This window comes from Paraburkholderia sp. EG287B (assembly GCF_040965595.1).
In the GTDB taxonomy this organism is placed as follows: Bacteria; Pseudomonadota; Gammaproteobacteria; order Burkholderiales; family Burkholderiaceae; genus Paraburkholderia.
Genome location: NZ_JBFRCG010000029.1, coordinates 1 through 55,707 on the forward strand (window position 1 = coordinate 1; position 55,707 = coordinate 55,707).

At 56.8% G+C, this 55,707-nt stretch carries 53 protein-coding genes and 14 pseudogenes (1 of these 67 only partly in view); 31 read left to right on the forward strand and 36 right to left on the reverse strand.

What is annotated here, in order from left to right; translation table 11 throughout:
- Nucleotides 1–502: 502 nt before the first annotated feature.
- Nucleotides 503–1,168 (forward strand): annotated as a pseudogene (locus AB4Y40_RS37380) (IS630 family transposase); the annotation flags it as partial.
- Nucleotides 1,169–1,173: 5 nt separating this feature from the next.
- On the opposite strand, the pseudogene AB4Y40_RS37385 reads toward AB4Y40_RS37380, so the two are convergent.
- The 3 genes and pseudogenes from AB4Y40_RS37385 to AB4Y40_RS37395 all read right to left on the reverse strand — a co-directional run.
- Nucleotides 1,174–1,326 (reverse strand): annotated as a pseudogene (locus tag AB4Y40_RS37385) (IS6 family transposase); the annotation flags it as partial.
- A gap of 231 nt (nt 1,327–1,557) precedes the next feature.
- Nucleotides 1,558–1,893, reverse strand: coding sequence for an H-NS family nucleoid-associated regulatory protein (locus AB4Y40_RS37390; RefSeq protein WP_368692137.1), 336 nt, complete (start codon nt 1,891–1,893; stop codon nt 1,558–1,560).
- A gap of 320 nt (nt 1,894–2,213) precedes the next feature.
- Nucleotides 2,214–2,565 (reverse strand): annotated as a pseudogene (locus AB4Y40_RS37395) (DDE-type integrase/transposase/recombinase); the annotation flags it as partial.
- A gap of 174 nt (nt 2,566–2,739) precedes the next feature.
- On the opposite strand from AB4Y40_RS37395, the gene AB4Y40_RS37400 reads away from it, so the two are divergent.
- Nucleotides 2,740–2,943 carry a cold-shock protein gene (locus AB4Y40_RS37400; RefSeq protein WP_368692138.1) on the forward strand — a complete coding sequence of 68 codons (204 nt, stop codon included), beginning with the start codon at nt 2,740–2,742 and terminating at the stop codon, nt 2,941–2,943.
- A 71-nt stretch (nt 2,944–3,014) separates the two neighbouring features.
- Nucleotides 3,015–3,251 (forward strand): hypothetical protein, encoded by a 237-nt coding sequence (locus tag AB4Y40_RS37405; RefSeq protein WP_368692206.1) that lies wholly within the window; start codon nt 3,015–3,017, stop codon nt 3,249–3,251.
- On the opposite strand, the gene AB4Y40_RS37410 is transcribed toward AB4Y40_RS37405, so the two are convergent.
- Nucleotides 3,206–3,469: a DDE-type integrase/transposase/recombinase gene (locus AB4Y40_RS37410; protein WP_368692139.1), complete on the reverse strand. Its 264-nt coding sequence runs from the start codon at nt 3,467–3,469 to the stop codon at nt 3,206–3,208. The genes AB4Y40_RS37405 and AB4Y40_RS37410 overlap by 46 nt on opposite strands.
- A gap of 348 nt (nt 3,470–3,817) precedes the next feature.
- A complete protein-coding gene (locus tag AB4Y40_RS37415; RefSeq protein ID WP_368692140.1) occupies nt 3,818–4,243 on the reverse strand; it encodes a hypothetical protein in 426 nt (141 codons plus the stop codon).
- Nucleotides 4,244–4,512: 269 nt separating this feature from the next.
- Here AB4Y40_RS37415 and AB4Y40_RS37420 point away from each other — a divergent pair.
- Nucleotides 4,513–5,187: pseudogene (locus AB4Y40_RS37420) on the forward strand (IS6 family transposase); the annotation flags it as partial.
- Between the two features lie 54 nt (nt 5,188–5,241).
- Here AB4Y40_RS37420 and AB4Y40_RS37425 read toward each other — a convergent pair.
- The 4 genes and pseudogenes from AB4Y40_RS37425 to dmpG form a co-directional block, all read right to left on the reverse strand.
- Nucleotides 5,242–5,693, reverse strand: a pseudogene (locus tag AB4Y40_RS37425) (IS5 family transposase); the annotation flags it as partial.
- 119 nt (nt 5,694–5,812) lie between these two features.
- Nucleotides 5,813–7,000: a pyridoxal phosphate-dependent aminotransferase gene (locus tag AB4Y40_RS37430; RefSeq protein WP_368692141.1), complete on the reverse strand. Its 1,188-nt coding sequence runs from the start codon at nt 6,998–7,000 to the stop codon at nt 5,813–5,815.
- Between the two features lie 20 nt (nt 7,001–7,020).
- The gene (locus AB4Y40_RS37435; protein WP_368692142.1) at nt 7,021–7,899 is read right to left on the reverse strand and encodes an acetaldehyde dehydrogenase (acetylating); all 879 of its coding nucleotides are present in this window, start codon (nt 7,897–7,899) and stop codon (nt 7,021–7,023) included.
- A 15-nt stretch (nt 7,900–7,914) separates the two neighbouring features.
- Nucleotides 7,915–8,925, reverse strand: coding sequence for a 4-hydroxy-2-oxovalerate aldolase (gene dmpG, locus AB4Y40_RS37440; protein WP_368692143.1), 1,011 nt, complete (start codon nt 8,923–8,925; stop codon nt 7,915–7,917).
- 693 nt (nt 8,926–9,618) lie between these two features.
- On the opposite strand from dmpG, the pseudogene AB4Y40_RS37445 reads away from it, so the two are divergent.
- Nucleotides 9,619–10,731 (forward strand): annotated as a pseudogene (locus AB4Y40_RS37445) (IS630 family transposase); the annotation flags it as partial.
- A gap of 389 nt (nt 10,732–11,120) precedes the next feature.
- On the opposite strand, the gene AB4Y40_RS37450 reads toward AB4Y40_RS37445, so the two are convergent.
- Nucleotides 11,121–11,297, reverse strand: coding sequence for a phage integrase family protein (locus AB4Y40_RS37450; RefSeq protein WP_368692144.1), 177 nt, complete (start codon nt 11,295–11,297; stop codon nt 11,121–11,123).
- A gap of 291 nt (nt 11,298–11,588) precedes the next feature.
- On the opposite strand from AB4Y40_RS37450, the gene AB4Y40_RS37455 reads away from it, so the two are divergent.
- Together AB4Y40_RS37455 and AB4Y40_RS37460 are read left to right on the forward strand one after the other, a co-directional pair.
- Nucleotides 11,589–12,095, forward strand: coding sequence for a hypothetical protein (locus AB4Y40_RS37455; RefSeq protein WP_368692145.1), 507 nt, complete (start codon nt 11,589–11,591; stop codon nt 12,093–12,095).
- 126 nt (nt 12,096–12,221) lie between these two features.
- Entirely contained in the window at nt 12,222–12,962 is a 741-nt protein-coding gene (locus AB4Y40_RS37460) for a sulfite exporter TauE/SafE family protein (RefSeq protein ID WP_368692146.1), read from the forward strand.
- A gap of 575 nt (nt 12,963–13,537) precedes the next feature.
- On the opposite strand, the gene AB4Y40_RS37465 is transcribed toward AB4Y40_RS37460, so the two are convergent.
- From AB4Y40_RS37465 to AB4Y40_RS37480, 4 genes are read right to left on the reverse strand one after another with little or no spacing between them, the layout of a single operon-like run.
- Complete coding sequence (locus AB4Y40_RS37465) at nt 13,538–13,807, reverse strand: hypothetical protein (protein ID WP_368692147.1); 270 nt, start codon at nt 13,805–13,807, stop codon at nt 13,538–13,540.
- Complete coding sequence (locus AB4Y40_RS37470; RefSeq protein ID WP_368692199.1) at nt 13,756–14,106, reverse strand: transposase; 351 nt, start codon at nt 14,104–14,106, stop codon at nt 13,756–13,758. The genes AB4Y40_RS37465 and AB4Y40_RS37470 overlap by 52 nt, the downstream gene beginning before the upstream one ends.
- A complete protein-coding gene (locus tag AB4Y40_RS37475; RefSeq protein ID WP_368692148.1) occupies nt 14,034–14,309 on the reverse strand; it encodes a transposase in 276 nt (91 codons plus the stop codon). Before AB4Y40_RS37475 ends, AB4Y40_RS37470 begins: the two co-directional genes overlap by 73 nt.
- A 3-nt stretch (nt 14,310–14,312) precedes the next feature.
- Nucleotides 14,313–14,474 (reverse strand): hypothetical protein, encoded by a 162-nt coding sequence (locus AB4Y40_RS37480; protein ID WP_368692149.1) that lies wholly within the window; start codon nt 14,472–14,474, stop codon nt 14,313–14,315.
- On the opposite strand from AB4Y40_RS37480, the gene AB4Y40_RS37485 reads away from it, so the two are divergent.
- Both AB4Y40_RS37485 and AB4Y40_RS37490 read left to right on the forward strand, forming a co-directional pair.
- Nucleotides 14,473–14,616, forward strand: coding sequence for a hypothetical protein (locus AB4Y40_RS37485; protein WP_368692150.1), 144 nt, complete (start codon nt 14,473–14,475; stop codon nt 14,614–14,616). The two genes, AB4Y40_RS37480 and AB4Y40_RS37485, sit on opposite strands and share 2 nt — an antisense overlap.
- Before the next feature lie 900 nt (nt 14,617–15,516).
- Nucleotides 15,517–16,546: pseudogene (locus AB4Y40_RS37490) on the forward strand (IS630 family transposase).
- Here AB4Y40_RS37490 and AB4Y40_RS37495 read toward each other — a convergent pair.
- Nucleotides 16,454–16,780, reverse strand: a complete 327-nt coding sequence (locus tag AB4Y40_RS37495; protein ID WP_368692207.1) for a hypothetical protein — start codon at nt 16,778–16,780, stop codon at nt 16,454–16,456. The pseudogene AB4Y40_RS37490 and the gene AB4Y40_RS37495 sit on opposite strands and share 93 nt — an antisense overlap.
- On the opposite strand from AB4Y40_RS37495, the gene AB4Y40_RS37500 reads away from it, so the two are divergent.
- Together AB4Y40_RS37500 and AB4Y40_RS37505 are read left to right on the forward strand one after the other, a co-directional pair.
- The gene (locus tag AB4Y40_RS37500) at nt 16,732–17,979 is read left to right on the forward strand and encodes an STM4012 family radical SAM protein (protein WP_368692200.1); all 1,248 of its coding nucleotides are present in this window, start codon (nt 16,732–16,734) and stop codon (nt 17,977–17,979) included. The two genes, AB4Y40_RS37495 and AB4Y40_RS37500, sit on opposite strands and share 49 nt — an antisense overlap.
- Nucleotides 17,976–18,905: a class I SAM-dependent methyltransferase gene (locus AB4Y40_RS37505; RefSeq protein ID WP_368692151.1), complete on the forward strand. Its 930-nt coding sequence runs from the start codon at nt 17,976–17,978 to the stop codon at nt 18,903–18,905. The genes AB4Y40_RS37500 and AB4Y40_RS37505 overlap by 4 nt, the downstream gene beginning before the upstream one ends.
- Nucleotides 18,906–19,345: 440 nt before the next feature.
- Here AB4Y40_RS37505 and AB4Y40_RS37510 read toward each other — a convergent pair.
- The 5 genes and pseudogenes from AB4Y40_RS37510 to AB4Y40_RS37530 all read right to left on the reverse strand — a co-directional run.
- Nucleotides 19,346–20,342 (reverse strand): annotated as a pseudogene (locus AB4Y40_RS37510) (IS110 family transposase); the annotation flags it as partial.
- Nucleotides 20,290–20,829: a hypothetical protein gene (locus tag AB4Y40_RS37515; protein ID WP_368692201.1), complete on the reverse strand. Its 540-nt coding sequence runs from the start codon at nt 20,827–20,829 to the stop codon at nt 20,290–20,292. The gene AB4Y40_RS37515 and the pseudogene AB4Y40_RS37510, both read right to left, overlap by 53 nt.
- The gene (locus AB4Y40_RS37520; RefSeq protein WP_368692208.1) at nt 20,823–21,149 is read right to left on the reverse strand and encodes a hypothetical protein; all 327 of its coding nucleotides are present in this window, start codon (nt 21,147–21,149) and stop codon (nt 20,823–20,825) included. The genes AB4Y40_RS37515 and AB4Y40_RS37520 overlap by 7 nt, the downstream gene beginning before the upstream one ends.
- A gap of 75 nt (nt 21,150–21,224) precedes the next feature.
- Nucleotides 21,225–22,040 carry a class I SAM-dependent methyltransferase gene (locus AB4Y40_RS37525; protein WP_368692152.1) on the reverse strand — a complete coding sequence of 272 codons (816 nt, stop codon included), beginning with the start codon at nt 22,038–22,040 and terminating at the stop codon, nt 21,225–21,227.
- A gap of 14 nt (nt 22,041–22,054) precedes the next feature.
- Nucleotides 22,055–22,315 (reverse strand): annotated as a pseudogene (locus AB4Y40_RS37530) (integrase); the annotation flags it as partial.
- Between the two features lie 469 nt (nt 22,316–22,784).
- Between AB4Y40_RS37530 and AB4Y40_RS37535 the strand changes: the two are divergent.
- A pseudogene (locus AB4Y40_RS37535) lies at nt 22,785–22,856 on the forward strand (IS6 family transposase); the annotation flags it as partial.
- A 492-nt stretch (nt 22,857–23,348) separates the two neighbouring features.
- On the opposite strand, the gene AB4Y40_RS37540 reads toward AB4Y40_RS37535, so the two are convergent.
- Complete coding sequence (locus tag AB4Y40_RS37540) at nt 23,349–23,876, reverse strand: hypothetical protein (protein WP_368692153.1); 528 nt, start codon at nt 23,874–23,876, stop codon at nt 23,349–23,351.
- A 662-nt stretch (nt 23,877–24,538) separates the two neighbouring features.
- Here AB4Y40_RS37540 and AB4Y40_RS37545 point away from each other — a divergent pair.
- Together AB4Y40_RS37545 and AB4Y40_RS37550 are read left to right on the forward strand one after the other, a co-directional pair.
- Nucleotides 24,539–25,177, forward strand: coding sequence for a hypothetical protein (locus tag AB4Y40_RS37545; protein ID WP_368692154.1), 639 nt, complete (start codon nt 24,539–24,541; stop codon nt 25,175–25,177).
- On the forward strand, nt 25,177–25,815 hold the full coding sequence (locus tag AB4Y40_RS37550) for an RES family NAD+ phosphorylase (RefSeq protein WP_368692155.1): 639 nt from the start codon (nt 25,177–25,179) through the stop codon (nt 25,813–25,815). The genes AB4Y40_RS37545 and AB4Y40_RS37550 overlap by 1 nt, the downstream gene beginning before the upstream one ends.
- Before the next feature lie 336 nt (nt 25,816–26,151).
- On the opposite strand, the gene AB4Y40_RS37555 is transcribed toward AB4Y40_RS37550, so the two are convergent.
- The 5 genes and pseudogenes from AB4Y40_RS37555 to AB4Y40_RS37575 form a co-directional block, all read right to left on the reverse strand.
- Nucleotides 26,152–27,225: an amidohydrolase gene (locus tag AB4Y40_RS37555; protein ID WP_368692156.1), complete on the reverse strand. Its 1,074-nt coding sequence runs from the start codon at nt 27,223–27,225 to the stop codon at nt 26,152–26,154.
- Between the two features lie 58 nt (nt 27,226–27,283).
- Nucleotides 27,284–28,591, reverse strand: coding sequence for an MFS transporter (locus tag AB4Y40_RS37560; protein ID WP_368692157.1), 1,308 nt, complete (start codon nt 28,589–28,591; stop codon nt 27,284–27,286).
- A gap of 83 nt (nt 28,592–28,674) precedes the next feature.
- Nucleotides 28,675–29,276 (reverse strand): annotated as a pseudogene (locus AB4Y40_RS37565) (CoA transferase); the annotation flags it as partial.
- A 474-nt stretch (nt 29,277–29,750) separates the two neighbouring features.
- Nucleotides 29,751–30,089 carry a nitrogenase stabilizing/protective protein NifW gene (gene nifW / locus AB4Y40_RS37570; RefSeq protein ID WP_368692158.1) on the reverse strand — a complete coding sequence of 113 codons (339 nt, stop codon included), beginning with the start codon at nt 30,087–30,089 and terminating at the stop codon, nt 29,751–29,753.
- Between the two features lie 516 nt (nt 30,090–30,605).
- Nucleotides 30,606–31,106 (reverse strand): Lrp/AsnC family transcriptional regulator, encoded by a 501-nt coding sequence (locus tag AB4Y40_RS37575; protein WP_368692159.1) that lies wholly within the window; start codon nt 31,104–31,106, stop codon nt 30,606–30,608.
- A gap of 572 nt (nt 31,107–31,678) precedes the next feature.
- Between AB4Y40_RS37575 and AB4Y40_RS37580 the strand changes: the two genes are divergently transcribed.
- The 4 genes and pseudogenes from AB4Y40_RS37580 (at nt 31,679) to AB4Y40_RS37595 (ending at nt 35,220) form a co-directional block, all read left to right on the forward strand.
- A complete protein-coding gene (locus AB4Y40_RS37580; protein ID WP_368692160.1) occupies nt 31,679–32,056 on the forward strand; it encodes a HesB/IscA family protein in 378 nt (125 codons plus the stop codon).
- A 184-nt stretch (nt 32,057–32,240) separates the two neighbouring features.
- On the forward strand, nt 32,241–32,555 hold the full coding sequence (locus tag AB4Y40_RS37585) for an ATP-binding protein (protein WP_368692161.1): 315 nt from the start codon (nt 32,241–32,243) through the stop codon (nt 32,553–32,555).
- A 448-nt stretch (nt 32,556–33,003) separates the two neighbouring features.
- Nucleotides 33,004–34,131, forward strand: a pseudogene (locus tag AB4Y40_RS37590) (IS630 family transposase).
- A gap of 30 nt (nt 34,132–34,161) precedes the next feature.
- On the forward strand, nt 34,162–35,220 hold the full coding sequence (locus AB4Y40_RS37595; protein WP_368692162.1) for an IS630 family transposase: 1,059 nt from the start codon (nt 34,162–34,164) through the stop codon (nt 35,218–35,220).
- Nucleotides 35,221–35,481: 261 nt separating this feature from the next.
- On the opposite strand, the gene nifK is transcribed toward AB4Y40_RS37595, so the two are convergent.
- The 3 genes from nifK to nifH all read right to left on the reverse strand — a co-directional run bounded on the left by nifK (nt 35,482) and on the right by nifH (nt 39,537).
- Nucleotides 35,482–37,041, reverse strand: a complete 1,560-nt coding sequence (gene nifK, locus AB4Y40_RS37600; protein WP_368692163.1) for a nitrogenase molybdenum-iron protein subunit beta — start codon at nt 37,039–37,041, stop codon at nt 35,482–35,484.
- A gap of 71 nt (nt 37,042–37,112) precedes the next feature.
- The gene (gene nifD / locus AB4Y40_RS37605) at nt 37,113–38,576 is read right to left on the reverse strand and encodes a nitrogenase molybdenum-iron protein alpha chain (protein ID WP_368692164.1); all 1,464 of its coding nucleotides are present in this window, start codon (nt 38,574–38,576) and stop codon (nt 37,113–37,115) included.
- 79 nt (nt 38,577–38,655) lie between these two features.
- The gene (gene nifH / locus AB4Y40_RS37610; RefSeq protein WP_368692165.1) at nt 38,656–39,537 is read right to left on the reverse strand and encodes a nitrogenase iron protein; all 882 of its coding nucleotides are present in this window, start codon (nt 39,535–39,537) and stop codon (nt 38,656–38,658) included.
- 445 nt (nt 39,538–39,982) lie between these two features.
- Here nifH and AB4Y40_RS37615 point away from each other — a divergent pair, with 445 nt between their 5' ends.
- The 4 genes from AB4Y40_RS37615 (at nt 39,983) to AB4Y40_RS37630 (ending at nt 43,108) form a co-directional block, all read left to right on the forward strand.
- Nucleotides 39,983–40,591, forward strand: coding sequence for a hypothetical protein (locus tag AB4Y40_RS37615; RefSeq protein WP_368692166.1), 609 nt, complete (start codon nt 39,983–39,985; stop codon nt 40,589–40,591).
- An 89-nt stretch (nt 40,592–40,680) separates the two neighbouring features.
- Complete coding sequence (locus tag AB4Y40_RS37620) at nt 40,681–41,262, forward strand: ankyrin repeat domain-containing protein (protein ID WP_368692167.1); 582 nt, start codon at nt 40,681–40,683, stop codon at nt 41,260–41,262.
- A gap of 12 nt (nt 41,263–41,274) precedes the next feature.
- On the forward strand, nt 41,275–41,517 hold the full coding sequence (locus tag AB4Y40_RS37625; RefSeq protein WP_368692168.1) for a zinc ribbon domain-containing protein: 243 nt from the start codon (nt 41,275–41,277) through the stop codon (nt 41,515–41,517).
- A gap of 226 nt (nt 41,518–41,743) precedes the next feature.
- Nucleotides 41,744–43,108: a neprosin family prolyl endopeptidase gene (locus AB4Y40_RS37630; RefSeq protein WP_368692169.1), complete on the forward strand. Its 1,365-nt coding sequence runs from the start codon at nt 41,744–41,746 to the stop codon at nt 43,106–43,108.
- 523 nt (nt 43,109–43,631) lie between these two features.
- Here AB4Y40_RS37630 and AB4Y40_RS37635 read toward each other — a convergent pair.
- The 7 genes and pseudogenes from AB4Y40_RS37635 to nifB form a co-directional block, all read right to left on the reverse strand.
- A pseudogene (locus AB4Y40_RS37635) lies at nt 43,632–44,207 on the reverse strand (transposase).
- Nucleotides 44,208–44,564: 357 nt separating this feature from the next.
- Nucleotides 44,565–44,831, reverse strand: a complete 267-nt coding sequence (locus AB4Y40_RS37640; protein WP_368692170.1) for a hypothetical protein — start codon at nt 44,829–44,831, stop codon at nt 44,565–44,567.
- Between the two features lie 13 nt (nt 44,832–44,844).
- On the reverse strand, nt 44,845–45,063 hold the full coding sequence (gene nifT, locus AB4Y40_RS37645; protein ID WP_368692171.1) for a putative nitrogen fixation protein NifT: 219 nt from the start codon (nt 45,061–45,063) through the stop codon (nt 44,845–44,847).
- Between the two features lie 116 nt (nt 45,064–45,179).
- Nucleotides 45,180–45,644, reverse strand: coding sequence for a nitrogen fixation protein NifZ (locus tag AB4Y40_RS37650; protein WP_368692172.1), 465 nt, complete (start codon nt 45,642–45,644; stop codon nt 45,180–45,182).
- Nucleotides 45,641–46,051, reverse strand: coding sequence for a HesB/IscA family protein (locus tag AB4Y40_RS37655; protein ID WP_368692173.1), 411 nt, complete (start codon nt 46,049–46,051; stop codon nt 45,641–45,643). Before AB4Y40_RS37655 ends, AB4Y40_RS37650 begins: the two co-directional genes overlap by 4 nt.
- A 65-nt stretch (nt 46,052–46,116) precedes the next feature.
- Nucleotides 46,117–46,311, reverse strand: a complete 195-nt coding sequence (locus tag AB4Y40_RS37660; RefSeq protein WP_368692174.1) for a 4Fe-4S binding protein — start codon at nt 46,309–46,311, stop codon at nt 46,117–46,119.
- A 67-nt stretch (nt 46,312–46,378) separates the two neighbouring features.
- Nucleotides 46,379–47,980 carry a nitrogenase cofactor biosynthesis protein NifB gene (gene nifB, locus AB4Y40_RS37665; protein ID WP_368692175.1) on the reverse strand — a complete coding sequence of 534 codons (1,602 nt, stop codon included), beginning with the start codon at nt 47,978–47,980 and terminating at the stop codon, nt 46,379–46,381.
- A gap of 408 nt (nt 47,981–48,388) precedes the next feature.
- Here nifB and nifV point away from each other — a divergent pair, with 408 nt between their 5' ends.
- The 9 genes and pseudogenes from nifV to AB4Y40_RS37710 form a co-directional block, all read left to right on the forward strand.
- Nucleotides 48,389–49,525: a homocitrate synthase gene (gene nifV, locus AB4Y40_RS37670; protein ID WP_368692176.1), complete on the forward strand. Its 1,137-nt coding sequence runs from the start codon at nt 48,389–48,391 to the stop codon at nt 49,523–49,525.
- A gap of 151 nt (nt 49,526–49,676) precedes the next feature.
- Nucleotides 49,677–49,851: pseudogene (locus tag AB4Y40_RS37675) on the forward strand (nitrogenase-stabilizing/protective protein NifW).
- Nucleotides 49,852–49,906: 55 nt separating this feature from the next.
- A complete protein-coding gene (locus tag AB4Y40_RS37680) occupies nt 49,907–50,758 on the forward strand; it encodes a nitrogen fixation protein FixA (RefSeq protein ID WP_368692177.1) in 852 nt (283 codons plus the stop codon).
- On the forward strand, nt 50,755–51,867 hold the full coding sequence (locus AB4Y40_RS37685; protein WP_368692178.1) for an electron transfer flavoprotein subunit alpha/FixB family protein: 1,113 nt from the start codon (nt 50,755–50,757) through the stop codon (nt 51,865–51,867). The genes AB4Y40_RS37680 and AB4Y40_RS37685 overlap by 4 nt, the downstream gene beginning before the upstream one ends.
- Before the next feature lie 11 nt (nt 51,868–51,878).
- On the forward strand, nt 51,879–53,192 hold the full coding sequence (locus tag AB4Y40_RS37690) for an FAD-dependent monooxygenase (protein ID WP_368692179.1): 1,314 nt from the start codon (nt 51,879–51,881) through the stop codon (nt 53,190–53,192).
- Complete coding sequence (locus AB4Y40_RS37695; RefSeq protein ID WP_368692180.1) at nt 53,189–53,488, forward strand: ferredoxin family protein; 300 nt, start codon at nt 53,189–53,191, stop codon at nt 53,486–53,488. Before AB4Y40_RS37690 ends, AB4Y40_RS37695 begins: the two co-directional genes overlap by 4 nt.
- Nucleotides 53,489–53,561: 73 nt before the next feature.
- The gene (locus AB4Y40_RS37700) at nt 53,562–54,047 is read left to right on the forward strand and encodes a hypothetical protein (protein WP_368692181.1); all 486 of its coding nucleotides are present in this window, start codon (nt 53,562–53,564) and stop codon (nt 54,045–54,047) included.
- 36 nt (nt 54,048–54,083) lie between these two features.
- Nucleotides 54,084–54,323 carry a tyrosine-type recombinase/integrase gene (locus tag AB4Y40_RS37705; RefSeq protein WP_368692182.1) on the forward strand — a complete coding sequence of 80 codons (240 nt, stop codon included), beginning with the start codon at nt 54,084–54,086 and terminating at the stop codon, nt 54,321–54,323.
- A 482-nt stretch (nt 54,324–54,805) separates the two neighbouring features.
- Nucleotides 54,806–55,707, forward strand: partial view of an AAA family ATPase gene (locus AB4Y40_RS37710; protein WP_368692183.1) — the start only. Its footprint extends 4,543 nt past the window's final position; the window shows 902 of its 5,445 coding nt (coding positions 1–902); it begins with the start codon at nt 54,806–54,808; its stop codon lies off the right edge, out of view.

The window sequence follows — 55,707 nt, forward strand, 5'->3', positions numbered from 1 at the left end:
GTCGACGACTACGACGCGTTGCTTCCCTGGAAAATGCCGGCCGACCTCCGCTGACCCGCATCACTACCACACCTCACGCGCTCCGCCACCTTACTCTGAGGGGCGTCGTTCGTGGATCGCATACGTTTCAGCTAAGCAGGGTAGCAAAACCTGAGAGAGGAGTATTTATCTCTTGATCCACGCCTTTCAATGGATGACACTTTTTATGACGCAACGGTGTCAGAGTTATTGCGGTCTACGTCAGCGGTTTAGTACATGAGGCACTCTCTTCCCTTCCTGATTACGTGGGGTGACATGATTGGGCGATCAGCGACCGTTCGAAGATTGCAGTTTGCAGTTCGCAAAGCGGACGTACTCGTCCCGACACCCGACATAGTTTCGTGACGCTACAGACTATTCAGGAAGCTCAGGAGCTCGCCGGTCGGCCAGTAGCGTCCTAGTTTGCAGCGTGGCGGAGATGCCTTCTGAAGGGCTTGCTACCTCATCGCAAGCATCGCTTCGAGATATTCGGCCACATCGTCTCGATACCCACATGGTGTCCAACGATCCCCACTTTGAGGCGAAGGCCGCCGATGTGATCGGGCTGTACCTCAATCCGCCGTTGCATGCGGTGGTGTTCTGCGTGGACGAGAAGACAGCCATCCAGGCGCTGGATCGCAAGGACCGGATGTTGCCGCTCTCGCCCGGGCGCGCCGAGAGCCATGGCTTCGAATACAAACGTAACGGCACGCTGAGCCTGTTCGCCGCATTGAATGTCGCCACCGGTGAAGTGCTGGGCAAAACCGCGCCACGCCATACCAGCGCCCAGTTTGTTGCGTTCCTTACCGAGGTGATGTCGGCACAGCCGCGCGGAAAAGAGATTCATGTAATTTGCGACAACGTGAGCAGCCACAAAACCGACGCCGTTCAAACATTTCTGGCTGACCATCCGAAGGTCTCGATACATTACACCCCCACGTATTCGTCATGGCTGAATCAGGTCGAGAACTGGTTTGCCCGGATCCAGCGCGACGTCATTGCGCGTGGCGTATTCACCAGCACCAAAGATCTCGACAAAAAGCTCATGCGTTACATCCGTCAATACAACAAACAGGCACTTCCATTGAAATGGAAGTACTCCGATCCATCGCGGCGAATCCGGTGCAATTCATCCGGTTCAATGGACTAGCAGCAGATCGTCCAGTACGTGACCACGACACCACGTTCGAGCAGCAACGCCTCGACGTCGCGCAGGCTCAGGCTGAACCGGAAATACCAGCGAACCGCGCAGTTGACTACGATGGCAGGGAAGCGATGACCATGATAAAGCGGTTTTGTCTTCTTCATTACGTCACTCTATCGCCACCATTTCACTAATCTGATAGAGCCCGGCGCAGCCCTTGATGGTCGTAGTTAGCTATCGTCGCATGACAGGACGGCAAATCAGGGGAAACGGCCACAGGCACAAACCGAAACCGAGATGAACCCCGCGCGGCGAGCGCCTACGTGCGGCCGCTCGGCCGCACCTGGCCAAAGACTCGGAACGAGGCTCGATGCGTAGCGCAGCCTTAGAGAGAGCTAACCAGCGCGAACGGCCCGCAGCGTGCCGGCTGGTGCATAGTTGTTCTCGATGAGGAACAGACTGCGATCCTTGCCAGAGATCCAGGCCGGTTCACGGCCCCGGCCGCTCCACTCAAGACCAGTGGCCGGGTCTCGGTACTTCGCGACAACCGGCTTCACGTGGTACGTGCCACGTCGATATCGCCGGAGCTCGTTCGAAGTAATATCCCACTCGGTCATCTTCTCACGAATCTCCCGCAAAACGTTCTGCCGTTCGTCCTGCCTCGCACTCTCGATGCGCCGGTTCAACTTTTGCAGCTCGGCGATGAGGTGCTTGTACGTATCGCCTTTCACCTAATTCTGTCCTCCGTGCTAGTTGATGCGATCAGTTCGAGCCGGCCGCATTCGGTGCAGTCGGCTTCCACGTCTGGAAAGCCTTGTCAGGCTTTGTCAAGTTAAGCGATGGAGTTTGCCAACCCCATTAAAGGAGACATCCTTTTCAGATAACCAGGTATTGGCAGTCCAGCGCGTTCAACGCCACGCTCCTGATTCCCTTACCACGTTGCGCATCTTGCTCGGACAATGGCTCTCTTCCTGTGCAATAGAGCGTGCGACGGTACTGTCAAGTTAGCGGGCGTGGATTACCTTTATCGAAGAACGCATAGTATCCTTACCGGGTTTGAACGCAGCACCTTCCGGAAGCAACGCTTTGCTGCGGCCTTATCGCGCCGCTTTTGCGCCAGCACGTCGAGTTCAGCGCCATGCTCGTCGACCGCTCGCGACAACAGATACCGCTCGCCGCGCAGCATCACGAACATCTCGTCCAGATGCGATGTGCTGCCCGGCTTGGGCCGCGCCGCTTTGGCGCGCTGGGCGAATCGAGTGCCAAAAGCTTCTCGCACCAGCAGCGGATCGTCTCGTACGTGACCACAACACGATGATCGAGCAGCAACTCCTCGACGCCGCGCAGCTGATGACGATAGCAGGAAAGTGATGACCATGATAAAGCGATTTTGTCTTCTTCATTACCTCATTCTACCGTCCCAATTCAATAAACTGAGAGCCTCATCAACCGCTGGCAGTACACCGTCGATGCATTAGCATGGGGAGTTTTGATAATGATCAATTCACAAATCGTCCTGCACTGTTAATCTTCCAACGAAGATACGTATTTCCGGACAATGGGATCGGGGAAGAAAGATGGCAACAGGTACAGTAAAGTGGTTTAACGAGTCAAAGGGCTTTGGGTTTATCACACCAGATGATGGAAGCACTGACGTGTTTGCGCACTTCTCTGAAATCCGTGTGGAGGGCTTCAAGACCTTGCGGGAGAACGTGCGAGTGAGATTCGACGTAAAAGATGGTCCTAAGGGCAAGCTTGCGACAAGCATCGAACTACTTTGACTGCTCTGGTGAAAATAGGCGGTCTGCACGAGATTTTTCTTTTATAGAAGATACCTCATCAAGCAGACACGATGGCCTCCCAGACTACGGGCGCGGTGGCATATATGATGTCCCAGCTCAATACCAGAGAGAGTGATCGTTGCGTTCCTGAAACGCTTGAAGCCGATCCGGGACTTGCCGTTGCAGTGGTTCTGCTCAATCAAATTATTGAGATATTTCGACGATCGGACCTTCGTGTCCTCAGACAGCAAGCCATCGGCCTTCATCTCGCGCACTGCACCGTAATGGTCTTCGGTGGCTGGCCCTGATGTCTGATTGCCTTCCTGAAAAAGGCTTTTACCGCCTTCACGTCGCGCTGGGCACTGAGCATGAAGTCCACCGTCTGGCCCACCCGATCCACCGCCCGATAAAGATAGACCCCCTTGCCGCACAGCTTGAGATACGTCTCGTCAAGACGCCAGGACTGGCCGATGGGCCTGCCAAAACGATTCCACCGTTTGACGAACTCCGGTGCAACGCACCGCACCCAGCGCAGGATCGTCGTGCGGGCCCAGCGACAGACCCCGTTCCGCCATCATTCGGCCAGATCGCGCAAACTAAGCTTGTAGCGCAGGTACCAGCAACTGATCACATCGCGGTCGAAGTGACGGCGTGCAAACAGTTCGTCCAAGCTCTTCAGCGTGCACATCACCAGCTCTCAATTCGCTCAGCCCGACACCTTAACCGATTCGGCGCGCTATTTGAACCGGAGCCTTGAATGTATTTGACCTCAACGGGACGGCTCATTCGTTCTTGCTCGGGCTGAGCGGGCAGTGGATTGGTTGCATGCCCCGGGGAAACTCGAAGAAGCCCCCCGGGGAACTCATCACCGCCACTACGTGCCTGCACTGCAGCAATAGGCGAGCAGAAAGGTAGGAGTCCCGGGCGTCTCTGCCACGATCGTGCGGATCTCCCTGTTGAGCTTAGCCATTGCAGCGGACACATAGTCGGGAGCCGGCAGCTTGTTCGTATTGAAGTCGTGGACTGCCACAACAATGGCCTTGTTGTCTGCCGTCACGGGGTGGGCGAGAGCCCGATCTTCTTCCACAAACCTTTGCTCGCGTGTCGCGACAGCACCGACTTGTCCCACGCAATAGCCGTGGGTGCCCGACATCACATGAATCGTATGGCCGTCGCCCTCTAGCCCTGCAGCGATCTTCTCAAGAGCCACTGCGACGTCCCTTACGCTACATTTCCCATGGAACCCCCAAATCTGCACAGTACCAAGGTTGTCGTCGGTAATTTTTTCGAGTTCTGCCATATCCGTTTCCGAAGGAATTATAGGAAGCGCGTCGTGATGCACGGCTAAGAAGCTGTCCAACCATCCTTGAGAAGAGTCCGCTTGGCTACCGCGCGCCGCAAGCGCGAGGTAGAAGTTTGCCGCGAGGACAGGGGAGAAACAAGACAATTAACATCAAGATAATTGATATGAAGTTCAGTCCGCGCGAACTGTGGCGCAGCAGTTATTTTCATGCGGGACAGTGCAAACATTTCCACTGGCCGCCCTTGACCTTGATGGGCTGGGGTTGCTGGTACCTGCGCTACAAGCTAGGATCTGGCCAAATGATGGCGGAACGCGGTCTGTCGCTGGCCCGCACGACGATCCTGCGCTGGGTGCGGCGCGTTGCACCGGAGTTCGTCAAACGGTGGAATCGTTTTGGCAGGCCCATCGGCCAGTCCTGGCGTCTTGACGAGACTTATCTCAAGCTGTGCGGCAAGGGGTCTATTCTTTATCGGGCGGTGGATCGGGTGGGCCAGACGGTGGACTTCATGCTCAGTGCCAAGCGCGACGTGAAGACGGTAAAAGCCTTTTTCAGGAAGGCAATCAGACATCGCGTTGTGGCTGGGACATGAATCGGTAGAAACAACGCAGATCGGCGCCAGCCGCCGGAGACCATCACGCTCGACGGCTATGCTGCCTCGCACCGCGTGGTGCGCGAAATGAAGACCGGTGGTCTGCTGCCTGAAGACACGAAGGTCCGGTCCTCAAAATATCTGAACAACGTGATCGAGCAAGACCATCGCCACATCAAGTCCAGAACGAACGTGATCCTTGGGTTCAAGCGATTCGGGAGCGCCGCGACCACGATTTCAGGAATCGAGTTGACGCATCGCATTCGCAAGGAGCAGCTCGATCTCGCGAAGCTCGGCCTCAAGGAGGCCGCTGCGCCAGCCGTATGGAATGCGGACCTGTTTGATCGGTAAGCTTTCCTACCTATATAGATTTTCTCGACCCGCTTACCTATTTGCACCAGAACCCCGGTTGGCGCCCGTGACTGTGATGGCCAGCGGAATGCCGCGCATCTACGACGATGTGCCGTTTCGAGCCGAGCTTGCCCCGGTCTGTCGGGTTGGGGTCGGTTTCCTGGCCCCCCGGGGGCTGGCAACACTGGCGGCATCAAGACTCGCCCGATCCCAATCAATCTGGTCGTGCTCACGCAACCGGCGAAGCATCGCCAGATGCAATTGCTCCCAAACACCTGCGGCCTGCCAGTCTCGTAGTCGTGGCCAGTACGTCATGCCGCTACCGAAACCCAGTTCCTTCGGCAGGTATTCCCCGGAATGCCAGTCTGCAGGACGTACAGGATGCCATTCAAGGCTGCTCGGTCATCTACCGTTCGGCGTCGGCCGCCTTTGGGCGATGGTGCGAACACTGGAATCAGTGGCTCCAATGCCGCCCATAACTCGTTACTGATTTTGCGTCTGGACATGCTGCCAGGATATGGCCTTCATGGCCTCATGTCCAGGTTGTGTTAGCCACACTCAGTCTGAAAATACGGTGTGCTCCCTACCGGTATGTGCGAATTGCCTCGCTCCACGACGACGTCAGTCATGAGATGGACGACAGAAATTCACGTAAGCGCAATGCACCGGACTGAACCTGCCCTGTGTCGCCAGAATAGGTCAGACGCACATGTCCGGGTGCCCCGAAAAAACTGCCGGGAATGAGAGCGACACCGTGGCTCTCCAGCAAGACGGAGCAGAACACTTCGTCGTCGGTGATTAATTTCCCTTGACTGCGCTTGCCTATGGTTTGGCTGATATCCAGAAACAGGTAGAAGGCGCCGGACGGTACGCTGTAGCTGATATGAGGGGCGGCTTCAAGGTGCGCAAGTAATAGCTGCCTGCGCGTGAACAGTCGATCCCTCACAGCGAAGGAAAAAGACTGATCGCCGCTGAATGCTGCGGCCGCGGCCGCTGCTGTAACGGACGGCAGGTTTGAAATGGAATTGGAGTTGAGCGTGGTGACCGCAGCAGCAATCCTTTCGTTGGCTGCCATCATGCCAACCCGCCATCCCGGCATTCCATAGAGCTTCGATGCGCTGTCAACCTTGATGATACGCTCCGCCAGATCTGGAGCGACAGAAAAAAGGTCGGGACAACGGTCCATCTCGAAGACGAAGCGCTGATAGACATCGTCTGAGATGATCCAGATATCCCGTTTGCGCATGACTTGCGCCAGCGATGTGAGTTCTTCGGTGGTATAGACTGCGCCAGTCGGGTTGCCCGGTGAATTCAGGATGACGGCACGGACCTCGTCGGTGAGTGCGCCTTCAAGAGCCTCGGGCGACATCTTGTAACCCGTTGCGGCGCAGCAAGGTATCCGGGTGACATCGGCACCGACAAGGGCCGCGATGTCGAAATACGTTGGCCAGCAAGGTGTTGGCACAACGACCTTGTCGCCCGGGCGGATGATTGCCCTCAGGGCGCTGAAGAGCAGGTGCTTCGCACCGAGACCTGCAACCAGATTGTTCGCCGAATAGCAGCTGATTCCTGATCGGCGCAGGTAACCCAGATAGGCGGTCAGAAGTGCCTCATCTCCTCGGCTGGACCCGTAAGCACCGTTATCTTCGCAAGCGGCAGTAACTGCGGCTTGCACGATATGGGGCGCGGGAAGAAATCCGGGGAGTCCGACACCGAGATCAATGACAGGGCCCTGAACTTTTCTGACGTTTTGAGCTACGCCGAGGATAGGGCAGAACCGGGCAAATTCGAGGTCAGGGGCAAGCGTAGGCATGGATATGTCTTCTCGCTGTTTCAGGCCACAAGTTCGGCCACGCAACTGCGCGCCCTGAGCGCCGCCATATACGTCGCGCTGGCCGTAATAATGTCGAGATTGCCTGCACTTGGATCGAGATAGTGACCTGCGCCTTCGACGCGAACCATCGTGAACAGACGGTTGCCGCTGTAGTGAAGACCGACGACCACCTCATAACCCGGCACGGCAGACTGCACCTGTCTGACGGCAAGGTCGACTTCGCGTTGTGTTGCCGCAAGATCGACTTCGTCAATCAGTGCCGATACCGCAGTCTGCATGTAGACGTTCGGCTTGGCAGGGTTGATGTTCAGGATTGCCTTGACGTCCTCGCACTGGGTGAATTGCTTTAACGCATTCTCGGTCGTCGTGATATAGTTGCTCAGATTGCGACGCGTTGCAGGACCCGCACTCTCAGCACTGATCGAAGATACGACCTCGATGTAGCGGACATCCGGGTTGGCACGAGCAATAGCCGCTGCGATCGGGATTGATGCCTGACCACCGCAGGTAATCATGTTGATATTGCTTGCGTCGACCAGCTCCATGCCATTGAGCGACGGAACACACAGCTCACCCATAGGCGTCGGGGTGAGGTTGATGATCGCCTTCCCTGCTTCGATCAGGCAGGGGGCGTGTCCTTCGTGCGCCGATGCTGAAGTGGCATCAAAAACGAGATCAAACTGATCGATGCACTCCATGAGCCCGTCGATGCCGCGGGGCGTCGTTTCAACGCCGCGCTCGCGTGCGAACGTCAGACCGGACGACTCCTTTGAGCGTCCGGCGAATATTGCACAATCGAGGCCTGGTTCTGCGAGAACCTTGCAGAGTATGTCGCAGCCGATATTGCCGCTGCCGATAATGGCGGTTTTCAGTCCCATCTTTGATCTCCAGGGTCAAACGGTGGCGTCGGATTGAGACAGGCGACTGGCGACCGAAATAATCAGATCCTCCTGGCCCGCCACTGCGTTGCAACGCGCGAGTTCTTCATAGATCTTTCGTGGTTCGACGCGGAATTCGGATGCAGCGCGTGTGACGTGTTTTTCGAATCCACCACAGACACCGTAAAGACCGCTGATCAGATTCGACGTTTTTACTATTGTTGGCGTCTTCACCGGTGCGATGTCCGAGAGGCTTTCGACCGCGCGGCACAACTCAAAAACGTTAACGCCGGTTTCGAACCTGTAGCGCTCCAGTACTGCGCACAGCACCTCCAGCTGGGTATTGCCGGCGCCGGCACCGAAGCCACGCATACATCCGTCGATGACGGTAGCGCCAGCTTTGGCGGCGGCCAGGGAATTGGCAATGGCCAGGCCGAGATTGTTGTGAGCGTGAAAACCTACGGGAATGCTAATCTCTTTGACCAGCAGGCTCAATTTCTCGTGGGTGCTGTCTGGATCGTAATTGCCTGCTGAATCCATCAGGACGATGGCATTTGCGCCATAGGCCTGCAGCTTCGAGGCTTCGATGAGCAACCTCTCAGCGCTTGCCATGTGAGTCATCATCAGGACGCCCTGCACAAATGCGTTCCTCGCTCTTGCATGTTCGATATAGCTTTCAGTCAGGCTGGCTTCGGTGCAATGCGCTGCGATACGGAGCACTTCAACCCCGATGCGCAGTGCCGTATCGATGTCGCTTAACCGGGAAAATCCGGGAATCATATGAATTCCGAGTTTCGAACGTGTCAGGTTTGCTCGAGCGGTTTCAAGCATTTCGGTATCCCGGTGTCGCGCGATACCAAGCTGAAGGGAAGACGCGCCTAGACCATTACCATGACCGACCTCAATAACGTCGATACCGCAGCCGTCAACTGCTCGGCAGTATCTGGAAATTTCCTCAAGGGACAATGAGTGGGAGACGGCGTGATTCCCGTCGCGCAGCGTGGGGTCGTAGATTGAAATGGTCATTTGTGTAGACACTCCCTGTACAGGATCGAAGGGTATTGATGGTCAGGTTCGCGCTTTTCCAGGAACAACCGTTTTGGCAGGAGAGAGCAGAAAAAGTCAGCTGTATCTTTGATATGTGCATTTGCTTTTTTTTTGAATTTTTTGGGAAGCGTATCGGTGCAACTTAGTCTTTACTGTGTGACGCCCGAGACGTCATACGGCGTGATCGCGAGATCGCTTCATATTTCCAGAGCACAGATCGTGCCGACTTAGATTAGTCGGCTCAAGGCTCAAGGAGCCATCAGGCAACGTGCGACGCTGTCAGGCGGATTGGTATCCGACGTAGGTTGTTGTGCGGACCGCCGACGTGCGACAGTCGTCGTTTCGTTTGTAAGCATTCGGTCAATACGTGACAATTGACATGGGCTGAGGGACCGTCTATTTGCACCAGAGCCCTTGTAAGAGATCGCGACGGAGAATGGCGTGATTCTGCGGCCGGCAGTGTACTTGACTAGACGTGCAAAAGTGGGCTTCTCACCATGCGCCCTGAACAATTCGTCTCGCGAGCGCGGCCGTCATGCGGCGAAGACTACCGGTGCTGCGGGTTGACATACCGAAGGCAGCGGGGTGGGGACGAGGTCGTTGTGTATTCGGTAGTGGTGCAATTTGGATGCGCTGGTCTGTTACGCTCGGGATTTTGACGAGCACGACAAGAGCCCGGCGATCCTGTGCTACCACGGGCACATCCTGATGGAGAATCGCTCGGGGCTGGTGGTCGGCGCCGTGGTCAGTCACGCAGATGGTTTCTGCCGAGCGGGCCAGTGCGTTGCAGTTGCTCGATTGCGTGCCAAGTGCTCACGCAAAGACAGTTGGCGCCGACAAGGCGTATGACACCCGCGACTTCGTGAATGATTGCCGCGCTCGCAAGGTGACACCGCATGTTGCGCGCAACGATGAACGTTGGGGCGGCAGCGCAATCGACGGCACGCGGGCTACCGGATCAGCCAGATCATCCGCAAGCGAATCGAGGAGCATTTCGGCTGGGGTAAAACAGTCGGTCGGATCCGGCAGACGGTCTATCGTGGCATTCGGCGCGTCGACCAGCACTTCAAGCTGACGATGGTTGCGAGCAATCTGACCCGCATGGCCCGAATGCCAGAGGACATTCGGCCACATCGTCTGGATACGCACATGGTGTCGAACGATCCTGACTTTGAGACCAAGGCCGCCGATGTGATCGGGCTGTACCTCAATCCGCCGTTGCACGCGGTGGTGTTCTGCGTGGACGAGAAGACGGCCATCCAGGCGCTCGATCGCAAGGACCGGATGTTGCCGCTCTCGCCCGGGCGCGCTGAGAGTCATGGCTTCGAATACAAACGCAATGGAACCCTGAGCCTGTTCGCCGCATTGAATGTCGCAACTGGCGAAGTGCTGGGCAAAACCGCGCCACGCCATACCAGCGCCCAGTTTGTCGCGTTCCTCACCGAGGTGGTATCGGCCCAGTCGCGCGGAAAGGAGATCCACGTGATCTGTGACAACGTGAGCAGCCACAAAACCGACGCCGTTCAAACATTTCTGGCTGACCATCCGAAAGTCTCGATACATTACACACCCACGTATTCGTCATGGCTGAATCAGGTCGAGAACTGGTTTGCCCGCATCCAGCGCGACGTCATTGCGCGTGGCGTATTCACCAGCACCAGGGATCTCGACAAAAAGCTCATGCGGTACATCCGTCAATACAACAAGCAAGCGCTCCCATTGAAATGGAAGTACTCCGATCCATCGCGGCGAATCCGGTGCAATTCATCCGGTTCAACGGACTAGCGCGTGGCCGGTGTCGGTCGGCGCAGGAAACTGCGGTACGCGATGGCGTCGTCTTTCGTCAGAGACGATAGTGCGCAACCTCGTTCGACGATTGCCCAGAGCATCAGTCGCTCGGCCTCCTTGAGGTAAGCACGATGAGCCCCTGAAGTCTCGTGCAGCGCGAGCCATGACCGCGCTGCCTCGTAGTCGTCGGTTGCTTTCAGCAAACAGGTCGCCTGGGGTGCCCGGAACTGTCCATGGGTGCCGTTCACCCGCTCAGGAACGCGCAGCGTTTCCCATGGTTCCAGCGGCGTCGGCCGTGGCGGGGCCCGGGCGTCGGCGCGCTCAACCAGCTCAGAGTGCGCGGTGAGGAACGCCTCGATGCGGCGCGTTCCGGCCGCACCAAGTCCCTAGACTGGTTCCCACCATCGGCGACGTTGCCGGGCTTGCACGATCAGGTCCGCAAGGGGGCACAATCTGTGCGCTTCGAGCGGCGAGACGCTGCGCGGCGTGAGCCAGTTGCTCACGGGGTCAGCCAGCGCTGGCCGCGGAAGCGGGGACCGTCGCAGTGTTTCAATGGCTCGCATGACGGATGAGCGATCGCCTCGCGTCGTCCCGTCGAGAAAGACTGCGGCAAGGTCGGGCGATTGCGCTCCAGTGCGTGCGCGCTCAGACGTCGGCGGATGCGTCGAAGCATGTTGCGTGCGGAGGTGTCCGTGACGTGTTCAGGAGCGAGATAGCGGGACACAGCTTCCCGCGCGCCGATGCCTGCGTACCAGCTGAGCACAGCAGCGAGCCTCGCATCACTGGGGAAGCGGACGGATGCTGCATCGGACGAGCGCGCTTGCATAGCGACACCTGATTCCAGGATCTTCGGCGTGAAAAGGAGCCAACCGTGTGTCAGTTTAGTGCGAGTGCGTCCAGGCGAACTGAAGATCCACTATCGTGACTTGCGGACGAGCCTCATCTCGTCTCTGCATGAATGGTTCGATGCCCAGTTGTCCGATCATCGTCACGATGCAAGGGCACGATCCCGGCATGAAGCATCATCATCCGATGAGCACCTCAACAGTGGAACAGGTCAACCGTCGCGGCAACTCATGCGCAGCCGCGCCCGCGATGAGTGTCTGATGCTACGTTCGCCTCGCGACCGCGTCCTGCATTGCCTGCGCCTCGAGCGCAACGACGAGGGTCGGTTCAAGCCGCCTGGCACACTCATGCAATGGGTGGCCACGCTCGGGATCGCGCATGCAACCCTGTATCGCCCTCTGGCGAACCTGGAGAGGGAAGGGCTGGTTGTGCGCGACGGAAATCAAATCGTGCTCGCGAAGATGCGACACAAAATGCCTGGCCTGCAAGCCGCCGGCAATGCTGTTGATGGGTGATCAACGATAGCCGATCCATGCTCGACAGCGGATTCAGTCCTGTTCGCAGGCTACCTGAGTTAACGCAAGTATTCAGCCAGCTTCGGATGCGATACTGTCACTTCAGGCTTCTGGTTGATATGCGCGATGATCGGTACACAAACACTGCTGACCTACGGCGCGTTTCTGGCCGTTGCGCTGCTTTACGCGAGCGCAGGTCAGGCTGGGGCTTCTGGATACATTGCCATAATGGCATTGTTGGGCTACGAGCCAGACATCATCAAGCCCACCGCGCTCGTCCTGAATATCCTCGTTTCCCTGGTCGCGAACTGGCGCTTCATTCGCGACAGGCATTTTAACTGGCAGCTGTTCTGGCCGTTTGCACTTCCGGCCATTCCCATGGCGCTATTGGGCGGCTATATAACGCTCCAGAAAACACGGTTTGAGTATCTGCTTGGCATCCTGTTGTTAATTGCCGGAACGTTATCGCTGACGCGAAAGCCATCAAATGATCACGCTGTGCGACCACCTCCCAGGCCGATCGCGCTGGTGTGCGGAGCGGTTATCGGGTTTGCCTCGGGGCTGACCGGGGTGGGCGGCGGCGTTCTGATGACACCACTTCTGTTGCTTTGTCGGTGGTGCTCCACGCGCACCGCAGCATCCGTTTCCGCGCTGTTCATCCTCTGCAATTCCATAGCGGCGCTGGCAGGTACCTGGAACGCCGCAGATCACCTTCCCAATGGGATCGGTCGGTTGGCGTTGGTGGTGATCGTGGGAGGCTGGTTTGGGGCACATCTGGGCAGCCGTTGGCTATCACCTCGCCAGATCCATTTTCTGCTGGGCATTGTGCTGATGGTTGCGAGCTTGAAGCTGCTCCTGCCCGTTTGAGTCACTGTAGTCCTAAAGGAACAGAGGCAGGAGGAGCGGCGTGCCAGTGATGCCATCTTTCCAGCGAGTCGCTGCACGTGGACTGCTGGCGCGGTTAGTGCTCGGGCCGTTAAATCTTGCCCGAACGGGAGCCGCTTGCGCCACCCTTCAAGGACTCGCAATCCTGCGTCGCCCGTCAACTAAATGACGGATACGGGCTCATCTCCAGATATCGGGCTCGTCGAAACTGTCTGACGTTGCCGTGGCCTTCTTTGACGACTCGGAAACTTTACGGGCTGCGAGCTCCAGCTTGGCGAGAATTTGCCAAAAGCCCCCAAAATCCGCTCATCGCTTTCTGATTGGCCGCCCTGCAGGCGGGCGATGCTGCTGCAGGTGCTGTACAGCATCCGGTCTGAACGTCAGCTGATGGAGCAAACACAATACATTAAGGCCGCACGAAGCAACCTTGACGCATAGGAATTTGGAAGTGCCGGAGCAGGGCGGACCGTCGCAGCATGTGCAGCCGGTCGTGCTGATGACGAAGTGGACGGCGCCGTCAATGCGTAACGATTATCACGAACAGGACACGCTTTCGCTCAAACATGCCATTTCCCCGGCCTCAGGACGGACTGCGCCCGCTGAGCGGTCAGGCAACAATTTTTGCGCGCGCCAGCGCCTCGTGGATGCGGGCGCAACTGCGCCAGCGACTTGCCCCGGGTGATGCCGATGTAGCGCAACGGGATCCCGCACAGCAGGCAGTTCAACGGATCCGCGCCGAATGCACGGCTCTGCAGATTGCGGTAGCGGTTCGTCTTCATCGGCTCCACGTCCTGGTCCAGCAACGCGTAGACCTTGGGCACAGCCATTGACCCCGCACACGATTCGCCACGAATCCGTAGAAGTTGATCAGCCAGAAGTGCTTCTCCGGGATGTGCTGCACGAACCGGTCGATGAACGTTTCCGTCTCGAACTGTGCGACCCGATGCCGTCCGTCCCGATGGTCCAGATAGTCGAACGCCACCGTCTTGACGTCGTAATGCTTCAGCCTCGACTGCGACGACGGCGGGCGTTTGATATACCGGCCAAGGTAGTTCACGTTGCGGATATGGCTGTCCGACGGTGGCGCAAAATGGACGATCCATGGCTTGCCGTAGTGACCATCCAGCCAGCGGCCTCCACGCCACTTTTGTCGGGTACTGCGTTTTCAGCTCCTGCGGCAGAATCAGCGCAGTCGTACGACTGCCGCAATAGATCGACGATTGCGTGGCGCCACATCGGCATGACCTGTGCCTTCACGAAATATATCGACTTCCACTGCTCGCCGTCGGGCGTTAAGCCCCCGCAGGTCACGCTCAGATGGACATGCACGTTTCATTGCAGGTTGCGCCCGAACGTGTGCAGCGCCGTCAAGATGCCCGGCAGGATGCCTTTGCGGGCCGCCGTTTTTTTGATGATGCCCGCAACCAGCCGGCTCGGCGCCTTCAGCAGCGGCTTCAAATGTTTTAGAAACGTGACCGTCACGATCTCGGGCATGGAGTTGACGCATCGCATTCGCAAAGCGCAACTCGATCTCGCGAACCTACACCTCAAAGATACCAATACACCCGCTATTTTGAAGGCAGTTCTTTCCGCTCAAGAGGAGGGCACGAACACGCTGCTTCTCGCTCGCTATTGAAATTTGCACCAGAGTTCAATGCAGCAAGTGATCGACGAACAGCAAATTGATATGGTGATGATGGGCCGCGGGAGTCGTGTCTCCCACATCAGAGCTTTTTGCACATTTTGTTTGATATAGAACCGTCGTATGTCTCGAACACGACCAAGGGGGACGGGGATTGCAAGAGCCGCTTCGACATAGATCTCCGCGCTTTCCACAGATTCATGCCCGAGCCATAACGCGATGACGGAGCGACGAACGCCTTGTTGCTGCACGCTAATCCCGGTACCTAACACCGTCCAAGCAGGGATGAAGCAATTTGTTGCGGGAGCGACAAAAATTGGCAGAATTATCTGGTTTGTCTGTTAGTACTATCGGTGGATGTCTTTAATGGCCGTTTTCTGGTCTCTATTGGCGTTGGCGTGTTGGCATGGATTTCGCATAATATCCGACGTAGATTCATAGATTGATCTTATCGGAGTAGCGTTATGCGTAAAGTTACGAAATCAATGCTCCTGGGCTTAACCGTCATCATGATGGTTTTGGCTCAGCCAATCTCGGCTGCTGAGCCTGTATGTGAGCCAAATGGGTGGCACGGTTGGTGCTGCCACGTGGAAGGGCAGCCTCCAGTCTGTTCCTAGCAGGCCGCTTACGCGGCTCCTGCCGCAATTTTTTAAATTGATGAGCAATTCCAACGCGACTTCAACGCATTTTTCAGCGGTTTGAGGCTGCGCATCGAATAAGTGGACGACGCTTCCATAACCGCTGGGCTCATGTTAGCAATTCGAGCGGATCTTGGCCAGCCCCTAATAGGTATACCTGCCCCGCCGGGCAAGGACACTCTCTTGCCATAAAAATCGTTTTAGTCACGTACTAAGTTTTCCAAAAGTATTGTCACCATGATGAGAAAACACGAGGATGAAATGCAAACGCACGTCGCGTGATCGAGTTTTCGGCCGCCCAACGTTGCAGGCGATGCGTCAGCAGGCCGTGAAGGCCATACGCGAAGGGCAAGATGTGGCAAGCGTTGCTGCGGCGGCCTATGGGGTGAACGAATGCAGCGTCTATCGCTGGCTGTCCGATTTCGTCAACGTTGGAAGAACGCCTTGCTGGCAAAGGCGATTCCGGGTCGGCCGCCCAAAGTCAGTCCCGAGGAAATGCGTTGGTTGGCCAAAGCCGTGCGGGACAATACGCCACTGCAATACAAGTTCGAGCTTGGGCTGTGGACGCTCCCACTGATTGCAGTGCTCATCGAACGCAAGTTTGGCAAGAAGCTGTCGGTCTCCGGCGTGAGCCGCATCATGAAGTTGCTGGGCTTCACGGCACAGAAGCTGTTGTACCAGGCGTGGCAGCAAAGGCGCCGCGCTCGTTCGCCAATGGGAGTTCGAGACTTACTCCGCCATCCAGGCCGCTTGATCGGCTGGAGCGACGATCTATTTTTCCGACGAGTCGAGTCTTCGCTCCGATTACCATACTGGCACGACATGGGTGCCACAGGGCCAAACGCCGGTGGTGGAAACCACGGGCAGTTGGTTTTCGTTGAACATGATTCCGGCGGTCAGTCCGCAAGGCGAGTTCCGATTCATGGTGCACGATGGCGCAGTCACTGCGGCAGTGTTTCGGGAGTTTCTTGGCAGCCAGATCATCGGCGCGGACAAACCCGTGTTTCTGGTGCTCGACGGCCATCCGGTGCACAGGGCAAGGTTGGCTCAGGATTTCGTAACGACCCAGAATAGGCGGCTCAAGCTTTTCTAGCTTCCGCCGTATTCGCCACATCTGAATCGCGATGAGCAGGTCTGGGCGCATGTAAAGCGCAGCGTCTCGAAATGACTGGCGCAAGAACAAGATGGAATGACTAGCGCTTGGCGCGTTGCGTCGCATCCAGAAACTGCCAGAACTGGTGAAATCCTTCTTTCGCCAGTCCGAGTGCCAATATGCCGCTATGTGACACGTATTTCGGAAAGCTTGGTAACTTCAACTTTCGCGTCACATCCATCCCTGAAAAATGCAGACGTGACTGGAGGAAGCATGCAACAAATTGCGGATTCAATTCGACATTCCATAAGTAAAAGTCACTTTGAGTCGTACGTATATAGTTATCCTTCGAAAAGATCGTATAAATATCTACATAATATCGACATTGCGAAAGTATGGTGCACAGGTGATCGCGGGCCAGTTTCAATATATATCCACATACCATTTTGCAAGTATAGGTGTACTTATTGTACGTTATTTCTAACGACTAATCATACAGGCGGCATAATACAAAGTTATGTCGATAAGTTATGTGATCAGATCAAATTTTATGCGAAGTACTGCGGAAGTAAGGCAGTGGTATCTGTGTATTTTGGTGGCGGAACCCCAACTATTTTAAACGAAAAACAATTCGGACAGATTTTCTCATCGGTTCAGCATGGATTCCCAAATATTGCGTCCTTCGCTGAGCTATGTGTCGAAGGTTCTCCCGACTCGATGTCCGAGGAACTTCTCGATTCCTTGAAAAGCCAAGGCGTGAACCGGATCAGTATGGGTATCCAAACTATGGATTCCGCTGAGCTGAAGGCTAGCGGTCGCCCATACCCGGTTTCGACAACAATCTCTGCGATAGAGAATATTCGAAAGCGTTTCGAAAATTTCAATCTGGATCTGATCTACGGCCTTTCAGGCCAGACCTACGAAAGCTGGGAAAATTCGCTCCGCCACATCGTTTCATCAGGTCCATTGACTATCTCACTGTATCCTGCAGTTAGCCGACCTCTCACTGCGATTCATAAGCAGCAGCGATTGCATCCAGAGCGGTACATCAACGACCGAAACAAGTATGCGATTTACGATAGAAATGTCGAGTTCATGCGAATGAATGGATACCGACAAGAGTCCTTCACTAGGTTCACCCGTCTGCCTGAGAATACCAGCGCGTACGCCCAAGAGACTTCCGACTTTCTCGGCGTTCCGATGATCGGAATTGGAGCAGGCGCAAGAAGCTACAACGGAAAATACCACTACAGTTTCGACTACGCGGTCAACCTCGAGGAGGTCGGAAAGGCCATTGAAGACTATTTGAACTTCGAAATCACCGAACATAGCATGGTGAGGTACGGAATTGTTCTTGATGCTCGCGAAGAGCGCCTGAGATATTTCATTCTCAGTCTTACATTGAACCAACTTTCTGGTACATTCTATTCATCACGGTTCGGCCGGAATCTGTATTCTGATTTTTCGGACGTGATTGACGCACTCGAGGCTGAGGGTTGCATCGAGCCACCGTCCAATGACAAGATTCGATTGACCACGAAGGGTTACAAATACAGTAATTTGGTCGCGCACCACCTTTTCTCGAACCGTGTGAAAACCTTGGAAGAAAGGTATGTTCCACGATGAGCAACAGTGAGCGGTTTTGGGAGAAAGGATATTCGGATGCGAAAGTGTGGACGATGGGCGGACCGAGCGTTGAGGTATTTGAAATTGAACAATTTCTACCACGAAAGTCGTCTGTTATAGACATCGGCTGTGGTGAAGGGAGAAATGCGCTCTTTCTCGCCCTCAGGGGACACAAGGTGACCGCCTTGGAACTTTCCTCGAGCGCCGTAAAGAAACTTCATTCGATTGCTGACCGATATTCGTTGAACATCGATGTGATTGAGGGTCGGATTGAGGATTTCGTTCCGAATGAAAATTATGATTTAGCCTTGGCGCACTCATCGTTGCATTTTGTAAAAAAAGCAGTGTGGATTCCCTTGCTTCGGAAGATGAGGCAACGGACAAATCCGGGTGGATTTCACAACTTCACATCGATTATTGGAATTCCTCGCTACCCAGTTCCGCACGAGTGCCGACATGCTAATTCGTTTGACCGAGGCGATCTCGACTCGCAATATGCGGACTGGCAGATTCTTCGTTCCGATTTCTACGCGAAGTGGGATTCACATCCGGGTATTCCGACGCATGTGCATGCCGTTGAGAAGTTTCTCTCGAGAAAAGCAAATTCGGTCGAGCGGTTCAGTTTGACGAAGGTCGATCTTTCGAACAGCGACAGCCTTCCTTTATTCTTGTTCGAACGTATACCCATTGGAGCCAACGCTACCTCAGTCAAGTCGATGGGTGTTCGTCCGAGACACGTCAATCGGATTGAAATGCCAGGGTGGAACATGACCTCTCCTACAGAGCTGACGGGCAACTATGTGGTTGAAGACTGGATTTTTGGGAGACACGGACTCCAATTCACACAGGGCATTTTGACGGGCAAATACGAGTATTTTACGTCACCATTTTCGTTGCGAAACTCTAGCAACTATCCTACGGAATAATCCAGCCATTCCTCCATTTTTTGACATTCCGTAAAACAAAGGATCTGCTAATTGTGCGCAAGCGGACGAGGCGAACCGATGAACATTGAACGCTGTTGCATAGTCGAATCCTCATACCGACCATCGCAGTTTTTATAACCGGTCTAGATACTGATATGACTTTCGCGGTCAAGTCCCCCAAGGTTTTTTTCTGAGCGCCGATCGCTTTTCGGTGAATCTGCTGAGGGCGGCGCAGCCTGTAACGTCGACGGTGGATCCGGCTGATATCCGTGGGTTGGTTACCACATTACAGGGTTCCGTCTTGTGAACCTGCCGCGCTCTATGGCCGAGAGTCTGGCCTGAAGGCCGTCTCGTAGTATCTTCGCAGATTGTTCACGGACCGTGCTGCGCCGTCCTCAGCAGACTGTTCCTCCTCCGTTGAATTTGCAATGGTGCCGTGATCAATGCGAGTGTGTTTGCTGCTCAATCGGATTTGAGGTCATTCGCGCGATATCCCACACGAATGCGGCCAGTTCCCGTGCGATTGCGATCACGGCGACGTTGGGATGCTTGCCACGGGCGACCAGCCTGCGATACCGCTTGCACAGTCGCAGCTGTGCATCCCACGCGCGATTGATGATAGCCTTGGGCAGTCCGTCATGGCGTTGCTGAATGGCGCGGCTGACCTTGGCGGGGTGACGGTACGACCAGGCCGCTTCAACCATCAGGTGACGCGCATGGCCGTTGCCGGCCTTTGTGATGCCACCCAGCCTGCGCCCCTGGCCCGAGGAATGTTCGGATGGCGTGAGACCAAGCCAGGCAGTCAACTGCCGCGGGTGATCGAAGCGTGACAGATCACCGAGCTCGGCAAGCAAGCCGATGGCGCTCGTGAACTGAATGCCGCGTAGCGACTGAAGCGTTTTAACCACTGGATAGAATCGCCATTGTGGTGCCATCTCGCGCAAAGCCGTCTCGAGTCGTTCGCACTGCGCCAGACGGTCTTCGATGGTCCTGCGATACTCCTCGAACGCAAGCTGCTGCCAGTGCGAATCGAACGAGTAGCCGCTGATCCAGCGCCGGTGTGCTGGCCCCCAGTTGGCGCGGCCGGATAGCGCACGTCATGGGCGAGCAGGAAGGCTTTGAGACGTTGCCTGGCCTGTTTCAGATCCTGTTTGGCGGCGCCCCAGGTGCGGACCAGATCACGAAACGCATCGTCCTCGACAGTGGGCACGTGCACGGGAGACAGATCTCCGGCGCGAAGCGCTCGTACCAGTTTCGCAGAATCGCGGCGGTCGGTCTTGACCCGCTCGCCGGGCTTGCGGGGAATCAGTGACGGCGCGCAGACCATGCAGGGGTAACCCTTCGCCGTCAACTGGCGATGAAGGCCATAGCCGCAGGGGCGGCTTCATAGACGAACACGACGTTTGACGCTTTTGACTGCATGCGCTTCCATACGCTTGATCCATATAGGTCTGGCCTTCCGTCCGGTTTGGTCAAGGTCGCTCAATCTGCGGATATGATGAACTTGAAACGGCCCATCCGTAGTCCCGCAGACCTCACATTCCTGTGCGAGCAGGCGTGACACAATTTCACTACGTAGCCCGTTGAAGACTTTCTTTGGGCGGTCGTCGAGTACTGCGTCTTTTCGCCATGGCAATGATATACCGCCAAACATGGCTACCAGTGGACTCTTTCCGTTACCGCGCTCTCTTGTGATCGTCGTCCAACGGGAGAAGAGTTCAGACGGCGTAACTCGTACTGTCCTAGCCCGTTGGCACCGCCCAAACGTACCGTGGCGGAGGATGTGCGGTTCCATCACTGGGGTCTGGGGTTCAGGCAATCCAGCTTTAACCATATTGCGCGGGTCTTGCATAACGACGGGTCTGGTACGTTCGCCCATCTCATGCTTTTCAACCATGCTCATATCCCTTAAGGTTTTCACCATCCGGTAAGATTGACGACCCAGAAGCAACTCTTCTCCTCCTGCCTGCGGCAGGAATTCGATTCGCCGCTTTCACGGCGCACAGTCACCCGCATCCGGCTGCCGTCGGCCGGCTCCACCGTAGCGAAGGCCCATGAGCGACATCCATCTACCCGGAAGTATTGTTCGGCTGCAGTCGAGGCGACGCCATCGTCCTTAACGCGACACAACCCGATTACCTTCCATTGCGAGTCACGGTCGCCTTGATGTTCCAGCACCATTCGCACAGCCCGCTCACGAACTTCCGGCGAGTACCGTGGGGCCTTCTTCTTGGTATTTTCCATAGCTCCATTTTCTCAAGAAGTGGCGCCTCCGGAAAACCCGGCGCGGTTCAGTGTGTGTCTGCCAATACGCAAAGGCTACTTTCGGATGCCGATAGCCACGAGGTACTCCCGCGGCATCGCAATCCCCAACTCGGACTGAAACCCTTCGTGATATGTTATGAAATCCTGCCTTAGGCGCTCACGGCTGTCCGGATCCAAGCTCGCGGCCAAGGTTTTAGTGGGGCCGTAGCTCTCCACGGACAACTCCCACACGGTAGACCCGTTCAGTTCGCGCAAGACGGTAGTGCCGCTCTCAAAGCGCAAGTCGAAGGCCGCTCCAAGCAGCTTCTTAACGTAATCTGTGTTCCCCCAGGCAAATGGCGACGTTGGTAGTGGCACGGGAGGTCGCGTCACATATGGCTGCATGATTTTGAACAACCCAGCGACCGTACCGTCGGAAGGCCAGGATGCAATTCCCAGCCTGCCCCCCGGTTTGCAGACCCGCGCCAACTCCGAGGCCGCTGCGTCCGGATCGCTGGCAAACATAACGCCGAATGTCGAAATGACGGCGTCGAAGCTTTGATCCTCGAATTGCAGCGCCTCCGCATCGCCCACTTGGAACTCGAAGGATAATTGCGCATCAGCCGCATACGCTTTGGCGGTCTCGATGAGATTTGCTGCCAAGTCAATTCCTATACCGCTTGCGCCACGGGCAGCGATGCGCCGTGCGGCCCACCCTGTACCCGTGGCCACGTCCAGAACGCGCTCGCCGGGCTGCGGAGCGACGCGAATAACGCAATGCTCAATCGCATCGGAGATTGATTGACTAACTCGTTCATATTGCCGCCCTGCACTTCCCCACGTGCCTGCGGCCTCGGCATTGTGGGGTTGGAGCATCGATGCATAATCCATCTCGTCCTCCTTGCGTCAACGGCGTCGCTGATCTGGGGTTGCGGCACCGGCAGCGCGGGCAACAGCTTGATTGCTCGTTCGACGGCGCTGGCGCGTGCTTGCCGCTCTTCTGGCGTGTGCTGAAACACCGCGGCGAGATCCGGCCTGTGACGGCTGTTGGCAAACAGCATGAGATCTCGCCGGATGTTCCCGAGCCTACCGCGCGCCGATTGTCCGGCAGCCTTGCGAGCCGCCAGATAGTGCTCAACAGGCGCGCGAGAGCTGAGTCCGGCGTACGCTATTAGCTTAAACCAACCAGCCTCCACGGTTCCCGGGGCACCTTCATTTTACGAGTCTGCATGATGGGTTCCTTGATCGTTGATCGGTAGCTTTTGAATCAATTACGGCCTCTGGAGAGATAAAATCCTGTCACCCCGATTTTCAGATGATTGAGTGAATTGCAATAGTCGACATTCAAAGAAAGATCACATCCATCCGGAGCCAGAACAGGCAAGATCATTTTGCCCGACTCGATAGGCACGGCACAAGATAGACACGCTTCAAACTTGTTGCCGGTTGATCAATCTCAAAGACTGCGTGATCCTACTTGCGCCAGCTGATCGCGAAATAGGGCGTTGTCACGTTGAGGTATTCACGACGCAAGAGGGCACAGGACGTACATTTTCTCAGGAATTGGACGGATCCAGGGTGAGCCCGGTGAAGGGCTCTGTCAGGTTGACGCAGTAGCGGGGGTAGAATGAAGCGATGAAGAAAAGAAAGTCGCTTTATCACGGTCACCGCTTCCCTGCCATCGTCATCAGCTGCGCGGTTCGCTGGTTGTTACGTCTCGCGGTATTCGGGGTTCGGTATCGCGAGATATTCGAGGCGAGACGACGCTGATTGTCGCGGGCCTGCCGCGCGTCAAACAAGATGAGAGCCCCGTCTCTCATCCAGATTGTCGCGCCACACGGGCCAGTCGAGTAGAAGTCCTTGCTAATTGAACGCGAGATGCAAGAAGACGATACGTGCGTGGCATCGCGCGTTTGACGCACGGCACAACGAACGCAGCCCCGGCTGTTAAGCTCGGGGCTGCTGTGTCGTCAGAAGGGATCGTCGATGCGATGAGAGGGAGGTGGTTCGCGTGGCGGTGCCGTCCACGGTTCGTTGCGACGGATCTGTTCGCCGTATGCCGCGCTGAACCACAGGAGCCAGTCGCCCAGCAGTCGCTGATCTGCGCGGCGGCTTCATCCGTCAGTTCGGGTAGTGCAGGCGGTCGGGACATGACCTTCGGCGCCGTGCGAGACGCCTTCGGGTGTTTGCGGCGCCTGCTCACCGGAACTCCTCGATAGCCTGTTGCAGCAGTTCGTCGGGCAGATGGTTCAGGCCGCGGGGCACGGCCAGTTGCATGGCGGTGCGCAGGATGCGCCCGGCCTGTCGCGGCAAACCGCGTGAGGCCTGCCGCAACAGTTCGAGCCCGGAGTCGGCCAGCAGCGTATGCGTGCAGCCGGCGCTCTTCAGGGCGTGCGCAATCAGTTGCGCGAAGCGCTCGCGCTCGATCACGGGCTTGAGTTGCACACGCGCCTGGATACGACCGTACAGGGCGGCATACGGCGCGCGCTCGAGCGTGGTGGCCAGGCACGGATGCGCGGCCAGCCATACTGTGAGCAGGTTGCGTGAATCGAACGCGAAGTTGAGGAACGACGGGAAGTCACGGAAGAACTCGATGGGCAGGTTCTGCGCCTCCGGGAATATATAGCTATGAAGAAAAATATTCCTTATCGCCGCCATGCAGCCCCGGCTGATCCGATCGAGAGCACGGCAGGCTGGATAAGCCCCTCCGGCCAGGTCTTCACGCAATACAGAAGGACCAGACAGCAACCACCTGATTTATTTGAAAATTAACGTAGGGCGGACCGGAAAGCCTTGTCAGGCCTAGAGCCCGCTAACCCGGTAAACGGCACGAAAAGCACGGGGACCCCTGTATCGGTTCTTCCTGCGATCGCGGGGGAGACTATGCCATCAGATTGCCGGGAGCTGGTCACCGCACGCTGACAGCTGTGAGTTCATATTGACGCGGGCGGAAGCCCGGAGACCCTGCCGCCATTGTGACACCTATTAGCCGGTAGCGACTCGCGCGCCGATGAACATGGCGGCGAGGTGGTCGCAGGCGCGGTGAAGAGTCGGACAGCCCCCGTGCGCCGGCGCAATCTGTACAGGCCGGGGGATGTCAAACTCAGCGTGGAAGCCGGCTTGCCCCGTCCTGGTGCTTCGAGCGGAGAGCTCCATCGCAGGGGGCCTTGGGGAACGCGCGGGCCTCGAGCAGGGCGGGGACGTCCCTGCAGCCTGTGGTGCTCGCCTGCGCCTCGATGCGACGGGACCGTATCAGGCGATGGATAATGGGGCCACATATCTCCCTGAAGAATCCTCCCCATTGCTCGGCGGCTCGCCACCTCCATAAATTGCGATTTTGCCGACATCATCTATAATGTTGGCAGATTCGCAAACTGTCGGAGGGAGTCATGATCCAGGTTCATGGTGAAGCAAACACGGATGTCGTGTTGAATTTGCCGCTCCCGCGGGGAACCGATCCGGCCGTCGCCTCTACCCTAAAAAAAGGCATGCAGGAGTTGCTGACCGTTCTTCTGGCCACGCCCCAGTGGGAGACACAGGTTTTCCTGCGCGCGGATGACCTTGCGCGTGCGATCACTGGCCTGGCTGCGCCGACGCCCGCGTTGATCGAGGAGCGTATCCGGCGCCAGAAGACCATGCGCGAGGTTTTTGCGCGAGGCGACTGGCTGACGGCGGAGGAAATCAACAGGCTCCAGGCGACGCCGCCCACCAACAAGGCTCAGCCTGCGAGCGACTGGAAGCGCCGGGGCCGGATCTTCAGCGTGGCATTCAACGGCAAGGAATACTATGCGGGCTACCAGTTCGATGCGATGTTCCAGCCGCTGCCCGTTATCAAGGACATCCTCGAGGCGCTGGGTCCGGTCGCAGACAGCTGGAAGATCGCGGCGTGGTTTCATTTCCCGAACGGATGGATCGCTGGCACTGGCGGCCATGAGGGCGAACCTGCATCCCCGCGGGATGCCCTTGACCGGCACGATGCGGTGGTCGACGCAGCGGCGCGCCACACCAGTCACGGGTACATCGCCTGATGGCTGGTCCGCACATGCCTGGCGGCGCGGAAGCCTTCACCGTCGTGTCCGTCACGTGGGAAGACGTGCCGGTCTGGTATCACGCGTACTGCACGCACCCGCATGCAACGACCGCGACGACCTTTGCGCAGGGCTGGGGCAATACCCGCTTTGCGCCGATTTCCTGTCCGGATGGATCGCCGGTCCACACGTACTATGCTGCGAGTTCATTCGCCTGCGTCGTCATGGAGTCGCTGTTCCATGACGTGCCGCTGAGTCCGCCGGGCGTCTTCGACCTCGACCGGCTGACGCACTTCCGGCTCGCAAGGCTGACCATTCCGGATCCAATTCAGTGCGTCAGCTTTCACACGCCGCACCTTCCTGCCCTGGACCTGACAAGGGCGGACCTGATAGACAGCCTGCCGGCCGTCTACGATTCGACGCGGAAGTGGTCCCAGGCAGCATACAACCAGTGCCCAGGCGCGCATGCCATCGCATACGGCTCCCGCAGGGATGATTCAGGCCGTTGCGTGATGCTTTTTGGCCAGCGGCTTCCGTCCTCACGCCTGACTGTTGTCAGCGACGAGTCGATGGCCGTCGAGCCGTTACGGACAAAGGTGCTGCAACTTGCGGACAGCCTGAATCTCAACGTCATCTGACCCGGCGCGAGCGTCTGGCGCCGGCGAACGCACGAACTTCGGGCGCGTGAAAATTCGATCCTCAAATTTTCATCGCCGTCCCGACCCCGGCACGAATCCGAACCTCTGCCGGCCGCATTGTGCTCTGGCATCATAAGGACTACATAATAAAATGCGATAAATTGCGTTATGTAAAATCAAATGACGAGCGTTCCACGCTCCGATGCTTCATTCGTCGGTCAACGGCTTGCGGCAAAAACACAGTGTCCCGCTGCTCGACGCCTTCAAGTCATGGCTCGACGAACTGGTGCCGCGTTCAATCCGTTCCACTACTAGCGCAGCGAGGCATCCGACGCGCTACGTAAGGCGGTAGACCTTGCTCACCGTTCCCCGGAACAGTGCTTCGCGCTCATCGGCACCAGCTTGCGCAGTAAATTTCTTGAAAGCGTTCCAACCGTTGCTGAATGGGTAGGATCCCTTATCGACAGGGAAATTGCTCTCGAACATGCAGCGCTCCGCACCGAACGCTTCGATACACGTATGCATCCATGGCTTCCACGCGTGCGCCAGCTCATCCGATGACGGCGGACGTTCGCCCTTTTCAAACGCGAAGCCATTCATACGCATGCCGAGGCCACCAAGCTTCACATAAACATTCGGCAACCCGGCGAGGATCCGCATCGAACGGGACCAGGCATCGAACACTTCCGCGCGCTGATTCGCATAGCTCGCGATGCGGACGACACCGCCGCAATGGTTGATGATGAAAGGCGTATCCGGAAAGGCCTTTGCCATGTCGAACAGCTCCGGCAATTGCGGAAAGAATAGCCATGCGTCGTACGCCAGGCCCAGCGGAGCCAGTTGTGCAACGCCCGCCCGATAGTCGGGGTCGAGCAGCAGCCCACGCGGCGGCGCCGACAAGGGATTGACGAGTGTCTGGTCCGCGTCCCATGTAACGAGATGTCGAATGCCACGGAACCGGCCATCGCCGGCGTGCAGTTCCGCTTCGAGAACGTCGCGCACCGACGCTCCCCGTCGAAGATCCGCGTAGCCGATCATCCCTTTCGCAACCTGCGGCTTGCCGCCTTGCAACGCGGCGGTGACGCCAGCCACGTATTCGATTTCACCGACCGGGCGCAACGACTCCGGACCAGAGGCGCGATACCGTGTCAGCGCCTGCATGAACACGGAGGCGGTGATGTTATGACCCATGCGCGCGTCCTCGAGGTACTCGTCCAGAAGGTAGGTCCAGCCCGGTCGTTCGTAAAAGTGATGATGCGCGTCGATGATCGGCATATCGGGCTCGATCGCCGCTTCGGCACCGGAGGCGAGCCAGTCGGCACGAACGGGCAGGTAGTTGTTGGTTGTACTCACGGAATGCGTTTTCTCTTTTGCAAATGCAAGACGCGCGCTGATAACGGGCAACAACATCGATGTTGCGAGAGTGCCGAGGACCTGACGGCGTCGGAACCAGGGAGTGGCTCCATTCTTAATCTCCGCGACCGAAGGCGTAGAGGGACAAGGTCAGCAAGGTCGTGATACCCAGCACGATCGAAAGACCCGTCATGCCGGCCGAAAACGTACCAAAACTGTCCTTGAGGTACCCCACGAGGTACGGTCCCGCAAAGCCCCCTAGCGCACCGATCGAGTTGATGAACGCCAACCCGCCGGCAGCGGCCTGTCCGGCAAGGAATCGCGCCGGGAGCGTATAGAAGATCGTCCGGCCTGCAATCGTCCCGATCAGCGCCAGCGTGATGCCGGTCATCGCCGGAACGATTTGATGGAAATACGTCGAGATTCCCAGCGCGATCGCGCCGGTAAAAAAACCTGCGGCGAGATTGCCGATCAGGCCGCCGCGACGATCGACTCGCTTTGCCCACCAGAGCAACGCGATGGTGGCGAAGAAGTACGGCACGGCCGACGTCCAGCCGGTCTGCGTCACGCTCATTCCATGACCTCTCAGCATCTGAGGCAGCCAGATGCCAATGCCGTAAGAGCTCATCGTGAAGCCGAAAGAAATCATTGCCAGAATGTAGGTGCGCACGTCCTTCAACGCCAGGACGAAATGTTTCTTTTTCTGACTCGACGTGCCTTCCCGATCGGTTACGCTTTGCAGCGCTTGCCGTTCGTCATGGGACAACCAGGTTGCATCGGCAGGCTTGTCCGCCAGCGTCTTGAGCACCAGAAAACCGAGCACGCACGCGGGCAATCCCTGAACGATGAACATCCACCGCCAGCCCGCCAGTCCCAAAACGCCGTCCATGTGGAGCAGCCACGCCGAGAGCGGCCCGCCCACAAGCGAGGACAGCGGCGTAGAGACGGTGAACCATGCGAGCACTCGCGTGCGATAGGTGGCCGGAAACCAGACCGCGAGGAAGAAAATCACGCCCGGAAAGAAGCCAGCCTCGCCGATACCCAGCAGCAGCCGGATCGCGTAAAAGCTCTTTGGGCCTACGGCCAGCGCTGTTGCCGCTGCGAAGAAACCCCACGTGATCATGATTCGTGCGAGCCAGCGCCGCGCGCCGAAGCGGTACAACGCCAGGCTGCTCGGAACCTCGAACAGGCAGTACCCGGCGAACATGATGCCCGCGCCCCAGCCGAACTGTGTGGCGGTCAAACCAAGATCGCGATTCATCGTCAACGCCGCGAAACCGACGCTCGTGCGATCCAGGTAGTTGAAGAAGTACGCAAGCGCGAGCAGCGGAATGAAACGCCACGCCGCCTTCCTGACCGCGGACTGCTCATGAGTGGACGCGAACGCGCTGCCCGTTGCGATGTTTGATGAGATGGATGTCATGTCGTGTCTCCGGCCGCGCTCGGAGGTCTCACCGGCTTCCGCGGCTCGATGATTCCATGTGTCTTTCGTGTTACGTGGCTGCATCAGGCGCTGGCGACTTCGTTCGCCGAAGGCTTCGACGCATCGCCAGGCTGCCTGTGTGCGCACTTGACGACACCGAGCTCGGTCAATTGCCTCACATCCTCCGGCGTGTATCCGAGACCCATCGGAAGCGCTCGCCGCCGACCGTCAAGGGCAGCAGCGCCGTCCTCGTCTCGATGGGCCGCCCTGCGCCGCTGGCATCGGGCGGCAAAGTCACCTCGGCGAGCCCGCCCGTCGCGAGCAGGTGCGGATAATCGGACAGATCCTGCGGCTTTGTGACCAGCGCATAAGGAAGCCCGCAGCGCTCGAAGATTGCGCTGATCTCGAGCGCGGTGCGATGATCGTATGGGCCAGGCAGAACCCCTTGTGCGACACATAGACGAGACGTGATTGAGCCTGCAAAGCGCAACATACCCGAGGCCTAGCTTGTCCATCGTTCCTCTCTTGAAGTTTTTGCTGAAGACGTCCGCCCCAGGCAAGCAGCTTGTGGACGATATGCACGCTACGCGTGGTCTTTCACATCGACCGCAATGCTTTTCTTGTTCCGGTTGAACGTGCCGAAGAAGCCCGCACCGGAGCCGCGCGAGGCACGTGTGCTGTCACCAATCCCTGGCCCCCCCGAAATCAATACTTCCTTAACCGGTCGGATAATCCCAGCCTAGGCCGACGCGGTATCCGTGACCCAGAGAGCCGTTGTTACTTTGACTACATCGTGAAACGCCAGCGGATTCGCGGCCGCAGTCTTATATATCGATGCGCCGAGGAAACCTTGGTTCATAGAAGCTACTATCGCCCTCTGTCGCCCACGGGACTCCTTCTTCCACCCCATCGTTCATAAGCTCCGCTATGAGTCGTGTAAAGCGCTGTTCCACCGACAGGAATGACATGCGGGGACGAAGACAGCCATGAAAGCATCGAAACCGTATCCTGTCCGCTCGTCAGCCAGACGTGGACTGCTGATGGACCACTCCCGACAGATTTTCATAAGGACAAGTCAACCGCACTTCACAACGTTCATCAAGCGAGGAGTCGTATCGTGACGACTCAGACAAGCACCAATATGGCTCGCTCACCAACTTCAATTGTTAGCCCGAGCCGGCAGGGATTCACGCAGGCGATCAAGAGAGATATGCCGCTCTCCGTCGGCTTCCTGAAGAACCCTGAACACCTTTTGCTCAGCGGGCGTGGAAATGACAAAGTCGTTATACGCTTTCAACAGGAGATTTCGATAAACCAAGAATAAGGTTGCGTCGTGATCCGCTGACAGGTCCTCCGCCTGTTTGATGTACTGGAAGAAACGCCTTAGTATATGTAATCGACTTACGTCCACCACCTTGTCGTCATATGAGATGGCGAAGAATCGGAAAAAGTCCTCAGCCGACGAAAGCCGGTGCAGTTTATCAACCAGTACCTTCATGTTGTTGCTCCGTATGACAAAGTTGGCCGCGAAGCCGTCCGTAGCGAGGCGGCGAGTTTTATGCCACCGTTAAGCGCTTTCACATTGACGAAAGGGCCTAACTTGTCTGTGCCTTCTGACTTAGTGGCCGACCGGCACGCAAGGACCATGCCTGCCCTACCTAAACCTGGAACGTGTTTCCCCGCATGTCCATCGCCATTCCCGATTACCGTAACAGGACGGGCGGTGTCACGTTGCCTCTGTCTGAATTGTCTGAATTGTGACAGCGCGGCGCGTTGCGCGAAGTACATCCAGTCGGCTCGGTTGCCGGCGAAACTTTACTGAACATGCGTTGGGACGTTGCTGGCCTGCTCGCGCTACTACGAACGGTCTTCATCGCCGGATAGGTCAATAGTTTATCCGTCACGAGTTTGGTCTTCGGAAGCCAGCGAGCGATTCGAAGCGTGTCGTTTGGTTACGACCAGAACCTGTCTGTTGATTGACACAGGTCAAGCCTACCTTTTCAAGCGTTTGCCGTTACAGCGGTATCGCCTGCGTCGATAAGACTTCCTTTAATACCTTGAAGCTACGCAGTTCCCGTACTCCCGGCAGGTGCAACAATTGTGCAGCATGCAACCGGTTGAAGCTTTCATTGCCGCGTGCTCGAACGAGCAAGACATAGTCAAACTTCCCGCTCACAGCGTGGCACGCAACGCAGCCCGACACCTTCTGCGCCGCTTTCTCGAATGCGGCAAACGCCTCGGGCGTCGAGCCGTCCAGCACGATCCCGATTACCGCGAACATGCCCACGCCGAGAGCCTTCGCGTCGAGCCGTGCGACGACTCTTCGTATTAGTCCCGTCTTCTTGAGCCGTTCCACGCGCCGCAGGCACGCAGGCGCACTGCGTTTCACTTTCGCTGCTAGGCTGACAATCGATAGCGACGCATCTTGCTGCAAGTGTCTGAGGATCGCGCGGTCTACGGAATCCAAGTCGGCTATGCCCTTCTGGGCGGCGACTGAATTCGTTATCAATTTCATTTGCACTCATCTCCCATCTGTTGAATTCGATGGCATCCGAAAAATGTATCGTTTTTCCATGCGTTATCCGTGAAACTCGTTTTCCCTGAGCGAGCGTCGCCTGCGCCAACCATTCTAATGCGCTAACTTCGCGCCGTTATTCCGCCTGCGTTTTCTGAGCGTGGAGATAGCTTCTCTGTGTATAGGACAAACTTAGTTTAACGTCGAATGTCGACGTCCAAGATAGCGAACTTCAACTGGTAAAATAGAACGTCTATTGACTCGCGATGAGTCGCAAGGCTCACGTCGGGGTTTTCGCTCACTTGTTTGCTATGGCGCAAGGAGATCTCCGCCGTGCCGTTCCGCGCATCGCTTCACTCTTGGTGACGACGTCTGGGGAGAGTTCAACGGCGTGAATAATTTGGCATGTCGCTACACAGCCTCCGGATGCACACTCGCCTCAGCAATCTAATTCCGTACCTGAGCAGTAGTATTTCGAGCGAGTGTTGTGGCGCATTACTTGCTTTCTTTCCTCGCGCAGAGTCACATTGTCAAGACGGATATAGTTCTCTATTAATCTTCCAGGAAAATCTATGATTTCCCAACGATCAAGCATATCGACAGAACCCGCGTGTGAATTTTTTACATTCACGGCCCGAGCAGCAAAAGAAGCGGCCGAGCTTGTCACGCAGAGCCACGAAGCGCCGCTTTATATTCGACTGCGTGCTGAATTTCATGCGGGAGGACAGCTAGAATATTTTATTGTCCTAGTTGACTCCGTAAGCGATTCCGACACGAAAGTGTTTACACAGGGCCTCACTGTGTTCGTGGACGAGACTAGCCTACGTTATTTTATCGGCACGCGGATCGACTATGAGGAAGATACCCCGCTTCCGCGCTTCGTGATTGAAAGTCCGAGCGCATCAACATCCTGCGGCCGCAGTGAATCATTTTCCTCATGTCCACGCTAACATCGTAGCATGCCGATATTTATACCGCTTGCACGTGGTCTCGATGCAGAACAAGATGGTGAATCGGCGACGCGCGGACCACCGAATGCAATGAGACTCGTGCAAGCCTCGGTTGGTTTGCGCGTTGGTATAAACAGCACCGGAATGAACGCACTTACGGGTTCATTCAGTCACCTAACACCCGTTGCCAGCCATATGTGAGTACCGCTGGGCGAGCAATCATGCTGGCATCAGCCTACGGAGCACGAGTCGCAACGGCGCTGGATCGACGCCATACCGTGGCGCGAACACGGGGTACCGGGTTCAATCTCGATGCGAGACGCTGCCGGCAAGAGCGGCGGACTCGACAAGGGTCTCGTCGCTCGCCAGCTTTGACTGGATCCGCAACGCAGAGAACCTGATCCTGACAGGGCCACTGGCACCGGGAAAGACTGCTCCAGCAGACTACACGGCCTTTCCGTGCTGTACGTGGGCTTCACCCGGCAATTTGAGGTATTGAAGCGACGATCACGCCCGCACGCTGTACTCGACCATTACCAACCAATTTCCCTCGAGCACTGGCGCGCCCGGCTCAAAACCCCCACGCTTGCCGATATGATACTGAACATCCATTTAGCTCACAAGCTTGCAGCGAAGAGGCGATTCGATGCGCAAGAAGGACGCGCCTGTTCCGATAGTGAACAGTCGCAGCAGAATTGAACTCTACGCCGCACGCCCCTAGCCTGTTCGACTCACCGAAACGGCCACTCAACTCGCCGGAAGTAGGCAACTGCACCTCAGTCCTGGACGACGGTTCGAAATCGCAACAAACTTCATGGCGATCAAATTGATCGGGATCGACGTGGCGAACGCGCGGACCTTCCAGTTCTTCTCACCCCACTCAATAGCCATGTCTAGGCGGCCACCTAGTCCAGTGAACCAATGAAATTGCACTGGTCTAATAATGCATGTGCAAAATGAATCTGAGTGAAACCGAGCGCGAAGAACTGATGTCGATTCAGCGCAGCCGCACAATGACCGTTGGCGAGGTGAGGCGTGCGCGGTTGATCCTGCTCGACGAAGGAGCCTCGCGGGCGGCGATCATGGCCGAATTGCGATGCGATTCGCGTTTCATCACAACGTGGCAATCGCGTTTCAGTGAGCGCCTTGCTGGCCTGTACGGCAGACATCCAGGCCGTGTGCCGCGATCTGACCTCGCGGGCCTTGAAGCGAGAGTGCTCGACTACGCGCTGCGACGCAAGCCGGCCGACGGCTCGACGCACTGGAGCAGCCGCAAACTGGCGGCACAGCTGGGCATGGCCTTCATGACCGTGCAACGTAACTGACGCAAGCACGACATTCGGCCACATCGTCTCGATACGCACATGGTGTCCAACGATCCTGACTTTGAGACCAAGGCCGCCGATGTGATCGGGCTGTACCTCAATCCGCCGTTGCATTCGGTGGTGTTCTGCGTGGACGAGAAGACAGCCATCCAGGCGCTGGATCGCAAGGACCGGATGTTGCCGCTCTCGCCCGGGCGTGCCGAGAGTCATGGCTTTGAATACAAACGCAACGGCACCCTGAGCCTGTTCGCGGCATTGAATGTCGCCACCGGCGAAGTGCTGGGCAAAACCGCGCCGCGCCATACCAGCGCCCAGTTTGTTGCGTTCCTCACCGAGGTAGTATCGGCGCAGCCACGCGGAAAGGAGATTCACGTGATATGTGACAACGTGAGCAGCCATAAAACCGACGCTGTTCAAATATTTCTGGCCGACCATCCGAAGGTCTCGATACATTACACGCCCACGTATTCGTCATGGCTGAATCAGGTCGAGAACTGGTTTGCCCGCATCCAGCGCGACGTCATTGCGCGTGGCGTATTCACCAGCACCAGGGATCTCGACAAAAAGCTCATGCGGTACATACGTCAATACGATAAGCAGGCACTCCCATTGAAATGGAAGTACTTCGATCCATCGCGGCGAATCCGGTGCAATTCATCTGGTTCAACGGACCTAGCGCCGTATTCGTCCACGGAGGGTTGTGTTAGACGCGTCCATTTGCGTGTTCCTCGGAGAAGACTAGTCCATTGAACCAATGAAATTGCACTGATCTAATAGTGCATGGGCAAAATGAATCTGAGTGAAACCGAGCGCGAAGAGCTGATGTCGATGCAGCGCAGCCGCACGATGGCTGTTGGCCAGGTGAGGCGTGCGCGGTTGATCTTGCTGCTCGACGAAGGGGCCTCGCGTGCGGAGATCATGGCCGAATTGCGCTGCGATTCGCGTTTCATCACAACGTGGCAAACGCGTTTCACCAGTGAGCGTTTGGCTGGCCTGTACGGCAGGCATCCAGGCCGCGCGCCGCGACCTGACCTGGCGGGCCTTGAAGCGAGAGTGCTCGACTACACGCTGCGACGCAAGCCGGCCGACGGTTCGACGCACTGGAGCAGCCGCAAACTGGCGGCACAGCTGGGTATGGCCTTCATGACGGTGCAACGTATCTGGCGCAAGCACGACATTCGGCCACATCGTCTCGATACCCATATGGTGTCCAACGATCCCGACTTTCAGGCCAAGGCCGCCGATGTGATCGGGCTGTATCTCAATCCGCCTTTGTATGCTGTGGTGTTCTGCGTGGACGAGAAGACGGCCATCCAGGCGCTGGATCGCAAGGACCGGATGTTGCCACTCTCGCCCGGGCGCGCCGAGAGTCATGGCTTCGAATACAAACGCAACGGAACCCTGAGCCTGTTCGCCGCATTGAATGTCGCCACTGGTGAGGTGCTGGGCAAAACTGCGCCACGCCATACCAGTGCTCAGTTCGTTGCGTTCCTCACCGAGGTGGTATCGGCCCAGCCGCGCGGAAAGGAGATTCACGTAATCTGCGATAACGTGAGCAGCCACAAAACCGACGCCGTTCAAACATTTCTGGCTGACCATCCGAGAGTCTCGATACATTACACGCCCACGTATTCGTCATGGCTGAATCAGGTGGAGAACTGGTTTGCCCGCATCCAGCGCGACGTCATTGCGCGTGGCGTATTCACCAGCACCAGGGATCTCGACAAAAAGCTCATGCGTTATATACGCCAGTACAACAAGCAGGCACTTCCATTGAAATGGAAGTACTCCGATCCATCCCGGCGAATCCGGTGCAATTCATCCGGTTCAACGGACTAGCGTGCGATTCCCGCTTTACACCAGCAGGACTTGCTTCCGCTGCCCTCTCTCATTGAATCAAGTTAATTCAGCGAGATTTGCAACTTCCAGCAAGCGCTTTTAGAGCAAGGTTGCGAATCGGACTACGGAGCGCGGCCATACCTGGGTGCTGTGGACGACTAGTCAAAAAGTCGTGCGGACCGCGCCCTGCTGAGCGGCCGCGCACGATCGCCCACGTCGAGGGGCTGGGCAAACCAAGCCTAGGAAACAACCATCCTGCCATCATCGAACAATGTCATAACTGTAATCAGTCTTCGCAATATCAATCGTACTAGCATCGAGCTTCTCGAAGAATTCGTCAAGTAGTGCCAATAGAACGCGCAATGCTCCCTCATACCCCCAAGTCGGAAAGCGGTGATAGTGATGCCGGTCAAAAATAGGAAACGCGAGTCGCACTAGCGGTGTCCCCGTATCACGCTCCAGGTACTTCCCGTGAGTGTTGCCGATCAGGAAATCGACTGGTTCGGTAAACAGCAGCGAGCGCAGATGCCAGAGATCGCGCTTCGGATAGGCGTTGCATCCGGCCCCGTATGGCGACGCGTCTAACAACGCCCTGACCTTCTCGGCCCAGCCGTCGTTACCGTTTGTCGACACAACATGCACCGGCTCTGCACCGCACTCGAGCAAGAATTGCGTGTAACCTAGCATCTGGTCAGGATCGCCGAAGAGCGCATAGCGTTTGCCATGGAGAATAGCCTGACTGTCCGCCATTGCATCAACGAGTTGCCCCCGCTCCCTCTCCAGTTCAGGTGGAATCGGTTGGCCCGTGACACGGGATATCTCCATGAGGAAATGGTCGGTGCCAGCAACGCCGACTGGGGAATTAAGCACAATTACCTCTTGGCCGTGTTCCACGATATACTTCGCCGTCTTTTCGCAGCAATACTCTTGGAAAATGAACGTTGCTTTCGCATTCAGAGCACGTTCAACTTCTTCCTTCGTTGTCCCACCCTCGTACATGCGGAATTCTCCATCCGTTGGCGTATTCCATGTATCGGAAGGATCGCAGATGATGTTGACCCTCACGCCGAACAGATCGAAGATACGACGAATCTCCTTGATGTTGCCCACCACGAAACCGTCAAAGCCACCGATAAAATTTACACTCTCGTCCTGCACACGCATGAGTGGTGTTGCGGTACCGGCCTTCCCGTCCCAGAAGTGTTTGAGAATGCCGAGTAGAGCATTGTCATAACCCGTCACGTGACTGCCGACAAACGCGGGCGTATGAGCGAACGGCACATCGTAGTCTTGCGGAACGCTCCCCTTCTGCTTACTGTTCTTGATGAATGCATCGAGGTCGTCACCGATGACTTCTGCCATGCAGGTCGTCGATACGGCGATCATCTCGGGCTTATAAAGGTTGTATGCATTCGCCAGACCGTCGATCATATTATTGAGGCCCCCGAAGACCGCCGCGTCTTCTGTCATCGACGAACTCACGCACGACGTCGGTTCCTTGAAGTGCCGAGAAAAGTGTGAGCGGTAATAGGCCACGCAGCCCTGAGAGCCGTGCACGAACGGCAGTGTTTTATGAAAGCCGTTTGCCACGAATACCGCCCCCAGAGGCTGGCAGGCCTTCGCGGGATTGATGGTTAGCGAGTCGCGCGCGAAGTTCTTCTGCTTGTAGTCTTCAGTCTTCGTCCATTCGGCAACCTCCCTCACTGCCTCATCAGGATGACCGAACTCAAAATCTTGCTTCTTGTTGCGCAAAAGCGCCTGATATTCCGGCTCGCGAAAGAGCAGTTCGTGATCGAGAATGTTGTCGCTTGATTGGGGCATGACTCGCTCCTGAATCGATTTCCTGAAGAGCCATCAGGCGACACAACCGTATCGCCAGCGGCCCGCCTAGCTCACACTGCCTTTTTCCACGGCGCCTTGGAAAGAGTCCAGACCGGACTAGAAATTGCAATGTCCATGTCGCGCGCAAAGATCGCGAATCCGTCGTAGCCGTGGTACGGGCCTGAATAATCCCAACTGTGCATCTGGCGGAACGGAACACCCATCTTCTGAAAGACGTATTTTTCCTTGATTCCTGAACCGACGAGGTCCGGCCGCATGCGTTCGACGAACCGCTCGAATTCGTAGCCGGTCACGTCGTCGTAAATTAGCGTGCCGTCGTGAACGTGATGCGTAGTGCGCTGATAGTCATCGTTGTGGGCAAACTCGTAGCCGGTTCCAACGACTTCCATGCCGAGGTCTTCGTACGCCCCGATGATATGACGCGGGCGAAGGCCGCCTACAAAAAGCATCACTTTCTTACCCTCGAGGCGTGGCTTATACCTCGCGATTACCGCATCCATCAGCGGGCGGTATTTGGCGATCACCTTCTCCGCATTGGTCTTAATTGTGTCGTCAAATCGGCTCGCGATCTCCCTCAGGCTCCTTTCAATCATTGTTGGACCGAAAAAGTTGTATTCCAGCCAAGGAATACCATACTTCTCTTCCATATGTCGGCTGATGTAATTCATTGACCGGTAGCAGTGGAGCAGGTTAAGCTTTGCGCGCGGCGTATGCTCCAGTTCAGCGAGCGTACCATCGCCCGACCACTGCGCAATAACGCGCAAACCCATCTCCTCAAGGAGAATGCGGCTTGACCATGCGTCGCCGCCGATATTGTAGTCACCGATGATCGCAACGTCGTACAGAGTTGATTTGAGCGCGGAATGTTTATTCGGGTCGGCACGGTCGAGCACGCAATCGCGAATCGCATCGTTCGCGAGATGATGCCCAAGCGACTGTGATACGCCGCGAAATCCCTCGCAGCGTACGGGTACGATTGTGTGCCCGCCGTACTGCGTGCTCTTCTTCTTCGAGACTGCCTCGATGTCATCGCCGATCAGACCGATCGGGCATTCCGTTTGAACTGATATGCCTCTGTTGAGCGGAAACAGCTCCTGAATCTCATCGACGATTTTGTCGAGTTTCTTGTCGCCACCGAACACGATGTCCTTCTCCTGAAAATCAGAAGTGAACTGCATCGTGACGAACGTATCGACTCCGGTTGTTCCGACATAATAATTGCGGCGCGAACCCCACGAATACTGGCCGCAGCCGACGGGTCCGTGACTGATGTGAATCATGTCCTTGATCGGTCCCCAGACGACGCCCTTCGAACCGGCATATGCGCAGCCGCGAATCGTCATAACACCAGGCAGCGACTTAATGTTGGACTTCACCCCACAGTCCGGCCTACCCTGCTCAAAAGTGCCTAAATGCTTGGCCCGCCGCTTTGCCATCTTTTCCGGGTAAGCTCGCAGCACTTCGTCAATGAGAGCCTTGTGAGCGGCCTTACGTTCTTCAACCGTTGCGGTCATTGCATATCCATAAATGGAGAAATGTGATCGGCGAAATCAGTTGCCGTACGCCGCACGGCAACCGTCATCCCTGCAGCCGTCAGACCGTCAGTTCAGCCGCTGTCTTGCCAACCTTCGACTCATCGACCTGCACCATAATTCCTTTTTCCATCAGGAGATCTTCGAGTTGGTCCATCGTGATCGGCGTTGGGATCACACCATTGCCAGCGTTGTTATGCACCTTCTCTGCAAGCGCGCGATACTCGGCGGCCTGTGCACTCTCTGGCGCGTACTCGATCACCGTCATACGGCGTAGTTCCGCATGCTGCACGATGTTGTCGCGCGGCACGAAGTGGATCAGACGTGTACCGAGCATCGCTGCGAGCGATTCCGCAAGCTCGAATTCCTTGTCTGTCTTGCGCTCATTGCAAATGAGGCCGCCCAAACGCACACCACCGCTGTTAGCATATTTGAGAATTCCTTTTGAGATATTGTTCGCAGCGTACATAGCCATCATCTCGCCTGACATCACAATATAAATCTCCTGTGCCTTGTTCTCTCGAATTGGCATTGCAAAGCCTCCGCACACCACGTCGCCCAGCACATCGTATGAGACGTAGTCCACTCCGTCGTAGGCACCGTTCTCCTCCAGGAAGTTGATCGATGTAATCACACCGCGACCCGCGCAACCGACACCCGGCTCAGGACCGCCCGACTCCACACAGCGTATGTCTTTGTAGCCAATCTTCATGACATCCTCGAGTTCGAGGTCCTCCACCGAGCCAGCTTCCGCCGCGAGGGAGAGAATTGTGTCCTGCGCCTTCGCGTGCAGTATCAGCCGTGTCGAGTCTGCCTTCGGATCGCAGCCGACAATGAGGATCCTTTGCCCGAGGTCGCTGAGCGCCGCGAGCGTGTTTTGCGACGTGGTCGATTTTCCAATCCCGCCCTTTCCGTAGAAAGCGATCTGCCGAAGTTGAACCATCGTGATACTCCATTGAGATAGAAGGATTAAACCAAGGTTGCCAATCAAGGCTGCAAAGCCGCGATCATGTCCTCAGCGTGCAGTGTCCATATGATCTTCTTCTGTGGAGTCACGCATCGGCCGGATGCTGTCCGCGCGAATCGCTATAGTGCAGTTTCTATGCCAAGGCTCCAGAATCGTCGAAGTGCCTTGCAAATCGCGCTTTGAGCAAGCATGCCGGCATGGCGCCTACCGACGTTCGCAGCGTCGGCTTCCTGACAAATCGTGCGTTGTTGTCGCAAACGAGATTTTCACCACCATTGTCGGCCCGCCTCGGTCAATGGCAGCGGGCCAGAAAGGGAGGGATTGGTGGTACGAAAGTTGCGAACGAAACGTCATACTTCTTGACCAATTGCGAACTGTCACTGCCATTTCACAAGTTATTCAAACTTAAGAGGAAAACCAAATGAACGATATGACTATCGACAAGGGCCTTGACCAGACCGTTTTCGCCCGCTTGCAGCGCGAGGGCCGTTTGCTCAATGCAGTGTTCAAGGGTCCCACCAGTACACCTCGTCGCATCGGTTTTCGCGGCGAACTTGCGCTGCGCTTCGGACCGCAACTCGCTGACGAAGCGCGCCCGCCTGAGCTGTCTTGCGAGCAGGTCATGGCAGTGGCCGACGTCGGCAACCCGCATCTCATATTTTTTGCGGGGTGGCTATTGAGCTTCGAAGATCTGAAAGACGTCGCCGAAGTGTTGGGAGACGCACTCTCGCCCAACGGAAAGTACTTTCTGTTCTGCGACAACATCGATCTTTCGAGTCGCTATCAGGCGCACTACCAGGGCGCAGTATTCTATGTCCTGCCTATCGTGGAATCGACGGTCTATAACGAAATACTTGAACTCCTGTATCTCGACAAGGCAGAGCTGAGGAAAAAGGACACCGCGGGAAAACTCGACGCGGTCGCCGATGCTGGGTCGAAGTTCGACTTGTGTTTCGATCCCATCAGTTACGCGCAGGGACTCGAACTGATGGGTCCAGTCCGTGATCCTAACGAAAACAGACCGGTCTAAGCTGCATTTCGCCGCGGTGCTTCTACATGAAGATGCCGCCATGCACACAAGTTACCAAAACGCTCACGTAATCTAACTGGAGAATTTCTATGGCCTTGCTAATCGATGCTGCCGCACGTCGAAAAGGGAACGGTCAAAGCCTCCCGCTCGCTGATGAGGGTCTGCAAGCTCGGCCACGTTCGTCAGTCGCTAGATGGCTGTCGGCACACGACTTTCCGGATGCCCATTCCTGCAGCGTTGACGGCATAACGCCGCTGATGCTCGCAGCGATGCATGGGGAAGACCGTATCGTCGCCGCGTTGCTCGACGAAGGGGCACCGGTCAGTGCGCTCGACGACAACGAAAACGATGCGCTATGGTACGCATGTCTATGCGGAACGCCCGGACCGATTCTACGGTTGGTCAGTGCCGGTCTTAATGTCGATCATGCCAATGCGCATGACGTCACATGCCTGATGCAGGCAGCCGCCAACGGCAGAGTCGACGTCATGTGGTTGCTAATATCCCTTGGTGCGAGTAACAGCTTGGTCGCGCCAGATGGGCGAACTGCTTTCGACATGGCCACGGATTTTGGACTACAGCTGCTGCTAACGGTAGACCGACTCAAAAACGCCATGCGCGAATCGTCGCGTTTCGCCGATGATGCTCCGTCGCACAACCTTGCCCATTGAGGAGAACTTCTCATGCCGCTTTACGACTACGTATGCCGCAACTGCAATTTTCGGTTCGAGACACTCGTACGCACCAATTCGTTGGCGTCCTGTCCGCGCTGTAGCAGTAATGCGATGGATAAGCAGGTCAGCGCACCGTCCGCCCCTCCACGCAACAAGGCACTCATTACGGCAGCACGCCGCCAGGCCGCTCGTGAAGGGCATTTGAGCAATTATTCCGCGGCTGAGCGCATGCAATTATTGCATCGACCTTGAAACGCCACAAGGAGCTGGCGCCTGTCATTCCATATCTGCCTTGCAAAAAAGTTAACTCCAAAATCATATGTCGCCGCAGTCTATTTACCTCATCGCACAAGAATTCTCCGTTGTAAATCCCGACAACGGGAAACAACTCGGTAGACTTGCAAACACAATTCGGTATGCCTCTTCTGTGTGTCTGATCTGGATATTAACATGGACAATGCCCGCATACTCGCAGAGCATGGATTCCCATATCGAATCATTTGACAGATTCATGGCTGACACGAGAGCGGCCGCCGCTCAGGATTTTATTGGTCGCTCTTGGCCCGAGTCTGGGGCGCATCTTGAGTCAGATCATCAACCTCCAATCTCGCGCAACTACAAAGTCAATGATCCGTCTGCTTTTGAAGGGATGCGCCAAGCGATTATTGAACGTTACAATGGAGTACACGTCTCAAGGAGTTTTTTTGCGAACGGCCAAACCTATGACTGCGTTCCGTTGATGGAGCAACCAGCTGTCCGGAGATATCAAATAAGGCAAATCGCAACACCTCCACAGTTAGCGTCAGCGACAAACCTCAACGGTGACTTATCCAGCCGATCGGTAGGGTCGTCTGAACAGTTGCAAAACGGTGTGAATACGCCAAGCTGTGGTACGGGCAGCGTCCCCTTGAATAGAGTCACATTGGAAGAGCTTAGTCGATTTACGACAGTAGATGCATATCACAGAAAGGCGCCTCCACCGATGACCAGGCTCCCGTCAAGCGGCGAATCAGCGAATGCACCCTTTTTCGCGAGTCAATTACTCTCCGCGGATCCCTATGCACACAAATATGCGACATTCGTGCAAAACGTCGAGAATCTCGGGGGCAACGTCACGTTCAATGTCTGGAATCCGAAAGTGGATGCTGCGGCGGGTCAGTATTTCAGTTTGTCCCAGATCTGGATTCTTGGTGGAGACAGAGCCGGCGGCGCAAACCCTCTTCAGTCAGAAGAGACTGGCTGGGTAGTCTCTCCTTCCATGTTTGCGGACAATCTGCCGCACTTCTTCATCTTCAGCACCGCCGATAACTACGTGAACACCGGATGCTGGAACAACAGCTGCGGGGATTTCGTGCAGGTTTCGGAGAAAGCGGTACTCGGGGGCGCGTTAGTTGACATCAGTTCTCCCGGCGGTCAACAGCACGAGTTCAGTGCCGGATATCATCGCGACGCACACGGGAACTGGTGGCTCCTTCGTAACGGAGTCGCGATTGGTTACTACCCCGCGGAGTTCTATCAAGGCGGACAGAACAGTCATAACGCGACGTCGATTGGGTTTGGTACAGAAACAACCGGGCTTACGTCTTGGCCAGGCGCCGGTAGTGGTAATTGGGACAGTCAACTATATGGCCACGCAGCTTATCAGCGCAACCTCTACTACTACGACCTCGCTGATACTGTTGCCTGGGACGATCCGCACTTGTTGGGACAATCGACTTGCTACCACGCGGCCGGGCCATTCAGCAACGGAGATGGCGGCAATATTCCGGCCGATAACTACAATCCAAGTTGGTGGACCCGATACATCTTCGTTGGTGGCCCAGGCGGAACACAGTGCAGATGAAGACGGCATAGAGCGCGTGATTCGTATTGTTCTATGATGCATAGCTCCGCCTAACATCCCGACTCCTCGCGCTTGCGCGGTTTCCACATGTTGCGTTTGGCAATTGGTTCATCGAGGCATCCTACGTGCGCGATGCCGAACGAGGCGGAGAGCTCACCCGGAGCCAGCCTTAAACGGCACACGAGAAGAGAACCGCGCGACACCGACGGTCAACCCACCTTCCCGTGACCAAAAAAACCGGTATTGCAATTCGCAGGCCAAGCGTTCGCCGTCACTGACTAATTGCGTACGTCCGCTTACCGATATTCCGCACTGTCCTCTTCACGTCGAGGCAGGTTGATATCGGCAAATACAGGCGAGGCCCTAACAGGTTGCGGAAATGCACCCGCGACGGAAGCGGGCGTATTCGATTTACGCGCCCACCGTTGCTAAATCTTTCGCATTGTGTAATTTCAACGCGAATCCACCTTTTTTTAAGCGTCGTGAGGCCGACTTCTGGCCTCATTGCCGCCTTCTTGCGCCACTATGGGCGCATTTGTGCCAGCGAGCGCATGCGCACGAGGTTGTAGGCCGCCATGTTCAACACGAACATCTGGTCTACCTTCTTCAAGCCACGCACCATCACCTGGCGCGTGCGGCCCACAGTCTTGGTCCAGCCGAAGCTTTGTTCGATCAACTTGCGCTTTTGCTGCGAAATGGCATAGTCCGGCCCACGCCTGGATCAGCGTGCCGTCCACGCTGAAATGTTCACCCGAGAGCAGGCACTTCTTCTGGGCGATGGCCACCCCTCGTCATCCATTGCCAGGCCGATGAACCAGCGAAACAAGAGGTTGTACTGGACTTGCTCCATCAGTTGGCGCTCGGAGCGGATGCTGAAAAGCACTTGAATCAGCGTGGCCCGCAGCAACTTCTCTGGAGCGATGCTCGGCCGCCCGCCCTTTATGTCCGCTTCGTACATCTGGGCGAACAGTCGATCCATCCTCGCCAGCGCGTCGTTCGCCATTACGCGGATCGAACGGAACGGATGCGACTTGGGGACGAAGTCGTCCAGCTTGCGCATGGAAAACAGACTCTCGGTGAATGTGTCGGCGCCGCGCATGGTCTCCGTGGGTGGAGCAAGTGGTGGTCCATCTATCAACGCTTCACGAGCTCTGCGCGATGACGTGTTTCAGCGGTAATTCAGCGGCCTGCTAAGCCGGCCAAGATAATTCCAAGTGCAATCTATGGGATGGGATGTGCAGGGCGCGCTGGTAATTGCGTCACCCGCCCGATGCCCAGCACACGCAGGGCCATCGAGCTGCCGAGCGTCGAGTCACGGTGACAACGGCATCGCTGCGCCGAGCGACCGTAAGCTCGGACGAATCGAGCTCGGACCATTGCTCCAACGACTCGAAAGCCCGCGAAAACAAGCTAGATCGCCGTGGTGTGGTATGCCAGCTCGCAAAGTGCGATTTCTTCAGTCGCCATCGCAAAACGCCTCCTCTGCCAATATGAGGATATCCGCTTGCGCTGCCTCCGTGGTTACATTAATGCAAAAGCCGGTCCATGTCGCTAGATAGACCCGACGACCACGGAACTTGAGGAAGGGCTCCTCATCGCTTAGCTCGACTGCGGTGATCCGAATGATACGCACATCGGGATAGCGCTTTCGCCAAATTACCGCGGCTTCCTGCAACGTCGGTTCGGTACAAACCAGTTCAGTTATCGCATGAATCTGTTCCATAGTAAGGCCCATGTCATTCGCACCCGCCTGACACGCGCCGCGCCTCGACAGTTACCGGAAGCGTGGTATCGCTCGCAAGTTCGGGCAACTGAAACTGCCAGCCGTTAGCAAGCGTAATACGTCCACCCCAGAGCTGCGCTCCATCGATGTAGACGATTGGCTCCTCGAGATCCTTCTTCAGAACATAGGCCCTGAATACACCATTGTCATCCTTTCGGATCGTGACCTTCACGTTTATATCTCCCGGGTTGGTTAAGCGATTCGCGCCAGACGTATGGCTGCAACAACCGGCGGACATGCCGCACGTGCGCAGTACGATGCCGCCTTATCCCACACAAACAGGCCGAGTTAAGGGAGTCCACCATCATCGAACGGCTCGCTAATGCGCTCAGCGCTTAGCGTCGGCATCTGCGCGCAGTTCTCCTTCTCCATATCGGCGTGCCACGAACCGATCCAGCGAAGCGCGTCGGCGCGCCTCCCCAGTTGGGCGAGCACCTCCGGCGGCAGGCGGTCGAGCGTGCAGAGCTCCTTCGCGCGCATTCCAACCCGGCGGTCTCCTTCGAAAAAGTGAACCGCATAGACGTAGAACCGCTGTAGAAACGTGCCGATTGCAGTGACATAACCGGCCTCGCCTTGGCTCACGAGCAGTTCCCCCATAGCCTTACCGTTGTATGTACCGTCGTTACGAATCACGGCGCGTGCAATCACTCGCTCGCCAACGGCGAACCGTGGTGGAAAAGCAAGTTCGACTGCATCGTCGCTCTCAACGTCCCTCACGCCCAGCTCATTTGAATACCGGGATGCACGCTTCATGACACCTCCCGTGGCAATGAGTTACGTCGGCGTCCGATCGCACTCGCGTCGATACGCGAGTCGCTCAACTTGCCTGCGCCATCGCGCGCGCGCGCGGCGACGCCAAATGCTTCGTTGCCCTTGTTGAATGCAAGGCCACACCTGTCTAGTGTTTCGACGAAGTCGACGGTAAAGCCGTCGAGCAACAGCCGACTTTCTGCCGGCAAGAAAATCCGCAGTCCATTGATCTCCGTAGTCTCGTCACCGGGTTGCGCATCGGCGGTGGCGCTCAGTTCGGCTTCGTATCCGGAGCAACCGCCAGTACTCACACAAATACGGACGCCCGCACCGGATGGCAGACCGGAAAAGCGCGCGATACGGTGAAGAAACTTTTCGGCGGCAGGTGTCACTGCAAAATTTGGCAACATGATTTAGAAATCGTCGAATTGAACAATCGTCGGGTACACTGCGCAAGGCAAGCGGAACCGCAGCGCTAGGCCGGCACGATGCACCCGTCCACAGGGCACGCCGCCACGCATTGTGGACTATCGAATTGCCCTTCGCACACGGTACATTTCCTCGGATCAATTGCGAAGACGCCGGCTTTCTCGATGATTGCGACGTTTGGGCATTGCGGCTCGCAAGCCGAGCAGCCAGTGCAGGCGGAGGAAATGATCTTTAGGACCATACCATGGACTCCTTGTGATGATTTTTGGTGTAACCGAGCACGTCGGGACGACTACGCGACCTGCCGCTCAAACAGGGGCGTCTTCTCCCACTCTAGTCAACCCGATCTGTGGGATTGTCGCGTCGCCGCGGTCCATGTGGTCAATTTCGCAAGTCGCGAGACGGCCACAATAGTCGGTGAGCCATGCAAGCGCGGCTTTTTCGATTGGTTCGTGGGCGTACATATCCACGGGTTCGATTCCCGCTTCTAATAGCGACTTCCGTGGGCACAAGCCAATCTTTGCAACCAGCACAGCATGGCAATCGTTGATCGCGTGTATGATCGACCCCAAGTCATCCTCATCGCCATCGCCGCCGCGGCAATAGGCGCCCACGCGGCGGTGCGCGACAAACAGGGCTCCAGCGGCGCTGACCTGGAAAATCTGGAACTCGGAAACGTGGCCGAAATGAGCGTTGACGAGCCCGCCTCCCTTCGTCGCAACGGCAATCCGCACCTCGACATCGCCTAGCACCAGGGTCGCTCCTGACAAGCTTCGTGTCTTATGTTTCATCTCGCGCTCTCCATCGCATTCGGCGTTCACGCGGCGTTGACGTGTACGGCCAAGATCAAGCTTGTCCACGGGGTCCATGTGTTCGATGCTTGCGAGCGAAAACTCGTGATGGCGGTCTTCGCCCAGAAGGCCTACTGCATCTGCACGACATTGCCGGCAATGGCGCATTAGGGCCGCGCCGCCCATGCAGGCGTCCTGCACGGCCTTCAACTCGCGAGCGGTAGGCTCGCGCTGGCCACGGCCACCGAAATACGTGCCGTGCGTAGGATCCGAGATCAGCGGCATGATGTTGTGCAAAAACGCACCCCGCCTTTTTACTTCGCGATTCACTTCGACCAGGTGCTCGTCGTTGATGCCAGGGATGAGTACCGAGTTGATCTTCGTAAGTACGCCACGCGCGCTCAACATGTCGAGCCCTAGCATCTGCCGCTCGTGCAGAATTCGCGCGGCCTCTTCGCCCGTGACTCTTCTGTGATCCCAAAAGATCCATGGATAGATCTTTGCGCCGATGACCGGGTCCACCATGTTGATAGTGATCGTCACGTGATCAATGCCGTAATCGCAAATTTCGTTGACATAGTCAGGCAGAGAAAGGCCGTTCGTCGAAAGACAAAGCTTAATGTCCGGCTTGAGTTCGCGAAGCATACGAAAGGTGTCGAACGTTTTGTTCGGATTGGCCAGTGCATCCCCCGGGCCCGCGATCCCGACGACAGTCAATTGCGGAATCCTCGAGGCGACGGTCATCACCTTTTTCACGGCCTGATCCGGCGCGAGCTTCTCTGATACCACACCAGGCCGCGACTCGTTCGAGCAATCATACTTTCGGTTGCAGTAGTTGCATTGGATATTGCAGGCGGGTGCCACTGCGACATGCATGCGCGCATAATGGCGATGCGCGTCCTCCGAATAACACGGGTGATCTCTAATCCTTTCCCACACCTCCGCACTGATGTTTTCTGGTGCGTCGGTCGAACAGCAACTTGACCCGGCTGGTGCGCCATTTGAATCAGAGCGGCCGTATCCGGCAAGTGGATCCGCGGCCGACACCGATGGCATGATGTGTGTGACTCTGGCGCCGTCGGCCAAGATCAGAGCGCCGGCATTCGCGCAATCGTGCATGGCATCTCTCCGCAATGAACAGTGGGTGTGCCATTGCTCCCAGCGAAATCCATGCCATCGCGAAAACGCACGATGTGCGAGTGGACGATACTTGAAGCCGAGAGCATCGCCGAGTGTTCCGTCGCCATGACACATGGGTAGTCCAGCCACGCTGGCGCTGTGTCTCAGTTCTTATTCATTTGAATTACTCGCGATAAAAGCAACCGCTTTCGCGTTCGCCGATAACTCGATCGGCCAGATTCAAGCGCGACACTGTTGGGAATGGGACATTCCCGACGCGACTTATCACACCACGTACTCCGATTCCCGACATGATGCCTTTCAGGTTCAAACAGAACCATACTCCCGCCGTAGCGTCCCATTGGCACGATGTTTGCAGCGCGATCGACACCTCTCGGGAGACTTGACATGCATCTTCCAATTATTAATGACACGACGCTACGCGATGGTGACCAGGTTGCAGGAGTCGCATTTCGCGCCGAGGAAAAATGCGCGATCGCGAGCGCCTTGTCTCAGGCCGGCGTGCCGGAACTAGAAATCGGGGTTCCCGCAATGGGCGGCGAGGAAATGGCGTGCATAGCGGAAATTTCCGGGTTAAATCTCGGCTCTCGTATAGTCGTCTGGGGACGCCTCACCGAAGGTGACCTCGCGGCGGCATTGCGTTGCAATGCCGATATCGTTCACCTCTCTATCCCTGTTTCGGATATTCATCTGCGCCACAAGCTGCAGCAGTCGCGTACGTGGGTTCTGCATCAAATTGACCGGATAGTCGAGATAGCAATCGGAAGTCGCGCAACCATTTCTCTCGGCATGGAAGACGCCTCGCGCGCGGATCCTTCCTTTGTCATCGAAGTGGCTCAATGCGCACGGCAGCACGGGGTTCAGCGCTCGCGTTTCGCAGACACGGTCGGCGTGCTGGATCCGGTTAAGACATACCACGCGATTGCGGCGCTGCGCGTTGCCGTGGACCTCGAGATCGAAATCCATGCGCACGACGATCTCGGACTTGCCATAGCCAACACGTTGGCGGCCCTTGCGGCAGGCGCAACACATGCCAGCACCACCGTCAACGGTCTTGGCAAGCGAGCCGGCAACGCGGCGCTAGAGGAAGTCGTGATGGGAGCACGTCATCTTCTGCGACGAGATACGGGCGTCGACACTAAAGCGCTGCCCGGTATTTCGTCGCTGGTCGAACATGCGTCGGGCCGAGCCGTCTCCTCTGGAAAAAGCATCGTCGGTCGAGGCGTTTTTACTCACGAAGCGGGAATTCACACGGACGGCTTTTCCAAACACCCCGCAACCTACGAAGGATTCGATCCTGCAGAGGTGGGCCGGCAACGGTCTACAGTGCTCGGCAATCATTCCGGGTCTCAAGGTGTACGTGACGCATATGACGCTTTGGGCCTGAAGGTATCGGAGCGGCTTGTGCCGCTACTGCTACCGCACATCCGGGCCTTCGCCACGCGACATAAGCAGCCGCCTAGCGCAATCGATCTCCGCCGCTTTTTGAGTGAGGTACGGAGCACGCGAGTCAGAGCGTCCTGAAGGCCGCTCATAGCGAGAAACAGACTTAGGAGGAGCAAACCCGTGGAAGGACTCATCCGAGACTTCGTCCACTTTCATCTATGGAGGATTTCCGCGTCTCTTTTGCATTGCCCTCGACAAAAGGATAGTGAGGTTGAACCGCCTGCACATCATGAAACGTTTCTTTCGGTACATCGAACAACAGAACGACACGCCGCCCTCCACGAAGGCTGACCTATCACGGCTTGCTGCGGAAGGCCTGCGACGACTTCGTTGTATCCAGGCCCCCTGAACAACGAGTGTTTAAAGTCTTTAGAAGGTCGCCGACCGGCATGTCGTCTTCCTGAAAAGCCAGTGCGCGTCGCTGTCGGCACCCAGCGGCGTCTGATTAGGAGAATCTCAATGCATATTGTCGTTTGCATCAAGCAAGTACCGGATTCTGCCCAGATTCGGGTTCACCCTGTGACCAACACCATCATGCGGCAAGGCGTGCCGGCGATCGTCAACCCTTACGATCTCTTCTCGCTAGAAGAAGCGTTACGGCTAAAAGACCGCTTCGACGCATGGGTCACGATACTTTCTATGGGACCACCACAGGCCGAGGACGCACTGCGTAAATGCATCAGCTACGGTGCAGACGACGCCGTGCTCATCACCGACCGGTCGTTCGCTGGCGCCGACACGCTCGCCACTTCTTATGCGTTGGCCGCCGCGATCCGCCAGATCGCGAGTGAACGCTCGGTGGATATGATCTTTACGGGCAAACAAACGATCGACGGTGATACAGCCCAAGTCGGCCCGGGCATCGCGACGCGCATGGGCATCCAACTGCTTACCTACGTGTCAAGAATCCTCGAGATTGACCTCGGCAGACGCACGATCATGGCCGAACGCCGTGCTGAAGGGGGCGTTCAGGTACTCGAGACTGCGTTGCCGTGCCTTGTTACTATGCTTGAAAACACGAACGATCTGCGTTTCGCAACACTGCCCAGAGTAATCCATGCCGCTGGCTTCCCCGTACGCAAGTGGAACCGCCAGCAGGCCGGGATCGATGACGTCAGCAAGATCGGGCTGAAGGGTTCACATACCGTCGTACGTAAGGTATTCGGCGCAACGCCGCGTGCAGAAGATGCCGAGATGATCGAATTCGACGAGTCGTGTCTCCACGACGCGGCGGCTCAACTTGTGCGTAAGATCTTTACTCGCCATCCGACGCTAGAGGTGGACCTGCGGCTCACGGAGAGGAATGCATGAATTCGCTTGTTGCTTGGAAACAAAAACCGGCCGAGCCGATCGCACACGCTAACGGCTGCAACGTAGAACTTCCCGACCGTATGAAAGACTATCGGGGCGTGTGGGTCTTCATCGAGCACGATCGTGGCCGTGCGCACAGCGTATCGTGGGAACTGGTCGGTGAGGCTCGCAAGCTCGCCGACAAACTTGGTAGCAACGTCGCTGTCGCGGTACTCGGTGGTACTGAAGAGCCACTCGAGCAATTTGCCGCTGAGGCGTTCACCTTGGGTGCGGACAAAGCGTATGTCATCCACGATCCGGTGTTGCGCGGTTACCGCAACGAACCGTTCACGAAAGGCCTGTCAGATCTGGTTAGCAAGTATTGCCCCGAGATACTGTTGCTCGGTGCGACTTCAATGGGCCGAGATCTCGCGGGCTCTGTCGCAACACGGCTTCTGACTGGCCTTACTGCCGACTGCACTGAGTTGAATATCGATCCCGCCTCGCGTGTACTAGCTGCGACGCGGCCGACCTTCGGCGGCTCTCTGCTTTGTACGATCATGACGCTCGAATCCCGCCCTCAGATGGCGACTGTGCGCCCACGAGTCATGTCCATGCCGCCGGCGCAGCAAGGCCGCAGTGGCGAGATCGTGCAGGAAACGCTCAGGATGATCGAGGCCAATATAGTAACTAAATTGCTTGACTTCATCCCGGACGAGACGAGTGATCAAATCAACCTCGCCTACGCGGACGTGATCGTGAGCGGCGGCAAGGGACTCAAGAATCGCGAGAACTTCATGCTGCTGTTCGAGCTAGCGCAGGTGCTCGGTGGCGAAGTCGGCGCGAGCCGCCCATGCGTGCAGGCGGGTTGGGTCCGAGCCGAACGCCAGATTGGACAGACCGGCAAAACTGTCAGGCCCAAGCTTTATATCGCCGCGGGAATCTCTGGTGCGATCCAGCATCGGGTCGGAATGGAAAGCTCTGACGTCATCGTCGCAATCAACACCGACCCAAACGCACCGATTTTTGATTACGCGCACTACGGCATTTTGGGGGACGCAATGCGCGTACTACCGGAACTAACACAGGCCTTTAAGCAACACCTGACACCGCAGCGGCTAGACTCGTAAGGAATACAAATATGGCAACCTCCCCCAAATTCGATGCCATTGTGGTCGGAGCTGGACCATCAGGCAACGCCGCAGCCTACGTTATGGCGAAAGGCGGACTGAAAGTGCTTCAGATTGAACGCGGCGAGTATCCCGGAAGCAAAAACGTTCAGGGCGCGATTCTTTACGCCAATGCACTGGAACAGATCATTCCGGACTTCCGTGACGATGCCCCTCTCGAGCGCCACATCATCGAGCAGCGCCTGTGGATGCTCGACGATACCTCGTTTGTTGGCACGCACGCGCGCAGCGAAGACTACAACAATCCCCCATATAACCGCTACACAATCATACGGACACAGTTCGACAAGTGGTTTTCATCGAAAGTACGTGAAGCAGGCGCTTTGCTGATCTGCGAGACCACGGTGAATCGCCTGATAATGGACGGAGACCAGGTTGTCGGCGTGCAATGCGACCGCCAACACGGTGACGTCTATGCGGACATCGTGGTCCTCGCGGACGGCGTCAATTCGACATTGGCGCGTAAGGCAGGCTTTCATGGCGAAATCAAGGCAGGCAATGTCGCGCTGGCTGTGAAGGAGATTCTCTTTATGCCTGAGGAAACAATTTGCCAGCGTTTTAACGTTGCCGATAACGAAGGCGTCGTCATTGAGATGGTCGGCCGAATCACCGACGGCATGGCTGGAACCGGCTTCCTGTACACTAACAAGGAGTCGCTGACAATCGGCGTCGGCTGTATGCTGAGCGACTTCAAAAACAACTCGAACCGTACAAGCCCGTACGTGTTGCTTGAAAAAATGAAGCGTCATCCGTCCATCGCCCCGCTCATCGCCGGCGGTGAAATGAAGGAGTACTGTGCGCATCTGATCCCCGAAGGGGGCTTCAATGCAATCCCGGAAGTGTACGGCAATGGCTGGATGATCGTCGGCGATTCCGGTGGCTTCGTCAATTCCGCACATCGCGAAGGTTCTAATCTTGCCATGACGACAGGACGTCTCGCCGCGGAGACCGCGATAGCCGCAAAAGCCTCCGGAGGCCACAGCTATCGGGCTAGCGCCCTCTCCGGGTACAAGGCTGCGCTCGACAGGAGTTTCGTGATGAAGGACCTGCTCAAGTACCGAGACATGCCGAAGATCTTGCATCACAATCCGCAGTTTTTCACCACATACCCTGATCTCGTCGCTAAAGCGGCTCGGACAATGATTACGGTCGATGGCGTGGACAAGCAGACAAAGAAAGGAGAGGTCATGGCGAGTTTCCGCAAAAGTCGCTCACTAACAGGCCTGATGGGCGACGCATACAAACTCTGGAGGGCCTTCCGATGACCAGACTTACTGTGAACATCGACGAGAAGCTATTCCAAAACCGTTACCGAGTTGACGTTGGCCGACCACACGTCCAAATAAGAAATCCCGAAACCTGCATTAATGAATGTAGCGATAAAAGCTGTACGTTCGTCTGCCCCGCTTCCTGTTATCGGAATGAGAACAACGGCGCCGTGACTCTAATTACCGACGGCTGCCTTGAGTGCGGCAGTTGTCGCATTCTATGCAGGGAACACCATAACCTTTCTTGGGAGTATCCGAGAGGTGGCCACGGAATCCAATTCAAGTTTGGATAGACGAATACGACCTCGTCATTTTGGCCTCCGCCCACCTACCACAGGAAGGGCCTTATCGTTTTGGAGCAAGTCAATGAATATCCTTACTGGCATTGAGTCGGCAGATCTGTTTGGCGGCGCCGTGCCTCCTGCCGTATTGCGCTTAATCGAGGACGCACGTGGCGGCCGCTGTGACGATGTGACCGCTGCATTGTGGACCGCCGTTCTTTCTCACCCGCGCTGCCTGCCACCCTACTATCTGCTATACAAGTTTTACGCGAACCGGGGCGAGCTTGGCGAAGCGAAGGAAGTTGCAACCAAGGCTTTGACAGCTGCAGCCCGGGAAGCGTCAATTGACATTGACTGGTGTGCCGTACAGCCAGGCGACACAGATTTCACGATTCCTGGCCCGGCACGCTTTTGGCTCTTCACGCTGAAGGCGCTGGCCTTTATCAGCGTTCGCCGCTGCGAACGCGCGGTTGCCCTGAAGCTCCTTGCCAAGCTGCGCCGGCTGGACCCGGCCGACTGCGTCGGCTTTACCGTGGTGGAAGCCCTTCTCGCGCGGTCCGGGCGCCGATGAGCCCTACCGGCACGCCAGCCGTCGGCTCTGGTGCAAATGGCGCGGAGCGCGAATCGGTTAAGGTGTCGGGCTGAACGAATTAAGAACTTGTTGGACGCACCCGATGCAGATACGTGGTTCGGACAGCGCGATCGTCTATTGCTCGCGCTGCTCTACAACACCGGCGCCAGAGTATCTGAGCTGAGCGGGATGCGGGTGGCCGATGTAACGCTTGCTGTAACGCCGTGGGTACGCCTGCATGGGTCGAAAGCAGCGTGCCGTACCCCTGTGGCGTGAAACTGCTGCGGCGATACGCCACTGGATACGTGAGCAGGGTTTGCAACCGGATCAGCCGCTGTTGCCAAGCTGCCATGGTGGACCAATGACGCGCGGAAACGTGGCTGAGCGATTTTCGCTGGCACTGACGGCAGAAGGGAGGACCTGCCCATCGCCTGTCGATTAACGGAGTTGCGTCTGTAGCCATGCGTTGTCGCGAGGCTCGGGAAATTGGGCACCAGACATGCGACCGGTGTCCGGGCGTCGTGGTTACGCAGCCCGTTGCGCCCTACCGATCGTGACTGCCAGCTTACGTGAAATGAAGTGGCGTCTTGCTCGGCATAGCCGGAAATCGCCGTACGGATGGGCTGTACTTTCGTTAAGGATTTCCCTACAGCTGCCGTGCAATGCGCATTGCGGGCGCGCCGCAGTAAGAGCAGACAAATGGAATCGCCTCTCCTGAAAAAATTGACGTAGACGAGCGTAACGGTAAACTACGGCAGATGAACGCTCTACACGCTTCCGACGCAGACGGCAGCGCCAGTATCCTGCGAGAAGATGGCGAGCTCATCCTCTACCGGGTCCGGCCCCCGGGTGGCGCCGACAGTGTGCTGATTGTGCGTACCGCCGACGAACATCCCTCTGCGGCCGTCCTCGAGCGTCTCGCTCACGAGTTCGCGCTGAAGGACCTGCTCAACGATGAGTGGGCAGTGCACCCTGTGAAGCTGGTGCGCGAAGACGGACGGATGGCGCTGGAGCTCGAGGATCCACTTGGCGAACTGCTCGAGCGGCAGGTCGGCGGACCTCTCGAGGTGGGACACGTCTTGTGCCTCGCCGTGGACATCGCCGCAGCGCTGGGTAAGCTCCATCAGCGCGGCCTCGTGCATAAGGACATCAAACCCGCGCATATTCTGGTGAACTGCGCCGACGACCACGTGCGGCTCACTGGCTTTGGCATCGCCTCGCGAGTGGCACGCGAACGACAATTGCCCGAGCCGCCGGAAACGATCGTCGGCTCCCTCGCATACATGGCGCCCGAGCAGACCGGGCGGATGAATCGCTCGATTGATTCGCGCAGCGACCTCTACGCATTCGGGGTCACGCTCTATCAGATGTTCACAGGGGTCCTGCCATTCACGGCCGCCGACCCGATGGAATGGGTGCATTGCCATATTGCACGCAAGCCGGTCCCGCCCAGCATGCGGGTAGACACGGTTCCGGCTGCCGTCTCGGAACTTGTCATGAAACTGCTCGCCAAGACACCCGAGGAGCGGTATCAGACTGCGGCAGGCGTCGAGCGGGACCTGCGGCGTTGTCTGACCCAATGGCAGCGTCACCGCCACGTCGACGCCTTCCTGCCGGGCGAATACGACATGCCCGACCGGCTCCGGATCCCCGAGAAGCT

Excerpts from the sequence above, each read along its gene's own strand:
- AB4Y40_RS37595 (WP_368692162.1), top strand. The coding sequence starts at position 34,162 with ATGGGCAAAATGAATCTGAGTGAAACCGAGCGCGAAGAGCTGATGTCG.
- AB4Y40_RS37415 (WP_368692140.1), bottom strand. The coding sequence starts at position 4,243 with ATGGCAGAACTCGAAAAAATTACCGACGACAACCTTGGTACTGTGCAG.
- AB4Y40_RS37520 (WP_368692208.1), bottom strand. The coding sequence starts at position 21,149 with ATGGAAAATACCAAGAAGAAGGCCCCACGGTACTCGCCGGAAGTTCGT.
- AB4Y40_RS37435 (WP_368692142.1), bottom strand. The coding sequence starts at position 7,899 with ATGGGACTGAAAACCGCCATTATCGGCAGCGGCAATATCGGCTGCGAC.
- nifB (WP_368692175.1), bottom strand. The coding sequence starts at position 47,980 with ATGCACGATTGCGCGAATGCCGGCGCTCTGATCTTGGCCGACGGCGCC.
- AB4Y40_RS37705 (WP_368692182.1), top strand. The coding sequence starts at position 54,084 with ATGGCGCGGAGCGCGAATCGGTTAAGGTGTCGGGCTGAACGAATTAAG.
- AB4Y40_RS37400 (WP_368692138.1), top strand. The coding sequence starts at position 2,740 with ATGGCAACAGGTACAGTAAAGTGGTTTAACGAGTCAAAGGGCTTTGGG.
- AB4Y40_RS37680 (WP_368692177.1), top strand. The coding sequence starts at position 49,907 with ATGCATATTGTCGTTTGCATCAAGCAAGTACCGGATTCTGCCCAGATT.
- AB4Y40_RS37700 (WP_368692181.1), top strand. The coding sequence starts at position 53,562 with ATGAATATCCTTACTGGCATTGAGTCGGCAGATCTGTTTGGCGGCGCC.
- AB4Y40_RS37615 (WP_368692166.1), top strand. The coding sequence starts at position 39,983 with ATGAACGATATGACTATCGACAAGGGCCTTGACCAGACCGTTTTCGCC.
- AB4Y40_RS37690 (WP_368692179.1), top strand. The coding sequence starts at position 51,879 with ATGGCAACCTCCCCCAAATTCGATGCCATTGTGGTCGGAGCTGGACCA.
- nifH (WP_368692165.1), bottom strand. The coding sequence starts at position 39,537 with ATGGTTCAACTTCGGCAGATCGCTTTCTACGGAAAGGGCGGGATTGGA.
- AB4Y40_RS37555 (WP_368692156.1), bottom strand. The coding sequence starts at position 27,225 with ATGTTGTTGCCCGTTATCAGCGCGCGTCTTGCATTTGCAAAAGAGAAA.
- AB4Y40_RS37405 (WP_368692206.1), top strand. The coding sequence starts at position 3,015 with ATGGCCTCCCAGACTACGGGCGCGGTGGCATATATGATGTCCCAGCTC.
- AB4Y40_RS37485 (WP_368692150.1), top strand. The coding sequence starts at position 14,473 with ATGGAGTTGACGCATCGCATTCGCAAAGCGCAACTCGATCTCGCGAAC.
- dmpG (WP_368692143.1), bottom strand. The coding sequence starts at position 8,925 with ATGACCATTTCAATCTACGACCCCACGCTGCGCGACGGGAATCACGCC.
- AB4Y40_RS37650 (WP_368692172.1), bottom strand. The coding sequence starts at position 45,644 with ATGAAGCGTGCATCCCGGTATTCAAATGAGCTGGGCGTGAGGGACGTT.
- nifK (WP_368692163.1), bottom strand. The coding sequence starts at position 37,041 with ATGCCCCAATCAAGCGACAACATTCTCGATCACGAACTGCTCTTTCGC.
- AB4Y40_RS37430 (WP_368692141.1), bottom strand. The coding sequence starts at position 7,000 with ATGCCTACGCTTGCCCCTGACCTCGAATTTGCCCGGTTCTGCCCTATC.
- AB4Y40_RS37450 (WP_368692144.1), bottom strand. The coding sequence starts at position 11,297 with ATGCGAGCCATTGAAACACTGCGACGGTCCCCGCTTCCGCGGCCAGCG.
- AB4Y40_RS37545 (WP_368692154.1), top strand. The coding sequence starts at position 24,539 with ATGATCCAGGTTCATGGTGAAGCAAACACGGATGTCGTGTTGAATTTG.
- nifW (WP_368692158.1), bottom strand. The coding sequence starts at position 30,089 with ATGAAGGTACTGGTTGATAAACTGCACCGGCTTTCGTCGGCTGAGGAC.
- AB4Y40_RS37580 (WP_368692160.1), top strand. The coding sequence starts at position 31,679 with ATGATTTCCCAACGATCAAGCATATCGACAGAACCCGCGTGTGAATTT.
- AB4Y40_RS37620 (WP_368692167.1), top strand. The coding sequence starts at position 40,681 with ATGGCCTTGCTAATCGATGCTGCCGCACGTCGAAAAGGGAACGGTCAA.
- AB4Y40_RS37630 (WP_368692169.1), top strand. The coding sequence starts at position 41,744 with ATGGATTCCCATATCGAATCATTTGACAGATTCATGGCTGACACGAGA.
- AB4Y40_RS37575 (WP_368692159.1), bottom strand. The coding sequence starts at position 31,106 with ATGAAATTGATAACGAATTCAGTCGCCGCCCAGAAGGGCATAGCCGAC.
- AB4Y40_RS37640 (WP_368692170.1), bottom strand. The coding sequence starts at position 44,831 with ATGGAACAGATTCATGCGATAACTGAACTGGTTTGTACCGAACCGACG.
- AB4Y40_RS37505 (WP_368692151.1), top strand. The coding sequence starts at position 17,976 with ATGAGCAACAGTGAGCGGTTTTGGGAGAAAGGATATTCGGATGCGAAA.
- AB4Y40_RS37525 (WP_368692152.1), bottom strand. The coding sequence starts at position 22,040 with ATGGATTATGCATCGATGCTCCAACCCCACAATGCCGAGGCCGCAGGC.
- nifV (WP_368692176.1), top strand. The coding sequence starts at position 48,389 with ATGCATCTTCCAATTATTAATGACACGACGCTACGCGATGGTGACCAG.
- AB4Y40_RS37460 (WP_368692146.1), top strand. The coding sequence starts at position 12,222 with ATGATCGGTACACAAACACTGCTGACCTACGGCGCGTTTCTGGCCGTT.
- AB4Y40_RS37625 (WP_368692168.1), top strand. The coding sequence starts at position 41,275 with ATGCCGCTTTACGACTACGTATGCCGCAACTGCAATTTTCGGTTCGAG.
- nifD (WP_368692164.1), bottom strand. The coding sequence starts at position 38,576 with ATGACCGCAACGGTTGAAGAACGTAAGGCCGCTCACAAGGCTCTCATT.
- AB4Y40_RS37560 (WP_368692157.1), bottom strand. The coding sequence starts at position 28,591 with ATGACATCCATCTCATCAAACATCGCAACGGGCAGCGCGTTCGCGTCC.
- AB4Y40_RS37465 (WP_368692147.1), bottom strand. The coding sequence starts at position 13,807 with ATGGCTGTGCCCAAGGTCTACGCGTTGCTGGACCAGGACGTGGAGCCG.
- AB4Y40_RS37550 (WP_368692155.1), top strand. The coding sequence starts at position 25,177 with ATGGCTGGTCCGCACATGCCTGGCGGCGCGGAAGCCTTCACCGTCGTG.
- AB4Y40_RS37480 (WP_368692149.1), bottom strand. The coding sequence starts at position 14,474 with ATGCCCGAGATCGTGACGGTCACGTTTCTAAAACATTTGAAGCCGCTG.
- AB4Y40_RS37685 (WP_368692178.1), top strand. The coding sequence starts at position 50,755 with ATGAATTCGCTTGTTGCTTGGAAACAAAAACCGGCCGAGCCGATCGCA.
- AB4Y40_RS37695 (WP_368692180.1), top strand. The coding sequence starts at position 53,189 with ATGACCAGACTTACTGTGAACATCGACGAGAAGCTATTCCAAAACCGT.
- AB4Y40_RS37515 (WP_368692201.1), bottom strand. The coding sequence starts at position 20,829 with ATGGTGAAAACCTTAAGGGATATGAGCATGGTTGAAAAGCATGAGATG.
- AB4Y40_RS37655 (WP_368692173.1), bottom strand. The coding sequence starts at position 46,051 with ATGTTGCCAAATTTTGCAGTGACACCTGCCGCCGAAAAGTTTCTTCAC.
- AB4Y40_RS37660 (WP_368692174.1), bottom strand. The coding sequence starts at position 46,311 with ATGGTCCTAAAGATCATTTCCTCCGCCTGCACTGGCTGCTCGGCTTGC.